Genomic DNA, 55,797 nt, shown 5'->3' with positions numbered 1-55,797 from the left:
CCCTACCCGGGCTTCCCGACCGACCTGCAGCCGATGGCGCTGGCCTTGTCCGCGGTCGCCGACGGCACCTCGATGATCACCGAGAACCTCTTCGAATCGCGGTTCCGCTTCATCGAGGAACTGGTGCGCATGGGGGCCGATGCGCGCACCGACGGACATCACGCGGTCGTGCGCGGGATGGACAAGCTCTCCAGCGCGCCGGTGTGGGCGACCGACATCCGCGCCGGCGTGGGCCTGGTGCTGGCCGGGCTGTGCGCGGACGGGGTGACCGAGGTGTGGGACGTGTTCCACATCGACCGCGGATACCCGAGCTTCGTGGAGAACCTGCGCGACATGGGCGCCGAGATCGAGCGCGTCGTCGACTGAGGACCGCAGCGCTTCCCGCGCGCCCGTTCGAAGATCATCGGTGGCCGTGTCCGCAGTGGACGGCCGAAATCCGGGAAGGGAACCGTTGAGCACCTCCACGCGGGTCGGCCGAATCGTGACCTTCACCGCGAAGCCCGGCCGGGGTGAGCAGCTGGCGATCGTGATGCTGCAGATCGCCGAGGCGCTGCGCGGCTCGATGGGCTGCGAGCTCTACGCCGTCACCCGCGAGTGCGGCGCGGCCGACCGCGTGCGGGTCGTCGAGGTGTGGACCGATCTGTCCAGCGCCGACGCGGCGCTGGCCACGGCGGTGGCCACCCACCCGGACATCGACCTCAACGACCTGCTGGAACTGCTCGTGGAACCGCCCGAGCAGCTCGACCTGGACCCGCTGGGCGGCGTGGGCATCTGACTCAGGCCGCGCGGCGCTCGTGCAGCAGGAGCAGGGTGTAGGCGGCGATCGACTGGGCGTCGGTGATCTCGCCGATCTCGATCATCTTCTCGAACTCGGCGCGCGGCACCCACGCCGTCCGCATGTCCTGCTCCTCGACCTCGCGGGCGTGCTCGCCCTGGGAGAGCCCGGTGGCCAGGTACGCGCGACCGCGCTGGCTGGACATCCCCGGCGCCACGTCCAGCGTTCCCAGCTCCAGCATGTGCCTCGCGCGCAGGCCGGTCTCCTCGCGCAGCTCGCGCGCGGCGAGCTCGCCCGGCTCCACGTCCTCCCGATCCGGCGCGGTGCCCTGCGGGAATTCCCAACGCCGCATCCCGATCGGGTAGCGGTACTGCTCGACGAGGTGCAGCCGGTCGCCGTCCAAGGCGATCACCAGCGCGTACGTCGGCTTGTCGATGACTCCGTAGATGCCGTGGGAACCGTCTGCGCGGCGGACGTCGTCCTCGCGCACCACCATCCACGAGTTCGCGTAGACCTCGCGGCTGCTCATCTGCTCCATGCGCTCATGGTGCCGGAGCGCGGGGCGGTGGAGTGAGCAAGGGAACCTTCCGCGCAGCCGGCGCGCCGAGGCGGGGAGGGGAACCTTCCTGGCACCCGTCCCCGCCTCGGCCTGGTCAGCGGACCGGCTCGGCGGGCTCGTTGAGCTGGGACTTGCGCATGCCGTAGCCGAAGTACACGGCCAGGCCGACCGCGGTCCAGATCGCGAAGGCCAGCCACGTCACCGAGTCCAGTCCGGTGATCAGGTAGGCGCACAGCGCCAGCCCCAGCAGCGGCACCACGGGCATCAGCGGGGTCTTGAAGCTGCGCGGCAGTTCGGGGCGGGTGCGGCGCAGGACGACCACGCCGATGTTGACCAGGCCGAAGGCGATCAGGGTTCCGATGCTGGTGGCTTCGGCGAGCTGGTTGAGCGGTACGACCGCGGCCAGCACGGCCACCACGCCGCCGACCAGCAGGGTGTTGCGGGAAGGAACCGCGCGCCGGTTGACCTTGGAGAGCATCCGCGGCATCAGGCCGTCGCGGGACATCGCGACCAGGATTCGGGTCTGCCCGTAGAGCACGGTCAGCACGACCGAGGCGATCGCGATGACCGCGCCGAGCGACAGGACGACCGAGGGCCAGCCCTGGCCGGTGACCGCGGTCAAGGCCGTGGCCAGCGAGGCCTCGGACTCGCCGAGCGCGCCGGAGCCGACCGCGCCGACGGCGGCGAGGGAGACCAGCACGTAGATGGCGGTGACGATCACCAGCGACAGGATGATGGCCCGCGGCATGTCCCTCTTGGGGTTGCGGGCCTCCTCGCCGGCGGTGGAGGCGGCGTCGAAACCGATGAACGAGAAGAACACCGCCGATGCCCCGACGGAGATCCCGGCGAACCCGGCCGGGGCGAAGGGAGCCATGTTGCCGGAGCGGAAGCCGGTGAAGGCCACGATCACGAAGAACACCAGCACCGCGATCTTGAGCAGAGTCGTGATGGTGGTGGCCCAGGCGCTCTCCCGCACGCCCTTCATCAGCACGGCGGTGGCCATCAGCACGACCAGCGCGGCCGGGATGTTGATCACTCCGCCTTCGCCGGGCGGGGCCGACAGGGCGTCCGGGATGGTCACGCCGATGGTGCCGCGCAGGAACTCGTTGAGGTATCCGCCCCAGCCGACCGCGACCGCGGCCACCGAGACCCCGTACTCCAGCAGCAGGCACCACCCGCAGATCCAGGCGACGATCTCGCCGAGCGTGGCGTAGGTGTAGGAGTAGGCCGAGCCGGAGACCGGCACGCTGCCCGCGAGTTCGGCGTAGGACAGCGCCGAGCACAGCGCGGCCAGGCCGGCCAGCACGAACGAGACCACGACGGCGGGCCCAGCGGCGGGCGCGGCTTCGGCGAGCACCACGAAGATGCCGGTGCCCAAGGTGGCACCGACCGACAGCGCGACCAGCGGCACCAGTCCGAGCGTGCGGGACAGCGCGCTGTGCGAGCCCTCGCTGGAGAGCCGCTCCGCGGGCTTGACACGAAGCAGAGTACGGGCGGAAATCACGAACGGTAACCGTAACTCGTTCGTTTGATCTCCCCCGGGCGGGTGCCTATACAGGCTGCTGCATGGTCACGCCGGTAGGTGGTCGATCAACCCTGGGGGTGCTCAGCAGCGAGATCGACGCCCGTACTCTGTGCCGGGTGCGACTCGTGATTGCCCGTTGCCAGGTTGACTACGTCGGCCGTCTGACCGCGCATCTGCCGATGGCGCAGCGCCTGCTGCTGGTCAAGGCCGACGGCTCGGTGTCGGTGCACTCCGACGACCGCGCCTACAAGCCGCTGAACTGGATGAGCCCGCCCTGCTGGCTCATCGAGGACCAGGGCGTGTGGACGGTGCAGAACAAGGCCGGCGAGAAGCTGGTGGTCACCATCGACGAGGTGCTGCACGACTCCAAGCACGAGCTCGGTGCCGAACCCGGCCTGGTCAAGGACGGCGTCGAGTCGCACCTGCAGGAGCTGCTCGCCGAGCACGTGACCACACTGGGTGAGGGCTGGTCGCTGGTGCGTCGGGAGTACCCGACCGCGATCGGGCCCGTCGACCTGATGTGCCGGGACGCCGAGGGCGCGAGCGTGGCGGTCGAGATCAAGCGGCGCGGGGAGATCGACGGCGTCGAGCAGCTCACCCGCTACCTCGAACTGCTCAACCGCGACCCGTTGCTGGCACCGGTGGTCGGGGTGTTCGCCGCCCAGCAGATCAAACCGCAGGCGCGCACGCTGGCCGAGGACCGCGGAATCCGCTGCGTGGTCCTGGACTACGACAAGCTGCGCGGGATCGAACCCGACGAGTACCGCCTGTTCTGATCGGCGTCCGGCCCGGCGCTGCGCCGGGCCGCGTCGCCTGCCGCGCCGGTCGTGGCAGGAAGGTTCCCGCGCTGCGGGTTCAGCGTTCCTGCGGGGCGGTGCGCTCGCCGCAGCCCAGGCGCGCTGTGGTCAGCGGGGCGAACAGCGCCGCCAGCTGCTGCCGGATGCCCGGCCTGGCCGGCGCGCACTCGCAGGCGTGATCGCGGACGGCCTCGGACGTGGGCTCCGCGAGTCCGGCGCTGATCGCCAGGTCGATCCGGGCGTTCACGGTTTCCTCCCGCTGGCTCGATGCTCTCCGTGATCGTACAGTCACGAAGCGTCGAATTAGCCGGAGGAATGCGCATCTCACTCGCATGGACCTGAGCGAGCGCAATTGAACACGGGGCGCGCACGGACGCCTCCGCATCGTCCTGCAGGTGACGCCGCTCGGCGGATTTCCCGTGATCGATTTAGTGTTTTGTGCAAAGAATTGATATCGGCCGCCTGGTATGCGTAGCTCTGTGCGGTACTGTCCGACCGCTATCGCGAATGTGGTGGTTGTCGTTCGACTTTGTTTGGTCTGGGAGGTGGGGCGGCAGTGCTGCTAGCCCAAGGTCAGCTACTCGACGCGAACGGCGTCGACTATGCGTTGTTGGCGCTGTACTTCGTGTTCGTGCTGGGTATCGGTTTTCTGGCCAAGCGGGCTGTTTCCACCAGCCTCGACTTCTTCCTCTCGGGGCGCTCGCTCCCGGCGTGGGTGACCGGCCTGGCGTTCATCTCGGCCAACCTCGGCGCCATCGAGATCATCGGCATGTCGGCCAACGGCGCCGAGTACGGCATGCCGACGATGCACTACTTCTGGATCGGTGCAGTGCCGGCCATGCTGTTCCTCGGCGTGGTCATGATGCCGTTCTACTACGGCTCCAAGGTGCGAAGCGTTCCCGAGTTCATGCTGCGCCGCTTCGGCAAGGCGGCCCACCTGGTCAACGGCATCTCGTTCGCGCTCGCCCAGGTGCTCATCGCCGGTGTGAACCTCTACCTGCTGGCCAGCATCGTCAACGCGCTGCTGGGCTGGCCGCTGTGGGTCTCGCTGCTGGTCGCAGCGGTCATCGTGCTCTCCTACACCGCGCTGGGCGGTCTGTCGGCCGCGATCTACAACGAGGTGCTGCAGTTCTTCGTGATCGTCGCGGCGCTGGCCCCGCTGACCATCATCGGCCTGATCAAGGTCGGCGGCGTGCAGGGCCTGGTCGACAAGGTCACCGCGGGCACGGGCGGCGCCGAGCAGCTGACCGCCTGGCCTGGTGCGGAGCTCACCGGCTTCACCAACAACTTCCTGAGCGTGGTCGGCATCGTCTTCGGTCTGGGCTTCGTGCTCTCCTTCGGCTACTGGACCACCAACTTCGTCGAGGTCCAGCGCGCGATGGCCTCCAAGTCGATGTCGGCCGCGCAGCGCACGCCGATCATCGGTGCGTTCCCGAAGATGTTCATCCCGTTCATCGTGATCATCCCCGGCATGATCGCCGCGGTGCTGATCCCGGAGATGACGCAGTTCAAGGAGACCGGCCAAGGTCCCTACGACTACAACGACGCGATCCTGCTGATGATGCGCGACCTGCTGCCCAACGGCATCCTCGGCATCGCGCTGGCGGGTCTGCTGGCCTCCTTCATGGCCGGTATGGCCGCGAACCTGTCGTCGTTCAACACGGTGTTCACCTACGACATCTGGCAGGCCTACATCGTCCGCGACAAGCCGGACAGCTACTACCTGCAGATGGGGCGCTGGGTCACCGTCGGCGCGACCGTCACGGCGGTGGGCACCGCGTTCATCGCCTCGGGCTACTCCAACCTGATGGACTACCTGCAGCAGCTGTTCTCGTTCTTCAACGCTCCGCTGTTCGCCACGTTCATCCTCGGTATGTTCTGGAAGCGGATGACCCCGCACGCCGGTTGGTCCGGTCTGGTCCTCGGTACCGCCTCGGCCGTCGTGGTGTTCGTGATGTCCGAGACCGGTGTGCTGGACCTGCCGGGCCAGGGCGCGAGCTTCGTCGCCGCCGGTGTTGCCTTCGTGGTCGACATCGTCGTGAGCGTCGTGGTCTCCATGGCCACCAGGCCGAAGGCCGAGGCCGAGCTCACCGGCCTGGTGTGGGGCTTGACCCCGAAGGAGGACCTGAAGGCGTCCACCACCGGCGAGGACGCCGGCTGGTACCGCCGTCCGGGCCTGCTGGCCGGCATCGCGCTGCTCCTGATCATCGCCCTCAACATCATCTTCGGCTGACGGTGCCGGACAAGGCTGCCTAGGAGGTCTTCAAATGGCGAGTGGAGGTTCGGGGCGCACCGCTGGTGCCTTCGACATTCGCACGGTGATCGCTCTGCTGTTCGCCATCTACGGCGTCGTGCTGGTGGCGGTCGGGCTGGTGGAACCGCAGGCCGAGATCGCCAAGTCCGCGGGTGTGAACATCAACCTGTGGGGTGGCGTCGGCATGCTCGCGTTCGCGGCCGTGATGGTCGGCTGGGCGCGGCTGCGCCCGATCGTCGTGCCCGACGAGGCGGACGGCGACGAGTGATCGCAGGCTGATCAACAGCGAAAACGGCGTTCGCGCGGATCGCGCGGGCGCCGTTTCGCATTTTCCGGCCAGCCGTCGAGTGGACCAGGACGTACCGCGGCGTGTCCAGCACTTGAGTCCGGATGTACAGGACTGTTCTTCTCGACGCGGTGATTTCGTAGGCTGCACGGTGACAACGAACGTCGTTAACATGGGAGGCCGGCCATGACCCAGACCGCCCGGGGGAGCGTCGAGATCGCCAGTGCGCGGTCGGAGACCTTCCAATCGATCGACCCCCGAACCGGCGAGGTCGTGGGCGAGCACCCGATTCACGACGCGGAGGCTGTCAACGAGCGGGTCGCCTCGGCTCGCGAAGCCCAGCGGCAGTGGGCCGAGCTCGGTTTCTCCGGGCGCAAGCAGCACCTGGACAAGTGGCGCAAACTGCTGCTCAAACGCCTGGACGAGCTCGCGGGCGTGATCTGCGCCGAGACCGGCAAACCACTCGATGACGCCAAGCTCGAGCTCGTGCTGGTCATCGACCACCTGCACTGGGCGGGCGCCAACGCCGAGAAGGTGCTCAAGCGCCGCAAGGTATCGCCCGGCGTGCTGATGTCCAACCAGATCGCCACCGTCGAGTACCTCCCCTACGGCGTGGTCGGCGTGATCGGCCCGTGGAACTACCCGGTGTTCACCCCGATGGGCTCCATCGCCTACGCGCTGGCCGCGGGCAACGCCGTGGTGTTCAAGCCCAGCGAACTCACCCCCGGCGTGGGCGAGCTGCTGGTCAAGACCTTCGCCGAGGCCGTGCCCGAGCACCCGGTGTTCCAGCTGATCACCGGTTTCGGCGAGACCGGTGCCGCGCTGTGCGCTTCCGGCGTGGACAAGGTGGCCTTCACCGGCTCCACCGCCACCGGCAAGCGCGTGATGGCCTCCTGCGCGCAGAACCTCACGCCGGTGCTGGTCGAGTGCGGCGGCAAGGACGCGCTCATCGTCGACTCCGACGCGGACCTGGGTGCGGCCGCCGACGCCGCGGTCTGGGGCGCGATGTCCAACGCGGGACAGACCTGCATCGGTGTCGAGCGCGTCTACGTCGTGGAGTCGGTCGCCGACCGGTTTCAGGAGATGGTCGCCGATCGCGCGAAGAAGCTGCGCCCGGGCGGTGAGCCCGGTGCCGAGTTCGGTCCCATCACCATGGCTGCCCAGGTCGACATCATCCGCGACCACATCGACGACGCCATCGACGGCGGAGGCCGCGCGCTGGTCGGCGGCCGGGACTCGGTGCGCCCGCCCTTCGTCGAGCCGGTGGTGCTCGCCGACGTGCCCGAGGACTCCGCAGCGGTGACCGAGGAGACCTTCGGCCCGACTATCGTGGTCCAGCGGGTGCGCGATGCCGAGGAGGGCATCGCTCGCGCCAACGATTCCCGCTACGGCCTCGGCGGCACCGTGTTCTCCCGCTCCAGGGGCGTGGAACTGGCCCGCAAGCTGCGCAGCGGCATGGTCGCGGTCAACTCGGTGATCTCGTTCGCCGGTGTGCCCGCGCTGCCCTTCGGCGGTGTCGGCGACTCCGGTTTCGGCCGCATCCACGGGGCCGACGGGCTGCGCGAGTTCGCCCGCTCGCAGGCGGTGACCAGGACCAAGTTCAAGATGCCGTTCAACCCGATGACCTTCACCCGTCCGAAGAGCGCGGTGGGAACCGTGGTCCGCCTGATCCGCCTGGTGCGCGGCCGCTGATCGCCCTCGCCCGGGCCGAGCTTGCGGTCCCGGTGATATGAAGGTTCCCTTGCTCACGCGCGTTCCCCTGGTCCCGGCCCGGGGAATGCCGCGGTGCTCGCGGCCCGGCACAGTTGATCGCGCGCGAGCGATCGCGTGGAATCCTCATCGCCGGGCCTGGGCGCGGCAAACGAACGCAGGCAAGGAGGCCAGCGGGTGAAGAAGATCATCAATGATCCGTCGGACGTGGTCGCCGCGTCGCTGCGGGGGCTGGCTGCGGCCCACCCCGAGCTTCTGCGGGTGCAGACCGACCCGGCGGTGGTCGTGCGCGCGGACGCGCCGGTGCAGGGCAACGTCGCGGTCATCTCCGGCGGTGGTTCCGGGCACGAGCCGCTGCACGGCGGCTTCGTCGGGCCCGGCATGCTCGCCGCGGCGGTGCCCGGGGCCGTGTTCACCTCACCGACCCCGGACGCCGTGCAGGCGGCGATCACCGCGGCCGACGGCGGTGCCGGTGCGCTGCTGATCGTGAAGAACTACACCGGCGACGTGCTCAACTTCGAGACCGCCGCCGAGCTCGCGGGCGTCGAGGGAACCGATGTGCGCAGCGTCGTGGTGGACGACGACGTCGCGGTCAAGGACTCCACGCACACGGCTGGGCGCCGCGGTGTCGGCGGGACCGTGATGGTGGAGAAGATCGTGGGCGCGGCCGCGCAGTCCGGGGCCGGCCTGGACCAGTGCGAGCAGCTGGCCAGGAAGGTCGTCTCGCAGGTGCGCTCGATGGGCATGGCGCTCACCGCCCCGACCGTGCCGCACGCCGGACAGCCGAGCTTCGACCTCGCCGAGGACGAGATGGAGATCGGCATCGGCATCCACGGCGAACCGGGCCGAGCTCGGGTGCCGATGGGCACCGCCGACGAGATCGTGCGGCAGCTGCTGGACCCGATCTTGGAGGACCTGCCGTTCGCCGAGGGCGACGAGGTGCTGCTGTTCACCAACTCCATGGGCGGCACGCCGCCGATCGAGCTCTACCTCGCGCACGGCATCGCCGAGCGGCTGCTGGCCGACCGCGGCATCACCGTGCGCAGGCGCCTGGTCGGGCCGTACGTGACGAGCCTGGAGATGCAGGGCATGAGCCTGACCCTGCTGAAGCTGGACGACGAGCTCACCGAGCTCTGGGACGCGCCCGTGCACACCGCGGCGCTGCACTGGTGAGGAGAAGCCGATGGGTTGCACCGCAAAGGACGTGATCGCCGCGCTGCGCGCGGGGGCCGCGACCGTCGCCGAACACCGCGAGGAGCTCGTCCAGCTGGATCGCGAGATCGGCGACGCCGACCACGGCGAGAACATGGATCGGGGCTTTCGCGCGGTCGTGGACAAGCTGGCCACCGCGGCCCCGGAAACCCCGGGTGCGGTGTTGAAGCTGGCCGCCACCGTCCTCATCTCCACCGTCGGGGGAGCGTCCGGCCCGCTGTACGGAACGGCGTTCCTGCGCGCCGCGGCAGCTGCCGGTGACGTCGAGGAGCTCGACGCGCCCACCGTGGCCAAGCTGCTGCAGGCCGGGGTCGACGGCGTCGTCGCGCGCGGCAAGGCCGAGCTCGGCGAAAAGACCATGATCGACGCGCTCTCCCCGGCCGCCGAGGCCGCCCGCAGCGCGGCCGAGTCGGGCGCCGACGCGGGCAAGGCGCTGGCGGCCGGAGCCGAGGCGGCCCACGAGGGCGCGCAGGGCACCGAACCGATGGTGGCGCGCAAGGGCCGCGCTTCCTACCTGGGCGAGCGCAGCGCCGGGCACGTGGACCCGGGTGCTCGCTCCACCGCCCTGCTGCTGTCCGCATTCGCCGAGTCCGCGGGGGCACGTTCATGAGCGTCGGCCTGGTCATCGTTTCGCACAGCACCAAGCTCGCCGAGGGCGTGGTCGAGCTCGCCGGCCAGATGGCGCCGGAGGTGCGCATCGCCGCCGCGGGCGGCCTGCCCGACGGCGGCATCGGCACCGACTTCGAACGGGTTTCCGCGGCGCTGTCCGACGCCGACACCGGCGACGGTGCGGTGGTGCTCTACGACCTGGGCAGCGCGCAGATGGTCGCCGAGCTCGCGGTGGAATCCCTGGGCGATCCGGAGACCGCGCGGGTGGTCGAAGCGCCCTTGGTCGAAGGCGCGGTCGCCGCAGCGGTTTCCGCGCAGGGCGGCAACGACAAGGCGACCGTGGCGGCTGCGGCCGAGAGCGCCGGTTCCGGGGTCGAGCCCGGTGCGGCCGCGGAGACCCCGGCCGGTGACGAGATCACCGAGGAGCTCGAGCTGACCAACGAGGTCGGGCTGCACGCGCGCCCGGCCGCGCTGCTGGCGCGCAGCCTCAACGGGCTGCAGGCCTCGATGGCCGTGGCCTCCGGCGACAACGAAGCCGACGCCGCCAGCGTTCTCGGCGTGATGGGCCTGGGCGCCCGCAAGGGCGACCGGATCACCTTGCGCGCCAACGGCCCGGACGCCCAGCAGGCCATCGATCGCGTCCTCGACCTGGCCAAGCGAAACTTCGACGAGTAGTTCCCCGGTGAACCGAGGATGGGAACCTTTCTGTCAACCGACCGGCAGGAAGGTTCCCCTCCTCGTCACCGCGAGGCCAGCCGGGAAACCTGGGATCGGGGCGGTGCGGGGCGTTAGGCTGAGTTGATGTCGCCGCCTCGCCGCCAAGCCCTGCTGCTCGTGCTGTGCTGGGTGCTGCTGGCCGCGTGCACCGCGCGAAACGACCCGCCACCCGCGGAGAACCACGACAGCACCGCGCAGGCCCTGCTCGGTGATCCGCGCACAGTGGACCCCTGCACCCTGATCGACCCGGCGGCGATCACCGGCTTCGGCGAGGCCACCAACGCAGGAACGGTGTCCCTGGACTACTGCTTGCTGCACGTCGAGCCCGCCGACCGGACGTTGATCCAGCTCGCCGTCGGCGAGCTCGTCCCGTTCGACCCGAGCCAGGGCGACCCGATCGTGCGCGAGGGCGGGTTGCGCATCGCCAAGAACGCGCCGGTGCCCGGGCACTGCAGCCGGGAAGTGCTCTTCGACGACGGTCTGGCGATGCAGGTGAGCGCGGACCTGCTCGAGGGGAAACCCTCGCGGGGTTTGTGCGAGCTCGCGGACTCCGGCGCCCGCGCGGTCGCTGCGGCGCTGCAGCAGCGCCGGGCAGGGCATCGCGACACCCCGCCGAACTCGCTGGCACTGGTCGATCCCTGCGGCGTGCTCGACACCCGGTTCGTGCGGCAGGTCCCCGGTCTCGAGAACGCACGACCGCGCCCCAGCCCCACCGGGCACCAGTGCGCGTGGGGCGAGCAGGCGGCCGACTCACCGCGCGTGCAGCTGGTGCACACCGCGGGGCAGCCCCCGAGGTTGCTGCACGGTGCCGCGGTCGAGGAGAAGGTCGCCGATCGCCGCACCGTGATCAGCGTCGTCGGCGGTGACCCGTCGGTTCCCCTCTGCTCGGCAGAAACGGGGCACATCCCGTTCGGCGATCCCGGCGAGGTCGAAGTCGCCCAACTCGTGGTGGCGCTGCCGGGCAGCGATGGCACCGAGGCCTGCGAGTACGCGCGCGGGCTCGCTCGGCTGGCCTGGCCGAAGCTGCCACCGGCCAACCCGTGACCGGACTCGGAGCGCAGCAGCCGTTACCGTTGTGGGGTGCCTCGACGTAACCGCCCGCACCGCTCGAAGAGCTTCCAGGTGGACACCAGCCACCGGGGCTCGGGCACTTCCTTCGGCGCATCCCGCGTCGAGCACGGACCGGACGGCGACTGGATGGTGCGCACCGTGCCCGCCTCCCAGGCCACCAAGTTCTACCGCTGCCCCGGATGCGACCACGAGATCCGTCCCGGCATCGCCCACGTCGTGGCCTGGCCGGAAGCCGAGCTCGGCGGAGTCGACGAACGACGCCACTGGCACACCGGCTGCTGGAAGGCGCGCTCCCGCCGCGGCCCCACCCGTCGCTGGTCCTGACGACGCAGGTCACCGCGGGCACGTCACCCGCACGTGGCAGGATTTGCATCGATGAGCACCGAGATCCGCGCCAACACGATGCTGCCGGCCCGCCGCGAACAGATCACCCTGCACACCGCCGATGGGCTGGAGTTGATCGGCGAGCTCGCGCTGCCGGAGTCCAGGTCGCCCAAGGCCACCCTGGTCTGCCTGCACCCGCTTCCCACCCACGGCGGCATGATGGACTCGCACATCTACCGCAAGGCCGCGTTCCGCCTGCCCGCGCTCGCCGACATCGCGGTGCTGCGGTTCAACACCCGGGGCACCGCCAGCGAGGCCGGTCGCAGCCAGGGCACGTTCGACAACGGTGATTCGGAACGCTTCGACGTCGCCGCAGCGCTGGAGTACGCGGAGTTCAACGATCTGCCCAACGTCTGGCTCGTGGGCTGGTCGTTCGGCACCGATCTCACCCTGGTGCACGGGCTGGACCCGCTGGTCGAAGGTGCGGTCCTGATCTCGCCGCCGCTGCGCTGGAGCAGCGACGAGCACCTGCGCGCCTGGGCCGAATCGGGCAAGCCGGTGCGCGCGCTCATCCCGGAGCACGACGACTACCTGCGCCCCGAGGAAGCCCGGCAGCGGTTCGCGCCGCTCACCCAGGCGGAGGTGATCGGGTTCCCGGACACCAAGCACCTGTGGGTCGGCAAGGCGGAGGCCGCCCTGGACGCGATCGTGCAGGTCGTGGCGCCGGACGTGCCGACCCCGCTTCCGCGCACCTGGGACGGGCCGTCGGAAACCCGCCAGGTCACCATCGTCGGGTCCTGACCGCGGGCCGGGCGGCAGAGAGGTTCCCTTCCTCACGACAACCCCGGGTGAGGGGAGCGGAACACCACTTCGGGGACGCCTTCGTGCAACCGCTCCTCGACCAGCTCGAGGCCGAGCTTGTTGGCCACGCCGATCGCGGGAGCGTTGCGCGTGGCGGTGCGCACCAGCACCGGGATGTCCGGCCGGTTGTGCTGCGCCCAGCCGAGGGCGGCCGCGGACATCTCGGTGGCGTAGCCGTTGCCCCAGGCGAAGGGCTGGAACCGGAAGTAGAGGTTGAGGATCGGTGCGCCCTCGTCGTCGGCGTGCCGCAATCCGCCGAAGCCGATCAGCTCGCCCGAACCGGTGGTCAGGATGCTCCAGTAGCCGACCCCGGTCTCCTGCCAGTCGCGCTGGATCAGCTCCAGCAGCTGCAGGGCCTGCTCGCGGGTGCGTCGCCCGAACCCGGAGTGGACGTGGGTCTCCGGGCGGGTGTGGACCTCGACGAACGAGTCGGTGTCCTCGGGTCGCGGCCTGCGCAGCAGCAGTCGCCGGGTGCGGATCTCCGCGGGTTCGGGCATCGCAACACGCTAGTCGCAGCCGGCGATCGCAGCAGCCGAGTTTCCGGACCGCGGTGACAGGAAGGTTCCCGTGTTCCTCGGCTTGCCTGCCCGCCCGGCGGCGGTGGTTTCCGGCAGGATGGGGTCGTGCACTACATCGAATCGGGAGCCGGAACGCCGCTGGTGCTGCTGCACGCCTACCCGGTGGACGCGCGGATGTGGACTCCGCTGCGCGTTCGCCTGGAGGACCAGGCTCGGGTCATCGCACCTGATCAGCGAGGGCTCGGGGAGAGCTCGCTGGACGGTTCGTCGGCGCACGGTCTGGCCACTCCTCCGGAGGAGCGGCTGGTGGCCGAAGCCCCGAGCGTGGACGTCGTCGCCGCGGACATCCTCGCGCTGCTCGACGAGCTGGAGCTGCCGCGCGTGGTCCTCGGCGGCTGCTCGATGGGCGGGTACGTCGCCACCGCGCTGCTGCGGGCAGCGCCGCAGCGGGTCGCTGGCCTGCTGCTGGTCGACACGAAGGCGCCCGCCGACACCGAGGAGGCCAAGGCCAAGCGCATCGGTGCGGCCGAGCGCGCCGAGCGCGAGGGCACGGCCGGTTGGCTTGCCGAGGACATGCTTCCCGCGCTGCTCGGTGAGACCACCCGGCGGGACCGCCCGGAGGTCGTGGCCACCGCGCGCGAGCTGATCGAGTCCCAGCCCGCCGACGGCGTCGCGTGGGCGCAGCGCGCCATGGCGCAGCGCCCGGACGGTCTGCGCGCGCTGGAGGAGTTCGACGGCCCGTCGCTGGTCGCCGTCGGTGAGGAGGACGGCGTCACCCCGCCGAGCGAAGCCCGCCGGATGGTCGAGGCCTTGCCGCGCGGGGAGCTGGTGGTGCTGCCGGGCTCGGGCCACCTGCCGTCGCTGGAGGTGCCGGACGAGCTGGCTTCTGCGGTGCGGCCTTGGCTGAGCCGTATCGAGCCGTGACCCGGTAGCTCGCCGGGCGCGCTTGACCCGCTTCGGCGGGTGCGGGCGAACATCGGCAGCGGCGCGCGGAGCCCAGCACACGCGTCCGACTCCGCTGTCCGCACCGCTCGGTGAGCAGGACGGCGTTCGGGTCAGCTGTTCTTCTGCTGGTTGTTGTGGCCGCCGCTGTAGGAGTGCTGCTTGTCCTGCTCGTCGGGGACGGGCAGCTGGATGCGGCGGGTGTCCTCGTTGCCGGTTGCCGGCTTGCGCTGGATCCGGTCGGTGGGCGCGTCGTTGGCGGAGCCGCTGCTGCCGGTCGAGCGCTTGGGCAGGGCTGACTCGGTGCGCTCGGGTTCGCGCTGCGCGGAGGCGGGCTTCGAGTCCTGCTCGTCGTCCTGGGCGTTGTCGGTGCCCACTTCCCGGCCGTCGCGGGCGATCGCGGCTTCGGCGTCCTTGCGCGCCTGCTCGCGGGCTTCGATCGCGGCCTGGCGCAGCTTCTCCTCCTCGGCGTCCTCCTGGTCGAGGCGCTCCAGCAGGGGAGTGGTCTGGCCGAGCATCTCGGCGGCGTCGCGCAGCTTCTTGGCGACCGCGTCGCGCAGCTCGGTCAACGAGTGCACGTGCGCGTCGGCCTGGGCCAGCCGGCGCTGGACCTCCTCGGTGGTCGAGCCGAGCCGCCGCTGCGCGTCCGCGCGCGTGGCGTTGACCAGGCGCTTCGCTTCGCGGGTGGCGACGTCGACGCGGCGAGTGGCCTCCTCGGTGCACTCGCGGATCATCCGCTCGGACTTCTCGGTGGCCTCGCTGACCATCCGCTCGGACTTCTCGGTCGCCTCGGTGACCAGCCGCTCGGCTTCCTGCTTGGCCTCGGTGAGCCTGCGCTGCGCGGCCTCCTTGCTGGAGTGCTCGCGGGCCTCGGCGGCCTCGGTGGATTCCTTGGTGAGCTTCTCCGCCTTCTCGGTGGCCTCGTTGACCAGCGAGTTCGCCTTGTCGGTGGCTTCCTGGACGCGGCGGTGGGCCTCGGTGGTGCCCTCGCGCAGCCGCCGGTTGGCCTCCTCGGTCGCCTCCCGCACGCGCCGTTCGGCCTCGGACTTGCTCTTCTGCTCCTGCTCGGTGAGCGTGCGCATGGCCTCGGTGCGCCGCGCGGCCATGGCGATCTCGAAGTCCTCCTCCACCTGGATGCGGTGGGCTTCGGACTCCTCGTCGGCGCGCTTGCGGTTCTCCTCCGCCTCGCGGGTGATGCGCTCGGCCTCGGCCTTGGCGCTCTCCATCAGCGAGCGGTGCTCGGTCTCCATCTCGCTGCGCCGGCTGTCGACCTCGCTGATCAGCCGCTCGTAGCGGTTGCGCAGGTTGGTGGCCTCGGCCTCGGACTTGTTGCGGATCATGGCCGCGTCGTTCTCGGCGCGGTTGCGGATCTCGGAGGCCTCGTCCTGGGCCAGGCGCAGCATGCGCTGCAGCCGTTCGCTGAGCCCTTCCAGGGTCGTCGGCGGCTTGGCCAGGCGGTCGACCTGACCGCGCAGGCTCTCGATCTCCGAGCGGGCCGACTCGAGCTGCTTGGACAGGTCAGCGGCCTGCGAGACCGCCGCGTCGCGGTCCGACGTGAGGATGCGGATGTCCGCGTCCAGACGCTCGAGGTGCTCGTCGACCTGTGCGCGGTCATAGCCGTTCTTGCGAGCGAGGTCGAATCCTGACCCCAGTGGCAGCAAATCGCGGTCGTCGGCAAGGCCCATGGGCACCAAAGTACCTGGAAGTCGACGCTGTTGTGGGAGGTGTGGCGGGGAAGAACGGGATTTTCCTCTCCAGGTCACACCCACCACAGCAGTTACCCCTCGCAGAGTATTGACCGGCTGGCCAACCAAGGGTGACTATGGAGTGGTCAGTGGGGCAACGGAGGTGATCGACGTGGCCGAACAGTCGAGCGGTTCGACTTCGAAACCGTGGATGCGATGGCAGGACTGGGCCGGTGTGGTTCTCGGTGCCTACTTGATCCTCGCCACGATGTGGACGGCGACCAATGGCGCCGCCGTTCTGGCGATGATCGTGCTGGGTGCGCTCCTGGTCGTCGCGAGTGTTTGGTCGTTGGCCATGCCCGGATCGATGACCAGCGAATACAGCCACATGTTGCTGGGCGCGCTTGTTTTCATCTCGCCATGGGTCCTCGGCTACAGCTCGTTGATGGGCGCAGCGTGGACGTCGTGGATCGTCGGCGTTCTGGCCGTCATCGCCGGTCTGGCAGCACTTCCGGAGGCCAACGCGGCTCACCGGGGTGTGGCGGGCTCGCACTGAGAGCAAGCACTCCTGCGACGAGATTGCGATGATCGCGCGGTCCGGAGGTAGATTCCGGACCGCGCGTTCTATCGCCGTACCAGGGAGGTCGGGCACATGTCGCAGGTCCCGGGCAAGCGTGCTCGCCGCCCGTCCACCGAGGACCTGCCGGACGAGGACCAGAGCGGCTCCGCGCGCGAGCGCATCCTGACCGCAGCCGGCGACCTGTTCGCCGAGCACGGCTTCAACGCCACCCCCACCTCCCGGATCGCCGATCGGGCCGGGGTGCCGAAGGGGCTCATCCACTACTACTTCAAGCGCAAGCAGGACCTGCTCGAAGCGCTGGTCGACCGGCTGCCCGACGAGGAGCTGGAGTCCGACGAGATCGTCGTGCGCGGCGACATCGCGGGCAGCCTGCGCGGGCTCGTGCGCGAACTGGACGCCCGCCTCGAATCGTCGATGCTGCTCAGCCACCTGCTCTGGCGGGAGGCCGACACCCACGACGCCGTGCGCGACGCCATGCAGCGCCGCTTCGGCACGGTCGTCGAGCAGATCCGCCGCGTCATCGAGCTGGCCCTGCCCCCCGGCCTGCCCGGCCGCGACGTCGACACCGCAGCGCTACTGCTGGCCAGGGTGATCAACCACCGCCACTCGGTGGCCCGGCATCGCACCGAGGACGACGAGCTGGACCGCGAAATCGGCTTCATCGCCCGCGCGCTGGAGATGGGCGCGGGCAAACCGCGCACGGTCAGACCCGCCTGACCGGCGTCGTCGCGGACGAACGCGGTCAGTGCCCCGGGGCGGGTTCGACGAGCTCGACCAGCACGCCGCCGACGTCCTTCGGGTGCACGAAGTTGATCCGGCTGTCCGCGGTGCCCCGGCGGGGTTCCTCGTAGAGCAGGCGCACACCCTTGGCGCGCAGCGCGGCCATGGCCGCCTCGACATCGGTGACCCGGTAGGCGAGCTGCTGCAATCCGGGACCGTTGCGGTCCAGGAACTTGGCGATCGCGGAGTCCTCGCGCAGCGGGGCGAGCAGCTGGATCTGCGCGGCCCCCGCCGCGTCGCCGGGGGCGCGCAGCATCGCCTCGCGGACCCCCTGGTCGTCGTTGGTCTCCTCGTGCGCGACCTGCAACCCGAAGGTGTCGCGCTGGAAGGCGATGGCCTCGTCGAGGTCGGCGACCGCGATGCCCACGTGATCAACGGCCGTGACCAGGTCTTTCAGTTCCGCGTGCATGGTCGCAGCGTAACGGTGGGGCATGCCCGGGAAAACCCGCTCACCGCGAAGATCGAATTGCCCCCCGAGGTGAAGTCAGGTGATCTGGCACGGCGCCAGCCGATGACCGTCGCACTCGTAGGGGGCAGAACGTGGTCAAGGTGCTGCGGAGATCCTCGGTCCTGCTCGCCGCGCTGATCGTCACCACCGCCACCGCTGATCACGCCCTGGCCGCGGGCGACGACGGCGTGATCAGCGGCGGCGGCGGACCCGACCCGCGGGCCGCGCAGCTCGTCGAGCAGCACAGCTGGGTCGCTCCCGGACCGCTGCGCTTCGGAACCGCCCCCTACGCGCAGGTGCGGGCCGCGGCCACCGCCGCGGCCGGGAGCGCCGCCTGCGAGGTCAGCCCGGCCGAGGCCACCGACCTGACGCTGTCGCCGACCTGGCCGGAAGTCGCCCCCTCCGGGAACGCGCCGTCGCCGATGACGCTCTCCCGCTACGACGACCAGCCGTCGTTGTCGGACCCGAAGCAGCGCTCCGAGGCGCTGTACTTCAACCCGGGCGTCGGCGCGTGGCAGCTCGACTCGGCCGGGCTCGGTGCCGACATCACCGCTGCCGAGGCCATCGACGTCTCGGCAGCTGCCGACCAGGTCGCGCCGCACGTGGTGGACCGCTACTGCGCGGCGATCAACTCGGGCGCGTCCGCTGCTTCCGCCCGGGCGGAGGCGTGGCGCGCCTGGCGCGCTTGCGGCACCGGTGCTTGCGAGGACGTGTTCCAGCGCCTGCGCGGCGGCGCCCTGGTGCAGGTCGATGACGTGGGCCGCTACGGCGGCGCGGAACGGCGCGTGTGCGGCTTCGAAGGAGTCCGGTACGACTGCCTCTACGTGGACCCGGGAAGAGCGCAGGGCGACAACGCCTGGACCGTTCCGCATTACGGCCCCGCCCCGGTACCGGCTCCGTTCTACGCCTTCACCTACGCCGAGAACGGGCGCGAGTACGAGGTCCGCTACTGGGCGAAGGCCGACAGCGGAGCGGTGTCGGACGTGTCGGTCTCCCGCGAGCTCGGCGTCGACGCGCGCGATCGGCTGTCCTGGTCGGCGGAGCCGGGGTTGTGCGATCTGACCGCGGGCAGGGGCAGGTGCCGTACCTGAGCAAGGGAACCTTCCTGTCACTCGCGGACCGCTGGCCGGGGCGGTGAGCGGGGAACCTTCCTCGCACCCGCGCGGCGCCGTGGCGGCGCTCACAGTCAACCGGCGATGTTCATGGGTATGGTCGCCGAAGCGAAAGCGGGCGATGATGGGAACCATCAAGTCGCGCGAATCGGTGTGTCGACGAAGCTGGACCAGGAGGCAGTCGTGGGTAGTTCTGTGATCGTGGCGGGTGCACGGACCCCGATGGGGCGTCTGCTCGGTTCGCTCAAGGACTTCTCCGGCGCGCAGCTCGGCGGCATCGCCATCAAGGCCGCTCTGGAGCGCGCCGGCGTCGCGCCCGACCAGGTCGAGTACACGATCATGGGTCAGGTGCTGACCGCGGGCGCCGGTCAGATCCCGGCGCGGCAGGCCGCCGTGGCCGCGGGGATCCCCATGGACGTGCCCGCGTTGACCATCAACAAGGTGTGCCTGTCCGGTCTGGACGCGATCGCGCTGGCCGACCAGCAGATCCGGGCCGGCGAGTTCGACGTCGTGGTCGCCGGCGGGCAGGAGTCGATGACGCAGGCGCCGCACCTGCTCACCGGCTCTCGCGAGGGCTTCAAGTACGGCGACGTCGAGATGCTCGACCACATGGCCCACGACGGCCTGTTCTGCGCGTTCGACCAGGTCGCGATGGGTCTGTCCACCGAGAAGTACAACGCCCGCTACGGGCTGACCCGCGAGGGCCAGGACGCCTTCGCGGCGCGCTCGCACCAGCGCGCGGCGGCGGCCGCGGCCAACGGGGTGTTCGCCGAGGAGATCGTTCCGGTCGAGGTGCCGCGCCGCAAGGGCGACCCGGTCGTGGTCGACACCGACGAGGGCGTGCGCGGCGACACCACCACCGAAACGCTGGCCAAGCTCCGTCCGGCGTTCACCGCCGACGGCACGATCACCGCGGGCACGGCCTCGCAGATCTCCGATGGCGCCGCCGCGGTCGTGGTGATGAGCAAGACCAAGGCCCAGGAGCTGGGGCTGAGCTGGCTGGCCGAGATCGGCCCGCACGGCGTGGTGGCCGGACCGGACGCGAGCCTGCACGAGCAGCCCTCCAACGCCATCAAGAAGGCCGCCGACCGGGCCGGTGTCGACCCGGCGGGCCTGGAACTCGTCGAGATCAACGAGGCGTTCGCGGCCGTGGGCATCGTCTCGGCCAGTCAGCTCGGCGTGTCCGAGGACCGCGTCAACGTCAACGGCGGTGCGATCGCCCTGGGGCACCCGATCGGCATGTCCGGTGCTCGTCTGGCGCTGCACCTCGCCTTGGAGCTCAAGCGCCGGGGCGGGGGCACGGGTGCGGCCGCGCTCTGCGGTGGCGGTGGTCAGGGCGACGCGCTCCTGCTCAGCGCGTGAATCCCCGAGAAGTCCCCGAACGGGACCCGGAGATTCGCCCCGCATCATGATCAACTGGGTGGTTCGCCGATACGCTGGATGGCATGAGATGGCTTCCAGGGGGATGGCGGCGCGCCGACTGGTCGGAGACCACCCGCACGATCCCGCGCGGTACGGCCCGCTACACCAGTCAGGGACAGATGGCGCGTCCCGCTCCGCCGCGCGGGCCGCAGCCGACCCTGCTCGGCGCCGACGCCCGGGACGTGGACGTGAGCGCGGCGAGTTTCCGCGCCCTGCTGATCGGCGGTGGGATCAGCGGTCTCGGCACGGTGCTGATCGCCGCTTCGCTGGCCAACAACGGCAACTCGGTCGGCATGTGGATCTGGCAGCTGGTCTTCGGCATGACCTTCATCTGGTTCGTGCTGGCCTCGCGCGGGATGCTCAACGGTCGCGGCTTCCTGCTCGACCGCAGCGGCTTCTACGTGCGCACCATGGGTGAGGTCTACGGGATCGACTGGAACGAGATCAAGGCGGTGGGCATCGGCACGCTGCCGTGGATCCAGGACCGGCGTCCGACGAACCCGGAGCGGCGTCGTGCGCTGGAGATCTACCCGGCCGATCCCGGCTTCGCCGAGCGGCACCCCGAACTGGAGCGCTGGTGGATCGAGGAGCCCCCGACGGTCTCGGGGCTGCCGCCGGACCGCTACCGGTTCCACCTGCCCCCGTTCTCCCGGTTGCCGAAGACCCTGGAGAGCGCGACTCGCGACATCGCGCCGCAGAAGTGGGTCGGCAACTACCGCCGCGAGCTCCCGAGGCCACCGCAGGGCTGATCGACCGGTCAGCCCAGGCTCTCCAGCGGGTCGGCGGTGCTCAGCTGCGGGTCGTCGACGGCGAAGGTGCGCGCGACGCCGCGGCCGGTCGTGGCGGTTTCGAAGCGGATCGTCACGCGCCCGTGCCCGGCTCCCTGCACCCAGCCGTGCCCGTGCTCGGGGTGGCGCACGTCGTCGCCCGCGCGCCACTGGCGCGCGGCACCGCTCTCCGGGGCGTCCGCATCTGAGGTCTCGGTCGCGGGAGGCGATTCCTCGGAGGCTGCGGGCCGGTGCTCGAACAGCGGTTCCTGCTCGGAGTTGGCCAGGCCGGAGTAGGAGACGCCGACCAGCCGCAGCGGGGTGCCCGCGGGCGCGGCAGCGGACAGCAGCCGGCGGGCCGCGGCCGACAGCGTCGCCAGGTCGCTGGTGGCCGAGGAGAAGGTCTCGGCGCGGCTGATCGTGGTGAAGTCGGAGTCGCGCACCTTGAGCGTGACGGTCCGGGCGGCTCGCCCGGAGGAGACCAGGCGTCGGTGCGCGGACTCGGCCACGTTCGCGATCTGGCCGAGCAGGGTCTCCTGATCGGTGATGTCGTAGTCGAAGGTCGTCTCGGCGCTGACCTGCTTGGCCTCGGCCCGCTCGGCGACCGGGTGGTCGTCGATGCCGTGCGCGAGGCGGTGCAGCTCGGTGCCGATGGCCTGGCCGAGCAGCGAGGTGACGTCCTGCGGGTGCATCGCCGCGAGCTCACCGATGGTGTAGACGCCGATGCGGTGCAGCTTCGACTCGGTGACCGGGCCGATGCCCCACATCTTGCGCACCGGAAGCCCGGAGAGCAGCTCCAGCTGCTCGTCCGGTGGCACCATCAGCATGCCGTCCGGTTTGGCCAGCCCGGAGGCGATCTTGGCCAGCTGCTTGCCGGCTCCTGCGCCGATAGAGGCGACCACGCCGACCTCGCGCTGCACCCGCGCGCGCAGCTCGGCGCAGAACTCCTCGACCCGGTGCACCGGGGCGTCGGCGAGCTCGGCGGGTTCCAGGAAGGCCTCGTCGACCGATACCTGCTGGACGACGTCGGAGACGTCGCGCACGATGTCGAGCACGCGGTGGCTGACCGCGGAGTAGACGCGGAAGCGCGGCGGGAGCACGACGGCGATCGGGCAGCGGCGCCGCGCCTCGGTCATCGGCATCGCCGAACGCGCCCCGTACTCGCGCGCCTCGTAGCTGGCGCCGGCGACGGTGCCGCGCGGACCGAGCCCGCCCACCAGCACCGGACGTCCGCGCACGGTGGGCCGGGTGAGCTGCTCCACGGACGCGAAGAACGCGTCCATGTCCATGTGCAGCACCCACCTCCGCATGAGCCCCATTTAACTCGACCGCACCGACGGCGGCGGCGAGGACGCGGGGGCGTGCTGAGGATGGGAACCTTCCTGTCACCGCCGCCCGTCAGCGCAGGTTGGCCCAGGCGTAGGTGGTCATCGCGTCGCGCAGGTAGGCGGCCATGCCCTTGGGCTTGCGGCGCTCGATGCGGTGCCGGAACTTCGGCTGGTTGACGTACATCTCGGCCAACCGCAGGTAGGAGGCGCGGTCGGGGTTCCAGAAGTTGCCGATCCAGCGGTAGTGCTCCTGCACGACCTGCTGAGTTCGCGGGTCGCCGCTGGGCACGCCGGTGGCGAACAGCTCGGCGATGTTGGAGCTGATGCGCTGCCAGTCTTCGCCGATGCGCCGTGCGATCGCTTGCTTCTGCTGCGGGGTGGCGCCCTGCGGCGCGGCGTTGCCGATGAGGGCGGTGCCGTCCTCGACCGCTTCGGTCTGTTCGAGAGCAGCGCTCCCGGACATGTTGTTCGGCCGCACGGCCTCCCCTTTCCGATCACGCGCGCGGGTGTGGCGCTTCCGACACGAGCAACGGGAAGTGAACACCAAACGCTCGTTGGAGGGGTGTGTCACCTGCCCGTGGCACATTAGCGGAAAGGAACGGACGCCGTGCGTTAATGGGTGGTTGCGCTATCAGCCTGTGATCGCTCTTCGGGTGAAGCGGCGACCGCGGAGATCACTCCTCGGGCTTCTCGCGCGGATCCTCGTCCTGGTCCTCCTTCGGCGGTGCGAGGAAGACCACGCCCCGGTCCAGGTCCAGCGGGCCACCGGGATCGTGCTCACGCCCCACGCCGCCCTGGTCGCCCTCGTGCTTGAGCTTGCGACCGGGGAACATCTCACCGTGTCTGGCCATGCCTCACGGTAACCACGACGCGCAGATGGGAGCCAACCGCGCACGACGCGGCCCCGGGGGCGAGCGAGCCCGCCGAAGCGATTGGTGAAGGTCGCGATCCGCTCAGCCCTGGGACTTGGAGAAGTATTGCCTCTTCGGGTCCACGTCGTCCCGGGTGATCGAGAAGTCGCTGGGTTGCCGCAGCTCCCCGATGATCACCCCGGCGCCGGTCGCGTGCGGGGTTCCCGCGGCAACGTGGACGGTGTCATCGGGTTGAGCGCGCCCAGCATCGCCGAGGAGTCCTGGGTGCGCACCGGCTCGGCCACGGTCTCCGGCGCGGCGGTCTCCCGGAAGCCCAGGTGCACCACGGGTTTCGAGCCGCTGACGCCCACCACGATCCAGGCCTCGGTCTTGCCGAACCGGGAACCCAGGTGCTGCTTGGCGAACGCGTCGGACCGGTGGCGGTGCACCGGCAGCCGCTGCCCGGCGTCGAGCAGCTTCAGCAGCAGAGCGGTGCTGTCGCCGAAATCGGCGACGTGCTCGGCGCGTATTGACGCTCACACCGGCCAACCGCGCACGTCGGTCGTCGTGGCGCGGCGGGGATTCTCGGGTCCGACAACGTTGTCATGGCGAGGCGGATCGGATCGCGCACGCCGCGTGCTCGTCAGCGCGCAGCGCACCAGGTTGCTGCGCGCGGACGCAGCGCAACCGCCGAGGGGGAGACACCGAGGTGGACCGAGTGGCAGGAAGGTTCCCCTGCTGCACGCCTGCGCCCGATACCCTGGCGCCATGGCTGATCACGTGCAGGTGGTGACCACCACCGACTCCGAGGAGTCCGCCGCCGAGCTCGCCCGCGGCATCGTCGAGGCGCGCCTGGGCGCGTGCGTGCAGGTGGTCGCGATCCGCAGCTTCTACGTGTGGGAGGGCGCGGCCCAGGACGATCCCGAGTGGCAGCTGCAGATCAAGACCTCGGCGGGCCGGAGCGAGGCGCTGATCGCGCACATCAGGGCCCATCACGACTACGACGTCCCGGAGGTCATCGTGACCCCGATCGTCGGCGGAAACCCGGACTACCTGTCCTGGGTGGATGCCGAAACCGGACCGGCATCGGAGTGACCGTCGACACCCGGCACACTCGTTCCAGGGTTCGGGAACGACGAGTAGGGGTCGACGTGCCGCGTAGCTATGTGGGCTGGTTCCGGTTGGTGGCGGTCGCCGAGGCGCTGTCCTGGGCGGGCCTGCTGGTGGCCATGGCGTTCAAGTACGGCCTGGGCATGCCGCTGGGCGTGACCGTGATGGGTTGGATCCACGGCATCGTGTTCACCGCCTACGTGCTGGTGACGCTGGTGGTGTTCAGCCCGCTGCGCTGGCGGTTCTGGGTGCTGGTGCTCGCGCTGGTGGCCTCGGTGCCGCCCCTGGCCACCGTGTGGTTCGAGCGCTGGGCGAACAAGCGCGGCCTGCTGGAGCTCCGGGATTCCGAGGAGCCCACGTTCTGGGGCCGGGTCGGCTACGTGCTGCGCGAGCTGAACTAGAAGTCGCCGGCGGCGTGCCGGACCTTGCCCAGCAGCTCGGTCAGCTGCTGGGTCTGCCGCTCGGTGATGCCCTGCAGCCCGAAATCGATCTCGTTGACCGCTTCGGTGGCTCGTTTCATCAGGTCGCGACCGTCGTCGGTGATCGCCACCAGCGTGGTGCGCCGGTCGGTCGGGTGCGGCACGCGCTGCACCAGGCCGTCCTGCTCGAGGCGGTCGACGATGTTGGTCACGCTGGTCGGGTGCAGCTGCAGGCGATCGCCCATGACGCGCATCGGCAGGCTGCCGCGTCGCGAGAAGGTCAGCAGGACCAGCGCCTCGTAGCGCGCGAAGGTCAGGTTGTGCGGTCGCAGAGCGTTGTCGACCGCGGATTGCAGGATCTGCTGCACCCGCATGATGCTGGTGACCGCGGCCATCGTCGTGGACGGGCCAACCCGCTCAGCCCAGGTCTCGGCCGCGCGGGCGATGGGGTCGAAGGGCAGGGGGCCACGGGCGCTCATGGTGTTCGACGCTAGCAGCGAGGGCGAACACCTCTGCCGACTGTCGACCGCGCGCGCTCGGAATTCGACGAACCGCGGCCCGGTTGACGCATGATCGGGGTGCCGGTTCGAAGCCGACTCGATTGGAAGGGAGCTTTTCGTGCTGGTTGCGTTCAGCGTGGCCCCGAGCGGGGCCGGAGAAGACGACAGCGTCAGCGAGGCGGTCGCGGCCGCGGTGAAGGTTGTCCGGGACTCGGGCCTGCCGCACGAGACGACCTCCATGTTCACCACCATCGAGGGCGAGTGGGACGAGGTCATGGACGTCGTGAAGCGCGCCACCGAGGTCGTGTCGGCACGCGCTCCGCGCACCAGCCTGGTGCTCAAGGCCGACATCCGTCCCGGTCACACCGGCCAGTTGCAGGCCAAGGTGCAGCGGGTGGAGGAACAGCTGCGCGATCAGTAGGCGCGAGAGAACGGGGGTGGTGTCGCCGTCGACACCACCCCCGTTCGCAGTCTGGCGCTGCTCGGAGCGAGCTCAGCCCTGCGGGTGGTCGACCACCGGGGCGTTGACGCAGTTGCTGCTCTGCGGGGACAGCACCGGGACGACGACGCCGATGGCGGCACCGACGTTGTTGCCGCAGGCCTGCACCGGCACGGCGCTCACGTTGTTGTCGTCCAGCAGGTTGACGCCGTCGTTGTCGGCGCTGTCCGCGAAAGCGGTGCCACCCAGGGCCATGGCGCTGAGGGCGGCGGCACCGGCGACACCGGCAACTCGGGTTGCAATACGCACTGTTTCGAACCTCTCGTTGAACTACTGGCCGGAGGTTCCCCGTCGAGGGAACCCCACCGCCCGGAGAAAACAACCGTCCCTCGCGGGCTCTTGGTCGTTTTCGGCGATCACTGCCGAAGAACCTGAGGGGTTGATCCCGATTGCCACCTGTTCGAGTGGAAATTCTTCGCTTGTTCGAATTGTTTTAGGCGGGTAGCGGCGTGTCGCCTGGATATCGGAGCCAATGGGCTTCGGCGGTTTTGCCCGCCCGGCGGCGGCACCCCTGGAAGTGCACGAGCGGCATCGGCCGCCCAGCCGTCGAGCGGCTGGTGGGACGTGTCAGGATGGGACTGTGACGAGGCCGGATCCACGCCAGAACTCAGCAGCGATGTCCGCTTCGATGGCGGGCGCAGTCGACCTCTCGGGGCTCAAGAGCAGGGCGGAAGCCGCTGCCAAGGCCGCGCAGCAGCCGCCCGGAGAAGGCGGCGACGGCGGGGCCGCGGAGAACCACGCGGCGATCGTCGAAGCGACCGAGGCGAACTTCCAGGAGGTCGTGGAGAAGTCGCTGCAGGTGCCCGTCGTGGTCGACCTGTGGGCGACCTGGTGCGAGCCGTGCAAGCAGCTCTCGCCAGCCCTGGAGAAGCTCGCCCGCGAGTACAACGGTGCGTTCGTGCTGGCCAAGGTCGACGTCGACGCCAATCCGCGGATCGCTCAGCTGTTCCAGGTGCAGTCGGTCCCGATGGTCATCGCCATCGCCGGTGGGCAGCCGGTGGACGGCTTCGCGGGCGCCCAGCCCGAGCCCCAGCTGCGCCAGTGGATCGACTCCCTGCTCGACCAGCTGCGCGATCAGCTCCCGGGCATCAAGGCCGCCGAGGAGGCCGCTGGTTCTGCCGAGCCGGCGGAGGAGCCCGAGGACCCGCGCTTCACCCGTGCCGAGGACGCCCTCGAACGCGGTGACTTCGCCGAGGCCGAGGCCGCCTACCAGGAGATCCTGGCCAGCGAGCCGAACAACGAGCAGGCCAAGGCCGCGCTCATGCAGGTCCGCTTCACCGCGCGCGCCGAGCAGGCCGATCCGTCGGCGATCGAACGCGCTGACGCCAACGCCGACGACGTCGACGCGCAACTGGCCGCCGCCGACGCCGAGGTCGCCATCGGCAAGATCGACGAGGGCTTCGACCGGCTGATCCGGACGATCAAGGGCACCTCCGGTGACGAGCGCAACCGGGTGCGCCAGCACCTGGTGGAGATGTTCGAGATCTTCCCGGAGGGCGACGAGCGCGTGCTCAAGGCCCGCCGCAACCTGGCCAGCGCCCTGTTCTGAGTAGGTGCGTCAGCCCGCGTCGAGCACGCGGGCTCGCAACGCCGTCGACCTCGTCGCGTCGAGACCCGCGTGCTCGCTGGTACCTCGCTGGGCGAGGTACTCCCGGCCCCACCGCGTCCGCCCACCGGCGGCCGGAAGTGTGCACGGGGGAACCTTCCTGGCACCCGAGGCTCGGTGACAGCAGGGGAACCCTTCAGCCGCCGAGGGGCGCGGAGGGGTACATCGCGGGCACCGGACCGCGGCCGCCAGCAGCCGGGAGCACCCGCAGCTGACGGCCGGGAGCCGGTCGGTGATCAGCCCTCGTACTTCGTCGTGCAGGGAGACAGGCCGTCCTGCACCCCGACGCGGAACGCTTCGACCCGGGCGAACCCGACCGGAACCTGCTCGCCTCGCGCGTTCGCAGCGATCAGGCTCTCGTCGCCGAGCAGCGCCGAGACGCCCTCGTCGATGTCGTCGGGCAGCACGCGCAGCTTGCCCACCGGGTTGCGCTGGCCGATCGGGTCCTCGACCAGCAGGCCGCTCCAGGCACCCACCATGCACGCCGTGCGCAGCCCGGCGGCTTCGCCGTCGAGCTCGAAGCCCGCCGATTGCTGCACCGCCAAGGCGTACCGTGACGCGATCTGGGCATAGGCGGCGAAGTCGCCGTACCCGGTGCTGTCGCTGTCCTTCGACGGTGGCTGGGCGATCTCGCGCAGCGCCGAGAGGTCCAGCGAGATCGTGTTCGTCGCGGGGCAGTAGTCGGCCGGTGCGGTCTTCTGGCGGCCCCGGCACGAGATGGGCTCGGTGGTGACCTCGGGTTCCGGCGCGCCGGTGTCGCGGAAGACCTCGTGCAGGCTCGTGGTCACCGCTTCGATGCTCTTGTCGTCGATCGGCAGCTCGGTCTCGTTCTGCGCGGGCTTCCAGTTCTGGAACAGCGTGGTGCGCTCGGTGACGTCGGCGAAGTCCATCTTCGCGCAGCGTTCCGGTCCTTCGCTGAACCCGTACTGGAACGCCGACACCCGGTCGAAGGCGGTGCCGTGCGCGTTGCCGCCGGTGAAGTTGGAAACGTCCGGGGAATCGCGAATGTAGTTGAGCACGCTCATGACCTCGTTGAGGCCGGTCCCGGTGGACACCCGGAAGTACTGCGAGTTGCCCTCGGCGACGTGCCGGAAGTAGGAGCCGGTGAAGCAGTCCGCCTGCTGCTCGAGCACGATCACCGGATCGTTCGGCTTGGCGGTGCCGGCGCGGTTCTGCACCGCGTGCCCCATCTCGTGGGCCAGGACCGTCACGACCGCCATCGGGCCGAAGTTGCTCTCCAGCTCCGGCAGGAGCTTGCCCCGGTCCCACGCCACGAGGTCTTCTGGCGGGCAGTAGAAGGCGTTGACCAGGTGGGAGGTGTTCTTCCCGCACAGCGGACGCCCGGGGGCGTTGGAGTCGTAGGAGACCAGGCGCTTGACCGGCTGGAACTCCTTGCCGGAAGCCACCTCCGGGAAGGCTTCGGCCCAGTAGGCGTCGACGTCGGCGATCGCGTTGCGGGCGAGTTCGTCGATCTCGCCGTTGTCGGTGCCGTCGACCTTCAGCGGGGCGTCCGGGGCACCGGTCTTCGGGCCGCTGGGTCCGTTCGCGGCCGGCAGCCCGGCGACCTCGGTCGTCGAGTAACTGCCCAGCGTCGTCGGGATTCCGCTGACGATCTGCGCGCACCCGCTGACCAGAGCGACGCACACGAGTGCCGAGACCACAGCGCCCAGCTTTCGCGTTCGCCGTCGGTTTCCCATCGCTCCCACTGACGCGCCCCATCTCGCTGCCGGTGCCTTGAAGTCTCGTGCCCGGACGTCGGCGTCGCCGCCGATCGAGTCCAGGACGCAGCCTAACGGGTGGCGCATCCCGCTCTGGGGCACTCTCGACTCGCGGTGACAGAAAGGTTCCCATGCGCATCCGGCGCAGTGGCGGGGAAGTTCCCCCGCTCGCGCCGCAGTCCTGGTGCGGTGGCTGCTGAGCAGGAGGAACCGGCTGGGTGGCAGAGAGGTTCCCTCGCTCGTCGCCGCGGCTCAGGTGCAGGCGCTGCTCCCGCCGAGCGCGCCGGAGCGGAACGCCGCGAAGCGGTCGAAGGCGGTCGTCGGACCGCTTCGGCGCGAGTCCAGCGGGATCGCGTCCGGGCTCAGCGTCACCTGGACCGCTTCGTCCAGGTCGCCGGGGGAGAGGTCGGCCTGCTCGGCGGTGTAGGCGCCGGTCAGGCAGTTGACCGCAGCTCCGGTGACCGGGCGGCCGAGCTGGGCGAGCGCCGCCGCCGCGTACCGAGATGCCACCAATGTGGTCACCGCTTGATCACCGGTGCCGTCGCGAAGCGCCTCCAGCGCTTCCCGGTCGGTGCTCACGCGCGGCGGCGCGGCGCAGTAGGACACCGGTCGCGGGGCGTTCGGGCAGTCGCCGAGCCGGGGTGCGGTCCACCGCGCGCCGCGGGCGGTCACCAGCTCGCCGAAGAAGCGCTCGGCGCCCGCGGTGTTCATCGCCGCGTCCAGGGCCGCGTTCGGGTCGGGCTCGACCGGTTCGGTCAGGCTGCTCGGGCGCAGGTCCGGACACCCGCCAGGTCCACCGGTGAAGCCGGCCTGGAAGGCCGACACCCGGTCGAAGGCCGTCCCGTGCTCGTCGCCGGAGCCGACCGGGTCGCGGAAGACGGTGATCGCGCGCAAGGCGTCGTCGAGCTGATCGGGGTTCGCCCGCAGGTGCGGTGCCCGGTCGTCGGAGACCCAGCGCATGAACGAGCCCGCGAAGCAGTCGGCGGTGGCTTCCAGGTGCATCGGTTCGCCGCCGGTGAGGTCCGCGCGCTGCTGCACCGCGTGCCCGATCTCGTGGGAGAGCACCACCGCGACCGCCGCGTCGCCGTAGTGCTCCCGCAGCACCGGCAGCAGAGCTGTGCGGTCCCAGGCGATGGCGTCGACGCTCTGGCAGTAGTACGCGTTGCCCTCGACCTCCGAGGCGGACGACGAGCAGGGCGGGGAGCTGCCGGTGCCCGCGGTGTCGACGGAGAAGAACCCGCCGTCGAGGTCGTGCCACGGCCCGCCGAAGGCCGCGGGGTAGGCCTGGGCCCAGTAGCGCTGCGCGTCGCTGACGACCGTGGCCGCCAGCCGGTCGATCCCGCCGTGGTCGGTGCCGTGCACGAACGACGGGTTGACCGTGCGCTCCGCCACACCCGGCCGCTCGGGAGGCGGAGCGGCGCAGGAAGTCAGGAAGAGCCCGATCACCATCGCGACGAGTACGTATGCGCGCACGCCGTTCAGCTTCGCATTGATGCGGCGGTTCGGGGGCGTTCGGCACCGACTCACATGTTCCCGCGAGGCGAGATATGGTCCGCTCCCGTGAGAGCAGTCCACCGCTTCACCGTCAGGGCTCACCTGCCCGAGCCGCTCAGTGCGCTCGGCACGTTGGCGACCAACCTGCGCTGGGCGTGGCATCCACCGACCCAGGACCTGTTCTCCGCGGTCGACCCGCAGGTGTGGGCGTCGGTGGGTGGCGACCCGCTGCGGTTGCTCGCCGAGGTGCCCGCCGAGCGGTTGCGGCAGCTCGCGGAAGATCAGGACTTCCTGGCGCGCACCCGCGCGGTCGACGACGACCTGCGCCGCTACTTGACGGTGCCGCGCTGGTACCAGCAGCGTCGCGACGAGGGCGAGGGGTTGCCGAACTCCATCGCCTACTTCTCGATGGAGTTCGGCCTCACCGAGGCGCTGCCGAACTACTCCGGCGGGCTCGGCGTGCTGGCGGGCGATCACCTCAAGGCCGCCTCCGACCTGGGCGTTCCGCTGATCGGCGTCGGTCTGCTCTACCGCTCGGGCTACTTCCGGCAAGCGCTGTCGGAGGAGGGCTGGCAGGTGGAGCACTACCCGGTGCTGGACCCGCGCGGACTGCCGCTCGAGGTGCTCTCCGACGGAGCGGGCCGCCCGGTGCAGGTGCGGGTGGCCATGCCCGCCGGTCGGACGTTGCACGCCCGGGTGTGGAAGGCTCAGGTGGGGCGGGTTCCGCTGCTGCTGCTCGACACCGATGTCGCCGACAACGACGACGATCTGCGCCATACCACCGATCGGCTCTACGGCGGGGACGCCGAGCACAAGATCCGCCAGCACATCCTCGCCGGCATCGGCGGGATGCGGGCGGTGCGCGCCTACTGCGAGCTCACCGGTCATCCGCAGCCGGAGGTGTTCCACACCAACGAGGGCCACGCCGGTTTCCTGGGGCTGGAGCGCATCCGCGAGCTGCAGGACAAGCCGGGGCTGGAGTTCGACCAGGCCATGGCCGCGGTGCGCGCGGGGACGGTGTTCACCACGCACACCCCGGTTCCGGCGGGCATCGACCGCTTCCCGGTCGACCTGGTCCGGCACTACTTCGACGACGGTGCGCAGCTTCCGCTGCTGCCCGGGGTGCCGACCCAGCGCGTGCTGGCGTTGGGCGCCGAGGACAACCCCAACATGTTCAACATGGCGCACATGGGCCTTCGGCTCGCGCAGCGCGCCAACGGGGTTTCCGAGCTGCACGGGCGCGTGATCCGCAAGATGTTCCGCAACCTGTGGCCGGACTTCGGCGTCGAGGAGATCCCGATCCGCTCGGTCACCAACGGCGTGCACGGGCCGACCTGGTCGGCCCGCGAGCTGGGCAAGCTGCTCGGCGAGTCCGAAATGGACAGCGGTGCGGGGCTTCGCGGGATGGAACCGGTCAGCGACGCGCTGCTGTGGGAGCTGCGCTGCTCGCTGCGGCAGCGCCTGGTCGACGAGGTCCGCCGCCGGTTGCGCATCGCCTGGCAGCAGCGCGGTGCCTCGGACCTGGAACTGGGCTGGTGCGACTCGGTTTTCGACCCCGAAGTGCTCACCATCGGTTTCGCCCGCCGGGTTCCCACCTACAAGCGCGCCACGCTGATGCTGCGCGACACCGATCGGCTGCGGGAGCTGCTGCTGGACCCGGAGCGCCCGGTGCAGATCGTGGTGGCGGGCAAGTCGCACCCGGCCGACGAGGGCGGCAAGGCCATGATTCAGCGTCTCGTGCGCTTCGCCGACGAGGCCGACGTGCGCCACCGCATCGTGTTCCTGCCCGACTTCGACATGGCGCTGTCGCGATACCTGGTCTCGGGTTGCGACGTGTGGCTGAACAACCCGGTGCGCCCGTTGGAGGCGTGCGGCACCTCTGGCATGAAGGCGGCCTTGAACGGCGTGCTGAACCTGTCGGTTCGCGACGGGTGGTGGGACGAGATGTACGACGGCCACAACGGCTGGGCCATTCCCAACGCCGAGGGCGTCACGGACCCGAATCGCCGGGACGACCTGGAGGCCAGTGCGCTCTACGAGCTGATCTCCGATCACGTCGCGCCGATGTACTACGAGCGCAACAGCGACGGGGTGCCGGGCAAGTGGATGTCGATGGTGCGGCACACGTTGGCTTCGCTGGGGCCTCGGGTCCAGGCCTCGCGGATGATCCGCGAGTACGTCGACGGCCACTACACCCCGGCGGCCCGGTCGATGCGGGCGATGGCCGACGACGAGTTCCGGGGCGCCCGCGAGATCGCCGACTACCGGGACCGGCTCCAGGCCTCCTGGAACCGGGTGCGCGTGGGCGACACCGAGATGTCCATCGACGACGCCACGCCGCTGCTCGGCGGGCAGGTCACGGTTCGCGCGCGGGTGGACCTGGCCGGGCTGGACCCGTCCGATGTGGACGTCGAGGTCGTGGTGGGCCGGGTCGACGATTCCGACAACCTGCACGACTTCGTCACGGCCTCGATGCAGCCGATGGGCGAGGGGCGCTACGAGGCGGCCGTGACGCTCCCGCACGCCGGACCCGCCGGCTACACCGTCCGCGTTCTGCCGCGCCACCGCTTGCTGTCCGGTGCGGCCGAGCTGGGCAAGGTCGTGCTGGCCGGTTGAGCTGCCGGCTCAGCGCGCCCGGCGCAGGCCGAGCGCGCTGAGTCCCAGGAAGACCAGGGCGCTCGCGCAGACGCCGAGCCAGCCGTGGCTGCCGTAGGCGAAGCTGCCGACCGCTGAGCCCAGCGCGCCGGCCAGGAACGTGGCGAGCATGAAGACGGTGTTCAACCGCCCGCCGACGGACGGGTCCACGGTCAGGGCCGCGTTCTGGTTGGCGGCCTGCGAGGTCTGCATGCCGATCGGCACGGCCGCGGTGCCGACGAGCAGCAGGGCCAGGGAGTTCGTGCCCGCGGCCAGCAGGAGGACCGCAGCGGCCAGCACCAGCAGGCCGAGCGCGGCGACCAGCCGCGGGCCGCGCTGGTCGACGAGCTTGCCGGCCACGGGTGCCAGCGCCGCGCTGATGAGTCCGAGCAGGCCGACGAGTCCGGCTCCGCCGACGGTGAGCCCGTGCGGCGGGGCGGTCAGCACCAGCGCGAGGGTCGTCCAGATCGTGTTGAACGCCGCGAAGATGCCCGCGTGGCGCAGGCACGCGCGGCGCAGCGCGGGTTCGCGGCGCAGGTAGCCGGGCAGGGAGCGCAGCAGCGCGCGGTAGTTCGGCGAGCCGCGCGGCCCGTCGGCCGGCATGACGAGCATCGTCCACAGCCCGACGATCAGGGTGAGCGCCGCGGAGGCGGCGAACACCCAGCGCCAGCCGGCCAGCCCGGCGAGCTGGCCGGAGAACACCCGCGAGCCCATGATCCCGGTGAGCAGGCCCGCCTGGACCCAGGACATGGCGATCCCGCGCTGGCCCGGTTCGGCGAGCTGCGCGACCAGCGGGATGAGCACTTGCGGGATCACCGTGGTGGCCGCGGCCAGCCCGGCGAACAGGGTCAGCACGGGCAGCGACGGCGCTGCTGCGCTGCCGAGCAGCAGGAGCGCGGTGAGCACGCTGAGGCCGCCGACCATCTTGCGCCGATCGAGGCTGTCGCCGAGCGGGACGACCAGCAGCAGGCCCGCCGAGTAGCCCAGCATGCCCGCGGTGACCACGATTCCCGCCGCCTGCGGGGAGGAGCCGAACGCGGCGGCGATCGGGCCGATGATCGGCTGCGCCAGGTAGATGTTGGCGACTGTGGCTCCCGCGCACAGCGCGGCGGCGAACAGCAGCGCGCCGGTGAGACGGCTGGCGGGGGCGACCGTGGACATCAACGCTCCGAAATAAACAACCAACTAGTTGGTTGCATTCTGGCTCCGGTCGCCGCGCGTGTCAACCAGATGGTTGGTTGGCGGCGGTACAGTGCTGTTGTGTCCCGCAACGCCGAAGCGACGAAGGCCCGGATCTTCCACGCGGCCACGGCCGAGTTCGCAGAGCACGGCATCGCCGGAGCCCGCGTCGACCGCATCGCCAAGCAGGCCGAGGCCAACAAGCAGCTGATCTACGCCTACTTCGGCAGCAAGGACGCCCTGTTCAGCGCGGTCCTCGAACACGCGATGGCCGAACTGGCCGCAGAGGTCCCCATCGACGGCGAGGACCTCCCCGGCTACATCGACCGCCTCGCGGCGTACCACACGGCCAACCCCCGCGTGCTGCGCCTGCTGATGTGGGAGGCCCTGGAGCGCGGCGATTCCGGTGTGGTGGCCGATTCCGAGCGCGCCGAGCACTACCGGGAGAAGACCGAGAGCGTCCGCCGGGCGCAATACAGCGGCAAGGTCACCGACTCGATCGAACCCGGCATGCTCGCCCTGCTGACCCTCGGCATGATCAGCTGGCCGCTGGCGGTGCCGCAGCTGCGACGCATGCTGCTCGGCGAAACGGCCCTCGACGACCTGCAAGCGGCAGCCCGGGAGGCCACCCGGCGCCTGACCGCACCGGAATGAGCACGGGAACCTTCCTGTCATCCAGCGTCGCAGGAAGATTCCCCGGCTGAGGTCGCGACGGCTTCGGTTCGGAAGGTGCGCCGGTAGGTCAGCGGCGAGACGCCGATCGCGGCGTGCAGGTGCTGGCGCAGCGACGCGGCGGTGGCGAATCCGACCTGCGCGGCGATCTGGTCGATCGTCAGGTCGCTGGTCTCGAGGAGCTGCCGCGCTCGGGCGAGCCGCTGCTGGGTCAGCCACTTGCCGGGGCTGGCGCCGACTTCGTCGCGGAACCGGCGGGCGAAGGTCCGGTTGCTCATGCCCGCGTGCTCGGCCAGTTCGGCAACCGTCAGCGGCAGGTGCAGGTTCTCGTAGGCCCAGTGCCGGGTCGCCGCCGTGCCCTGGCCCGTCGGCTCGGGAACCGGCTGCTCGATGTACTGGGCCTGGCCTCCGTCGCGGAACGGCGGCACCACGCAGGTCCGCGCGACCCGATTGGCCAGGTCGCTGCCGTGGTCCGAGCGGATCATGTGCAGGCACACGTCGATGCCCGATGCCGCGCCAGCGGACGTCAGCAGGTGACCGTCCTCGACGAACAGCACGTCGGGATCGAGGCGCACGGCGGGGAACATGGCGCGGAACTGCTCGGTGAGCCGCCAGTGCGTGGTCGCCTGCCTGCCGTCGAGCTTGCCGGCCGCGGCCAGCACGAACGCCGCGGTGCAGATCGACACGATGCGGGTTCCCGGGCGGATTCGCTCCAGCGCCTCGGTTACCCGCGGGTGGAGCTCGCGGGAGATCAGCGACATGTCGAACGGCGGGATCACCACCGTGTCGGCGGCGCTCAGCAGCTCCGGCCCGTGCTCGACGGAGATCGCGAAGTCGGCATCGGCGCGCACCGGTTCGCCGTCGACGGTGCAGGTGAGGACCTCGTAGTGGCGCCCGGCGCTACCGAACACGCGCTGCGGGATGCCCAGTTCGAAGGGGTAGACGCCGTCGAGCGCCAGTACGACCACGCGGTGCATGGCACGATCCTATCGAATGTTGGCATTCCTGCCATTTCGAGACGGGTCCGCATGAGGCAGGGTGGGGGCATGAGTGAATCCATGCGTGCCATTAGCCAGGACGTCCACGGTGACCCCGGAGTGCTTCGCGAAGTCACGTTGGAACGGCCTGAGCCCGGTCCCGGGGAGGTGCTGATCCGGGTGCGCGCGGCCGGCGTCAACCCCACCGATTGGAAGCACCGCGCGGGGCGCGGTTTTCTCGGCGACCCGCCGTACGTCCTGGGCTGGGACGTCTCCGGAGTCGTCGAGGAGATCGGCGTCGGGGTCACCCTGCACAAGCCCGGCGACGAGGTCTTCGGCATGCTGCCCTACCCGTTCGGCGTCGGCGCCCACGCCGAGTTCGTCACCGGCCCGGCCCGCGCCTTCGTGCCCAAGCCGTCCAACGTGGACCACGTGCAGGCCGGCGCGATCCCGCTCGCCGCGCTGACCGCGTGGCAGGCGCTCAACGACACCGCTGGTCTGCAGTCCGGTCAGCGAGTGCTGATCCACGCGGCCGCGGGCGGCGTCGGGCACCTCGCGGTGCAGATCGCCAAGGCCAAGGGCGCCTACGTGATCGGCACCGCCACCAAGGCCAAGCACGACTTCCTGCGCGAGCTCGGCGCCGACGAGCTCGTCGACTACACCGAGGTCGACTTCACCGAGGTCGTGAGCGATGTGGACGTCGCGCTCGACACCATCGCCGCCGACTACCGCAGCCGTTCCCTCCAGGTGCTGCGCAAGGGCGGAATCCTGGTGACGATCCTGCCCTACGACCGCGAGGAGCTCGTCGCCGAAGCCGAGGAGCTGGGCGTGCGCGCCGAAACGATGCTCGTCGAGGACGACCAGGCGGGCATGCGGGCGGTTCGCGAACTGGTCGAGGCGGGCAAGCTGCGCGCCGAGATCGCCGCGACCTACCCGCTCTCGGAGGCGGCCAAGGCCCACGAGTCCGGCGAGGCCGGTCGCACCAAGGGCAAGCTCGTGCTCACCGTGGACTGATCGCGAGCGAGGGAACCTTCCGGTCGTCGACGCTCGACAGGAAGGTTCCCTTCTCCGCGTCAGCTCACCGAGAGCCGTTGGCGGGTTTCGGCGACCCGCGGCGACCACGGCGCCAGTTCCTCGGCGCGGACCAGTGCGCTGCGCGCGGCCGCGTTGTCGCGGCGGGCCATGTGCGCGCGGGCGAGGGTCACGAAGTCGTCGGCGCGGGAGAGCGGCGAGTGGTTGTACTCCGCGCCCTTAGCAGCCAGCCGGGCTGCGGTCTCGGCGTCCCCGTCGAGGAGGGCGAGCAGGCCGTTCGTCCCGTTGAGCTCGAACTCCGGGTAGCCCAGGCCGACGGCGTCGTGCAGCGCCTTGCGAGCGGTGGGAAGCAACGTGTCAGCGGGCAGCTGGTCGGCCTCCACGGCCTTGAAGCCGAGCCCGGCGATGCCCACCAGCAGGTAGGACATCTTGCGCGGTGGCACGTCGTTGTCGGAGAGGTACTTCAGCAGCGTGAGCACGCCCGGGGCGTAGTCTCCGCGCGCCTCCATGACGGCGACCTGGCAGGACATCGTGGCGTTGAGGCCGGGGTAGTGCTCGCTCAACTCGTCGGCGTGCGCGGCGGCCTGATCGATTTCGCCGCGTCGAAGCGCCGCGTAGACGCGCGCAGCCAGCGGCGCGGCGAGGAACTCCGAGCGCTCCGGTTCGCCCAGCCGGGGCAGGGAGAACAGCAGCCAGCCCGTCGAGGTGGTCAGCGGAACCCGCTGCGGCCACAGCTTGTAGAGCATCAAGCCGGTCACCGCGAGCGCGAACCCCCGGCCGAGAGGACCGGACACCAACAGCCACGACCCGGCCACGAGCGCGAACCCGGCGAGCGCGGAGAGCAGGCCCGCCAGCCAGCAGCGCAGGATCACGGGGTAGCGCCACGGGCCGATCTGGGCGCGCAGCGTCACGGGCAACGCTCGGAAGGTGAAGGTGACCTCGCCGCGCTTGAACGACCCGATCTCGCGCATCGCTCCGACGACCACGTGGCGGACCCGCAAGCCGAACAGCACCGAACCGGCCAGCAGGCCCAGCTGCGCGACCACCGGTAGCAGCACCGCGCCGGCCGCGGCACCGACCCAGGACAGGGCCGTCCCGGTGCCGCCGGTTCCGATCACCACTTCCACCGCGGCCAGCACGACCGCGCACCCCGCCGCGATCAGCACCCACGGCCGGAAGAAGAGCTTCTGCGCACTCACAAGCAACGGACCCTACGGGAGCTCGACCGCGCGCAGGACCGGTTCCGCGCAAGCCCGCGGCGACTGTGAGCAGGGGAACCTTTCACGCACGGCGCCGCGTGGCGAGTGACAGGAAGGTTCCCCTGCTCACCCGCCATGGCGGGGTGGTGAGAAGGTCTGCTTCCTTCCGTCCCCGGAAGTCGCGGCGAGTCCGGTCGCCCGGTGGGCGGTGAGGGGGCGTGTCCCGAGGATCGCGCGACCCGAGTGCCAGCGATGACGGCGATTTCCGGGTGGGCGGGAACCTCCGGATCGTCGTCACGCTGCCGGGGGATTGGGATGGGCCTCCCCGGCGCAACCGGCGGGGCCGGGGCGGGAAGAATGACCCCAGAGGGGACCGGCCGGTCCCGGAGGTGAACCGGGTGCGTGACGCCGCGGTCAGACGGCTGGGAGGTAGATGTGGACGACCTGGTCATCCGACTGGATGGTGTCGGAGTCCGCAGGGGCAGGACGTCGCTGCTGTCGGATGTGAACTGGTCGGTCGAGCTCGACGAGCGGTGGGTCGTGCTGGGGCCCAACGGTGCGGGGAAGACGACCCTGCTCAAGATGGCCAGCACCGAGATGCACCCCACCGAGGGGACCGTCGACGTGCTGGGCGAGCGCCTCGGCAAGGCCAACGTCTTCGACATCCGCCCGCGCATCGGGCTGTGCTCGGGGGCGCTGCTCAACCGGATCCCCGGTGACGAGCAGGTGCGCGACGTGGTGGTCAGCGCCGGCTACGCGGTGTTCGGTCGGTGGCGCGAGGAGTACGACCAGATGGACACCGACCGCGCCCAGGAGCTCCTCGAACTCCTCGGCGTGGCGCACCTGGCCGACCGCGAGTTCGGCACCCTCTCCGAGGGCGAGCGCAAGCGCACCATGATCGCCCGTGCCCTGATGACCGACCCCGAGCTGCTGCTGTTCGACGAGCCCGCCGCCGGTCTGGACCTGGGCGGTCGCGAGGACCTCGTCGCCCGCTTGTCCACCTTGGCGCTCGACCCCGACGCCCCCGCTTCGGTGCTGGTCACCCACCACGTCGAGGAGATCCCGCCGGGATTCACCCACGGACTGCTGCTGCGCGAGGGCGAGATCGTGGCGCAGGGGCTGCTGGAGGACGTGCTCACCGAGGACAACCTCTCCAAGACCTTCGACCAGGATCTCGAACTGCGCAGGAACGGCCAGCGCTACTTCGCGCAGCGCCGCTCCTGAGATCGGTGACACAGCACGGCGGTGGCGCAGCGCGATAGCCTCGCCGCGGCATGTGCGGTTCGACGAGGAGGTTGTCGCGTGGGCGAGTTCGTCAAGCTCGAGGTGGACGGTGCGATCGGCACGATCCGGCTGGACCGGCCGCCGATGAACGCGTTGAACCGGCAGATCGAAACCGAGCTGCGCGAGGTCGCCGTCGAGGCGGCCGAGCGCCAGGAGATCCGCGCGGTGATCGTCTACGGCGGTGAGAAGGTCTTCGCCGCGGGCGCGGACATCAAGGAAATGGCCGAGATGTCCTACAACGACATGGCCGCCAAGGAGCAGCGCGGGCTCTCCGACGCGATGAGCCGGGTCGCCGCCATTCCGAAGCCGACCGTGGCCGCGCTGACCGGTTACGCGCTCGGCGGTGGTTTCGAGCTGGCGCTCGCCTGCGATCGGCGCGTCGCCGCCGACGACGTCAAGGTCGGGCAGCCGGAGATCCTGCTGGGCACCATTCCCGGTGCCGGCGGTACCCAGCGGTTGGCCCGCCTGGTCGGGCCGAGCAAGGCCAAGGACATCATCTACTCCGGCCGCTTCGTGAAGGCCGACGAAGCCCTGCGCATCGGCATGGTCGACGAGCTGGTGCCCGCCGCCGGGGTCTACGCGACGGCGAAGCGCTGGGCCGAGCAGTTCAGCGGTGGGGCGGCGCGCGCCCTGGCCGCGGCCAAGGCCGCGATCGACGGTGGCCTGGACCAGGACCTGGCGGGCGGACTGAAGCTGGAGTCGCACCTGTTCGCGGGCACGTTCGCCACCGAGGACCAGAAGATCGGCATGCGGTCGTTCATCGAGAACGGGCCGGGCAAGGCCGAGTTCACCGGGAACTGATCGACAAGTGGCAGTCTCGAACGACCCCCACCGCGCCCGCGCCGGTGCGCGCCCGGAGAACTAGGGGGCTCGGTGGGGTACTCGTTCGACGTCGAGGATGTCGCCTTCCTGCGCTCGGCGACCGGTTCCAGCGCGGTCGCCGAGCTGCAGAAGCGCTCGCTGAGCGGTTCCTCGCGGATGGCCGACGTGGCCGCGGCGCGCAAGATCGCCGGCGAGCGCCACGCGGCGGCCGCGCTGGAAACGGCGATGCTGCGCGGCAAGGCGCGGTCCAAACTGGATGGCTCGGGGAGCTGGCTGCTCACCGACGACGCGCTGCAGCAGGCCACCGCGAGCGTGGTGGCGCGGCACCGCGCGCAGCGCCTGGCCGGGCGCGACGTGCACGACGTGACCTGCTCGATCGGCGCCGAGCTGGCCGAGATCGCCGCGGTTGCCAACCGCTGCGCCGGATCGGACCTCGATCGGGTGCGGCTGCTGATGGCCGAGCACAACCTCCACGAGGCCGGGCACCGGGTGGTGCTGGCCGAGGCCGACGCGCTGCGGCCGATCACGCGGGACGCCGCGGTCGTCGCCGACCCCGCGCGCCGCGACGACGCGGGTCGTCGCCGCTGGAACCCGGCCGACCTGGTCCCGCCGCTGGACGCGCTGCTGGAGGTCCACGCCGGTCGCGACCTGGTGGTCAAGTGCGCGCCCGGGTTGGACTTCGACGTGGTGCCCGACGACGCCGAGGCCGAGGTGGTCTCGCTGCGCGGGCAGGTCCGGGAGGCGGCGCTGTGGTTCGGCGAGCTCGCCGAACCGGGGGTGCGCCGCAGGGCCAGCGTGCTCGACGCGGACGGCTCGATCCGGACTTCGATCACCGACGCCGAGCCCGACGACTGCCAGGTGGACGAGGTGCGGGAGTGGATCGTCGACCCCGACGGCGCGATCGTGCGCGCGGGGCTGGTGCGCCACTACGCCGCCCGGCACGGTCTGGCGCAGCTCGACCCGCGCATCGCCTACCTCACCGGGCAGGAGCCCCCGCCCGGTGTGCGGGCGTTCCGCGTCGTCGATCACGGGCGGTTCAACGAGAAGGCGTTGCGCGGTCTGCTGCGCGAGCACCGGATCGGCCGGCTGGAGATCCTGCTGCGCGGCGTGGACCTCGATCCGGACGCGCTGCGGCGCCGTCTCAAGCTCAAGGGCGATCGCGACGCCACGGTGGTCATCACCCGGGTCGGTGACCAGGCCATGGCCTACCTCTGCCGGGCCGAGCGCACCTGAGCGCGAACGGCCCTTCGTCGCCGTCGGTCGCCGGTCGGGATGAGGGGAACCTCCCTGCTGCCCGGGCCGCCGCCCGCCGCGGCCGGGAGCCCCGGAGATGATGGGAACCGTCCTGGCAACCCCTGGTTGTGAGCAGGGCGAAATTGGGCGGCAGGTCGTGCGGGGCGCCCTCTATGCTTGAGCGACGTATGGGTACGTCGTCTGTGAAATCTCCGCTCGCCGACCTGCGGGAACGCCTTCCCGAGCTGATGCTGGCCGACCAGCGTCGGTTGCGTCGTCGCATCGAGGGGGCGCGCAAGATCCGCGATCCGCAGGCGCTGCGGTCGGTGACCGAGGAGATCGCCGGCGACGTCGAGCGCGCCGAGCTGCGCGTGCAGCGGCGCCGGGACAACGTCCCGGCGATCAGCTATCCCGAGGAGCTGCCGGTCAGTCAGCGGCGCGAGGACCTGCTGGAGGCGATCCGGGACAACCAGGTCGTCATCGTCGCCGGGGAGACCGGTTCCGGCAAGACCACCCAGCTGCCCAAGATGTGCCTGGAGCTGGGGCGGGGCGTGCACGGCGTCGTCGGCCACACCCAGCCGCGCAGGTTGGCCGCGCGGACCGTCGCCGAGCGGGTCGCCGCCGAGCTCGACACCGAGCTCGGCGAGGCGATCGGCTACCAGGTGCGGTTCACCGAGCGGGCGGGCGAGGACACGCTGGTCAAGCTGATGACCGACGGCATCCTGCTGGCCGAGATCCAGCACGATCGGATGCTGCGCCGCTACGACACCCTGATCATCGACGAGGCGCACGAGCGCAGCCTCAACATCGACTTCATCCTGGGCTACCTCAAGCAGCTGCTGCCCAAGCGCCCCGACCTGAAGGTGATCATCACCTCGGCGACCATCGACCCGGAGCGCTTCTCCCGGCACTTCGACGACGCTCCGATCGTGGAGGTCTCCGGCCGCACCTACCCGGTCGAGGTGCGCTACCGGCCGCTGGTCGACGACTCCGACGAGCTCGAGGACGTGGTGCGCGACCAGCCGCAGGCGATCTGCGACGCGGTCCGCGAGCTGTCCGCCGAAGGACCCGGCGACATCCTGGTGTTCCTCTCCGGCGAGCGGGAGATCCGCGACACCGCCGACGCGCTGGCCCAGCTCAAGCTGCGCGACACCGAGGTCCTGCCGCTGTACGCCAGGTTGAGCGCGGCCGAGCAGCACCGCGTGTTCCAACCGCACACCGGGCGGCGGGTGGTGCTGTCCACCAACGTCGCCGAGACCTCGCTGACCGTGCCGGGCATCAAGTACGTCGTCGACCCGGGCACGGCGCGCATCTCCCGCTACAGCTTCCGCACCAAGGTGCAGCGGCTGCCGATCGAACCGATCTCGCAGGCTTCGGCCAACCAGCGCAAGGGGCGCTGCGGCCGGGTTTCCGAGGGCATCTGCATCCGGCTGTACTCCGAGGACGACTTCCTGGCGCGCCCGGAGTTCACCGATCCGGAGATCCTGCGCACCCACCTGGCCTCGGTGATCCTGCAGATGACCTCCCTGGGGCTCGGCGACATCGAGGGCTTCCCGTTCCTGGAGCCGCCGGACCGCAGGCAGATCACCGACGGCGTGAACCTGCTGCACGAGCTCGGCGCGCTGGAGGACCTCAAGTCGCGCACCGACCGCAAGCTCACCAAGGTCGGCCGCAACCTCGCTCAGCTCCCCATCGATCCGCGGCTGGCGCGGATGATCCTGGAGGCCGAGCGCAACGGTTGCCTGCGCGAGGTGCTGGTGATCGTCTCGGCGCTGTCCATCCAGGACCCGCGCGAGCGGCCCGCCGAGCACCAGCAAGCGGCCGACCAGAAGCACGCGCGGTTCGTCGACGCCGACGCCGAGTCGGACTTCCTGAGCTACCTGAACCTGTGGAAGTTCCTGCGCGCGCGGCAGAAGGAGCTGTCCTCCAACCAGTTCCGCAAGCTCTGCCGCAACGACTACCTCAACTACCTGCGGGTTCGCGAGTGGCAGGACCTCTACGGCCAGTTGCGCACGATGGTCAAGCAGATGGGCATGACCCTCGGCGAGCAGGAAGCCGACGCGACCCGCATCCACCAGTCCCTGCTGGCCGGGTTGCTCTCGCACATCGGGCTCAAGGACGTCGACAAGAAGTCCGGTCCCAAGGCCGGTCAGCAGCGGCGCGGTGCCATCGAGTTCCAGGGCGCGCGCAACGCCCGGTTCTCGGTGTTCCCGGGTTCCTCGCTGTTCAAGAAGCCGCCGCAGTGGGTGATGGCCGCCGAGCTGGTGGAGACCTCGAAGCTGTGGGCGCGGATCAACGCCCGGGTCGAGCCCGAGTGGATCGAGCGGTTGGCCCAGCACCTGGTCAAGCGCAACTACAGCGAACCGCACTGGTCCAAGGACCGCGCCGCGGTGGTGGCCAGCGAGCGCGTCACGCTCTACGGGGTGCCGCTGGTGGCCGGCCGCACCGTCAACTACGGGCGCATCGACCCGGAGACCAGCAGGGAGCTGTTCATCCGGCACGCGCTGGTGGAGGGCGACTGGGAGACCCGCCACGAGTTCTTCCACGCCAACCGCGCCCTGCTCGCCGAGGTCGAGGACCTCGAGGAGCGTGCCCGCAGGCGCGACATCCTGGTCGACGACGAGACGCTGTTCGACTTCTACGACCAGCGCATCGGCGAGGAGGTCGTTTCCGGCAGGCACTTCGACACCTGGTGGAAGAAGGTGCGCCGGGAGCAGCCCGACCTGCTCAACTTCGAGAAGTCGATGCTGATCAACGCCTCGTCGGCGGAGGTCAGCGACGCCGACTACCCGGACCGCTGGACCTACGGGGAGCACCAGCTGGAGCTGACCTACCAGTTCGAGCCCGGTGCCGACGCCGACGGCGTCACCGCGCACATCCCGCTGCAGGTGCTCAACCAGATCGAGGACACCGGTTTCGACTGGCAGATCCCGGGACTGCGCGAGGAACTGGTCACCGCGCTGCTCAAGTCGCTGCCCAAGGCGCTGCGGCGCAACTTCGTGCCCGCACCGGACTTCGCCAAGGCCGTGCTCTCCCGGGTCGGCCCGGGAGACGGCCCGCTGCTGGAGACCCTGCAGCGCGGTCTGCGCGAGATGACCGGGGTGGAGGTGCGCTCGGCCGACTGGGACCTGCAGAAGGTCCCGGAGCACCTGAAGATGACCTTCCGGGTGATCGGCCGCAAGAAGCGCAAGCTCGCCGAGTCCAAGGACCTCGAGCAGCTCAAGCGCGACCTCAAGCCCGAGGTGCGCGAGGAGATCTCCGCGGCGGCCGACGACGTCGAGCAGGGCGGGTTGCGCTCGTGGAGCTTCGGCGAGCTGCCCCGCACCTTCAGCCAGCGGCGCGGCGGCAACGTGGTCAAAGCCTACCCGGCGCTGGTGGACGAGGGCGAGACCGTCGCGGTGCGCATGTTCGACACCGAGCAGGAGCAGCGGCGCGCCCTGTGGGCGGGAACCCGGCGGTTGCTGCTGCTCAACGTCGCCTCCCCGGCCAAGTCCATTCAGCGCGGGTTGACCCCGCGCAGCCGCCTGGTGCTCGGCGGCAGCCGGTACGGCGAGCTCGGTGAGATCATGGACGACTGCGTGCGCTGCGCAGTCGACAAGCTCATCGCCGACAGCGGTGGTCCGGTGTGGGAGGCGACCGCGTTCGACGCGCTGCAGGAGAAGGTGCGCGCGGGGCTCGGCCAGTACACCGCGGCGGTGGTCGACGCCGTCGAGCGGATCCTGGACGCCGCCCAGCACGTCGAATCGGTGCTGGCCGACCGCCCCAAGGGCATGGCCGAGGACTCGCTCGCCGACATCCGCGAGCAGCTCGACGGATTGCTGCACCCGGGTTTCGTCACCGGGACCGGTTTCGACCGGCTCGGCGACGTGGTCCGCTACCTGCGGGCGATCGAGCAGCGGCTGGACAAGGCCCAGCACCACCCGCAACGGGACCGGGAGTGGATGCACCAGGTGGACGACGTCCGGGACCGCTACCGCGAGCTGCTCGACGCGGTCCCCCAGGGTCGTTCGGCCAGCCCGGAGCTGCTGGAGGTCGGCTGGATGATCGAGGAGCTGCGGGTGAGCCTGTTCGCGCAGAACCTGGGCACGGCGCGCCCGGTCTCGCTCAAGCGGATCCACCGGGCGATGGACAAGCTGGAGCGCTAGGTCCGCGCCCGGCGGGTCACGACGCCGGCGAGATGGCTATTCCCAGCGCGCCGGGTCCGGTGTGCGCGCCGATGATGGCGCTGGTCTCCTGCAGCGTCGCGCGGCGCACCTGCGGCAGCTGCGCGCAGACGTCCTCCAGGATCTGCTTGGCCCGGTCCTCGAACTGGAAGTGCTCCACGCCCACGTCCACCGGTCCGCTGCCCGCGTGCTTGCGGGCTGCGGCCGCGGCCTTTCGCAGCGCGCGGTCCGGTCCGATGCCCTTGGCCAGCTGGTCCAGTATCCCGCCTTGCAGCGTGAGCACGGGTTTGATCGACAGCGCCTGGCCCAGCATCGCCTGCGCCCGCCCGATGCGTCCGCTGCGCGCCAGGTATTCCAGGGTGTCGACGTAGAGCAGCTGGTTGGTGCTGCGCAGCCTGCGGTCGAGCACGCTCATCACGGTGTGCGGGGTGGCCCCTGCCGCGGCGGCCTCGGCTGCTGCGATCACCGCGAAACCCATGGAGAGCCCGACCAATCGGGAATCCACGACGTAGACCGGCACGCCGATCTCGGCGGCTGCGATGCGCGCCGACTCGCAGGTTTTCGACATGCCTTCGGAGATGTGCACCGAGATGATGGCTTCGACGCCGGAAGCGGCCGCGTCGGCGTAGGTCCAGTAGAAGGCCGGCGGCGGGGGTTCGCCGGTCGCGACCGGGATGTTGCTGCGCATGGCCTCCGCGACCTCGGGGTGCGGCACCCGGCGCTCGTCGTTGTACTGCTCGCCGACCTTGAGCTCCAGCTGGATGATGTCGATCTCCAGCCGGTCGGCGACCTCGAGCGGTACAGAAGCCGTCGAATCGGTCACGATCGCGACGCGTTTCCTCATGGCGAGTAAGGCTACTAATAGGCGGGGGCGCGTCATATACGTCCGGTGGTAAAGCTTCCACTTGTTCCTCCGCGCAGGTCCGCGCGCTCCGCTCCGGGGTGCGGCCGGGCTCGCGCGTCGGCGGTGGGCTCGGGTGGGGTGGACGCCCAGCGAGGAGGGGTGAGTACTGTCACGGGCAGGACCCGGTTGCACCCCGGCTACTGACAAGTAACATTCCCGGTGGTCGGCATGCCCGAACCCGCCGGTCGGGAACGTGGCAGAGTCGGCCCACCCGGACTGCTCACTAGCGCCGGGTCCGCAAGCAAAGCCGCTGGAGGACCAGCGAGCGTCGGTTGAGTCCGCAGGAGGTCGAAGAGGGCCCATGAACATCGTCGTCCTGGTTAAGCAGGTGCCCGACACGTATTCCGAACGGAAGCTGTCTGCTGCGGATCACACGTTGGACCGCGAGGCGGCGGACGCCGTGTTGGATGAGATCAACGAGCGCGCCGTCGAGGAAGCGCTGTTGATCAAGGAGGCCCAGGGCGGCGAGGTCACCGTCGTCTGCATGGGCCCGGACCGCGCCACCGATGCCATTCGCAAGGCGCTGTCGATGGGTGCCGACAAGGCGGTGCACCTCTCCGACGAGGCGCTGCACGGCACGGACGCGCCCGCCACCGCCAAGGCGCTGGCCAAGGTCATCGGCACCGTCGAGGGCGTGGACCTGGTCATCGCGGGCAACGAGGCGACCGACGGTCGCTCCGGTGCCGTGCCGGCCATGGTCGCCGAGGTGCTGGGTTGGCCGCAGCTGACCTTCGCGCGCAAGGTCACCACCGACGGTTCGAGCGTGCAGATCGAGCGGGAGACCGACGCGGGCATCTTCAACGTCGAGTCGGGGCTTCCGGCCGTGGTGAGCGTGACCGAGAAGATCAACGAGCCGCGGTACCCGTCGTTCAAGGGCATCATGGCCGCGAAGAAGAAGCCGGTGAGCGCGCTGTCGCTGGCCGACGCCGGCATCGACGCTTCCGAGGTGGGCCTGGCCGGTGCCGGCTCGCAGGTCGTCGAGTCCGCTGTGAAGCCGCCGAAGTCCGGTGGTGTGAAGGTCACCGACGAGGGCGAGGGCGGCTCGCAGGTCGCCGAGTTCCTGGTCGGCGAGAAGCTGCTCTGAGTCGTTCGCGGTTTTCGAGGAGGAATTGATTCATGGCTGAGGTTCTGGTCCTCGTCGATCACGTGGACGGCGAGGTCAAGAAGGTCACCTACGAGCTGCTGACCGCGGCCCGTCGGCTCGGTGAGCCGTCGGCCGTCGTGGTCGGCGAGCCGGGCACCACGGACAAGCTGACCGAGCAGCTGGCCGCCTACGGCGCCGCGAAGGTCTACTCCGCGGAGTCGGCGGACGCCGCCGGGATCCTGGTGACCCCGCAGGTCGACGTGCTGGCCAACCTGGCGGGCTCGGCGAGCCCGGCCGCGGTGCTGGTGCCGGCGTCGGTCGACGGCAAGGAGGTCGCCGGTCGTCTGGCGATCCGCCTGGACTCCGGTCTGCTGTCCGAGGTCGTCGACATCGACGCCGAGGGCGTCGCGGCGCACTCGCTGTTCGGCGGCACCTACGACGCCAAGGCGAAGGTCACCAAGGGCACCCCCGTGGTGACCGTGCTGCCCGGCTCCATCGAGGCCGAGCAGGCCTCCGGTGCCGCCGCGGTGGAGTCGGTCGAGGTTCCGGCCTCCTCCGGCGCCAAGATCACCGGCAAGCAGCCGGCCGAGGCCGGCGACCGTCCCGAGCTCACCGAGGCCTCCGTGGTCGTCTCCGGTGGTCGCGGTGTCGGTTCGGCCGAGTCCTTCGAGGTCGTGGAGAAGCTGGCCGACTCGCTGGGTGCCGCGGTCGGCGCCTCGCGCGCGGCCGTGGACTCCGGCTTCTACCCGCACCAGTTCCAGGTGGGCCAGACCGGTAAGACGGTCTCGCCGCAGCTCTACATCGCCCTGGGCATCTCCGGTGCCATCCAGCACCGCGCGGGCATGCAGACCTCCAAGACCATCGTCGCGGTGAACAAGGACCCGGAAGCGCCGATCTTCGAGATCGCCGACTACGGCGTCGTGGGCGACCTGTTCCAGGTCGCGCCGCAGCTCACCGAAGAGGTCGCCAAGCGCAAGGGCTGATCTCCCGCAGCACGAGTCAACGGGGCGGGTCGCCGGTCGGCGGCCCGCCCCGTTCGCGCGCTAGCGTGCTTCGTCGCGCCCCCGGCAGGCGAGCTTGTCCGCCCTCTCGTTCCCCGGGTGCCCCGCGTGGCCCTTGACCCACTCCCACTGGACGTCGCCGTGCCGGGCGCACTCGGCGTCCAGCCGCTGCCACAGCTCGGCGTTCTTGACCGGCTGCTTGGCCGAGGTCATCCAGCCGTTGCGCTTCCAGCCGCGCATCCACTCGGTGATGCCCTTGAGCACGTAGGTCGAATCGGTGAACACCCGCACCTGGGGCATCGGCCGGGTCAGCGCCGCCAGACCCTCGATGACCGCGGTGAGCTCCATCTTGTTGTTGGTCGTCTCGGCGTCGGCGCCGTAGAGCTCCTTCTCGTGGTCGCCGTAGCGCAGCACCACACCCCAGCCGCCCGGTCCGGGATTGCCGCTGCACGCGCCATCGGTGAACAGTTCCACGCGCTCGATCGCCATGCGCAGCAGGCTAGCGCCCCGGGCGCGACCCGCTGGGCGGTGGAGTGCCAGGAAGGTTCCCCCGCTCACCCCTGCGGCCAGGTGGCAGGAACGTTCCCTTGCTCACCCCTGCGGCGAGGTGGGAGGAAGGTGCCCGTCATCGAAATCCCGAGCACCGGCGGGGAATCGGGACTGCGGATCCCGCCGCGCGGATCCGCTCCCGCTCGGTGCGGCTGAGCGGTCCGAACCCTTCGCTGTGCTGCAGAAGGCGGTGTCGCAGGTCCACCTGCAGCAGCACGCACCGGGCATTCACCGAAAGTTCCGGCTCCGTGTCATCCGCTGGTGTGTTGGGCGTTCGCCGCGCGGCGATACACCTTGACCATGTCCGAGACGCAGCTGCTGGCCAGCGCCGCGCCGAGCGCGGCGGCCGATGCACACTACTCGCTGCTGGTTGCCCGGGACTCCGACGAAGTGCGCGCCGCCCAGCGGCTGCGCCACCGCGTGTTCGCCGAGGAGATGGGCGCTGCGGTCAAGGGCGGTGAGCACGGTCTCGACCAGGACGCCTTCGACGAGTACTGCGACCACCTGATCGTGCGCGACGACCGCAGCGGCGAAGTGGTCGGCACCTACCGGATGTTGCCGCCCTCGCACGCCGAATCCGCCGGGATGCTCTACTCCGAGACCGAGTTCGACCTCTCGGCGCTCGACCCGCTGCGCCCGCGCCTGGTGGAAACGGGTCGCTCCTGCGTGCACCCGGATCACCGCAACGGAGCCGTGGTGAGCCTGGTGTGGACCGGCATCGCCCGGTACATGCTGCTGCACGGCCACACGATGCTGGCGGGGTGCGCTTCGGTTCCTCTGGCCGACGGCGGGGTGCAGGCCGCGCACGTGTGGCGCACCGTGTCGGCCAAGAACTACGCGCCCGAGGAGCGCCGCGTGCACCCGCGCCTGCCGTGGGAACCGGAAGAGATCGACGGCAAGGCCACCATCCCGCCGCTGCTGCGCGGATATCTTCGCCTGGGCGCGCAGGTGTGCGGCCGCCCCGCGCACGACCCGGACTTCGGGGTGGCGGACTTCTTCGTGCTGCTCGACCTGGACAAGGCCGACCGCAGATACCTGCGCTACTTCCTCGGTGAGTCGCAGTGACCCATCCCTGGATGCCGGATTCGCCGTGCGGGCCGCAGTGCCTGCCACCGCGCGATTCCGACACCGAGGTCGGTCGGCTGCGGGTGGTGCTGCGGCTGAGCGCGACCGTCGTGCTGCTGGTGACCGGCTGCCTGCTGGTGCCGGCGCTGCCGGCCGCCCTGCGCCGCCAGGCGGTGCCGCAGTGGTTCCGCGCGTTGCTGCGCGCGCTGGGCATCCGCCTGGTCGTCGAGGGCCGGATGGCGCCCGGCGGGGCGCTGGTGGTGTGCAATCACGTGTCCTGGCTGGACGTCGCGGCGATGCAGGTGCTCGCGCCGATGCGGCTGCTGGCCAAGATCGAGGTGCGCTCCTGGCCGGTGCTCGGTGTGCTGGCCGGTCGCATCGGCACCGTCTACATCGACCGCGACCGGCTCTCGGCGCTGCCGGAGGCGGTGCGCACGATCGCCGAGGAGCTGCGCTCCGGTGCGGTGGTCGGGGTCTTCCCGGAAGGCACCACCTGGTGCGGGAACGCGGCGGGACGATTCCGCCCAGCGGTGTTCCAGGCCGCGCTGGACGCGGGGGTGCGGGTGCAGCCGATCGCGGTGCGCTTCCGCGACGGCGCCGGGCGGTTGACCACGGCCCCGGCCTTCCTCGGCGAAGCCACGCTGGCGGCTTCGGTGCTGTCGGTGGCGCGCATGCGGGATCTGGCCGTGGAACTCGTGGTGCTGCCGGAGCTGACCGGAACCGACCGCGGGCGGCTGGCCGAGCAGGCTCAGCACGCGATCACCGGGGCGACCGGTGCGCGCCTCGGCCACGACCGGCCTCGCGCGGCGGTGGCGGCCTAACGGGTGGGTTCGCGATAATTCGCTGGACCTCGACCGCGGTGCAGCGTGCAGGGTGGTGGGGTGGCTGCTGTTGAGTCCCCGTCCGACAGCGCGCTGTGGCACCCGAGCCGCCGCGCCTTCACCGCTGGCCTGGTACTGGTCATCACGCTGGTGGCCTTCGAGGCGATGGGGGTGGGCACGGCGTTGCCCACGATCGTCGCCGAGCTCGACGCGCGCCAGTGGTACTCGTGGCCGCTGACGACCTTCCTGGCCGCGAGCGCTCTGGGCACCGTCCTCGGCGGAAGGCAGGCCGACACCCGGGGTGCGGCCCTGCCGCTGCTGGTCGCGCTGCCGTCGTTCGCCGTCGGCCTGGTCATCGCCGCGGTGGCGCCGAACATGCCGGTGCTGCTGGTCGCCCGCGCGGTGCAGGGCATCAGCGGCGGAACGCTGATCGTCTCGCTGTACGTGCTGATCGCGCAGGTCTATCCCGAGCGGCATCGCCCGGCCGCCTTCGGCGCGCTGTCCTCGGCGTGGGTGGTTCCCGCGTTGTTCGGTCCCCTCATCGCCGGGCTGCTCACCGAGCACGCCAGCTGGCGGTGGGTCTTCGGCGGCCTGGCTCCGCTGGTGCTGCTGGGGGCGGTGCTGCTGGTGCCGGCGGTGCGCCGCCACGGCGCGGCACCCGAGCAGACCTGCGGTCCGCGTCGCGGGACCGTTCCTGCCGCGTTCGCCGCCGCGGCCGGCGTGATGGCGGTGAACTGGGCGGCCCAGCGCGAGTCGGTGCCGGCGTGGTCGCTCGGCGTGGCGGGAGTGATCGTCCTGGTCCCGGCGCTGCTGCGGTTGTTCCCGAAGGGAACCTTGCGCGCACGCCCGGGCCTGCCGATCATGGTGCTGGGGCGGGGGCTGCTGGCCGGGTTGTTCTTCACCGCGCAGGCTTTCGTGCCGCTGAGCCTGACCGTCGCCCACGGCTACAGCCCGGCCACCGCCGGCGTGCCGCTGACGGTCGGTTCGCTGGGCTGGACCCTCGGCGCGCTGTGGCAGAGCAGGCAGCGGCGGTGGCCCCGCGAGTACCTGGTGGCGAGAGGCTTCGTGCTGGTCGGCCTCGGCTGCGCGGGTCTGGTGTTCGCGCTGCCCGGCTGGGGAGTGGCGTGGTTGGTGTTCGCCTGCTGGTTCGTCGCGGGCACGGGCATGGGCATCGGGATCTCCAGTACGGCGGTGGCGGTGCTGGCGCGTTCCCCGGAGGCCGATCGCGGTTTCAACTCCGCGGCGCTGCAGATCTCGGACATGCTGGGCCAGGCGGTGCTGGTCGGTGCCGGTGGTGTGGTCGTCGCCTCGCTTGCCACCGCCGCGGATCCGGTGGCCGGAGTGCTCCCGCTGGACCTGGCGCTGCTGGTCGCGGCCCCGGCAGCGGCTGCGCTGGTGCTTCGAGCCGGGCGCGCGCAGCCTCGCTGACCTGCGCGTTCCCCGGAGGTGCGGGGTGAGCGCCGGGCGGCTTCCAGTACCCTGGACGGGCGATGACTTACCTCGACCACGCCGCCACGACCCCGATGCGGCCCGCAGCGGTGTCCGCGATGAGCGAGGCGTTGCCCCGGATCGGCAACGCCTCGTCCCTGCACACCTCGGGTCGGCAGGCGCGCAGGCTGGTCGAGGAGGCCCGCGAGGACATCGCCGACGCGCTCGGCGCGCGTCCTTCGGAGGTGGTGTTCACCGCGGGCGGTACCGAGAGCGACAACCTCGCGGTCAAGGGCATCTTCTGGGCGCGCCGGTCCGCGGACCCGGCCCGTCGCCGGGTCCTGGCTTCCACCGTCGAGCACCACGCGGTGCTCGACGCGGTGGAGTGGCTGGCCGAGCACGAGGGAGCCGAGATCACCTGGCTGGAGGTCGATCCGCAGGGGCGCGTCCGGCCGGAGGTGTTCGAGGCGGCGCTGGCGGGCGGTGCCGACGACGTCGCGCTGGCCACGGTGATGTGGGCGAACAACGAGATCGGCACGGTCAACCCGATCGCCGAGCTCGCCGGGATCGCCGACCGGTACGGGATCCCGCTGCACACCGACGCGGTGCAGGCGGTCGAGACGCTGCCGGTGGGGTTCACCGCCTCCGGTGCTTCCGCGCTGACCATGACGGGTCACAAGGTCGGCGGCCCCTACGGCGTCGGGGTGCTGCTGCTGTCACGCGACGTCGAGTGCACGCCGGTGCTGCACGGCGGCGGCCAGGAGCGCGAGGTCCGCTCCGGAACGCTGGACACCCCCGGGGTGCTGGGCCTGGCCGCGGCGGTCCGGGAGGCCGTCGACGCGCGCGACGCGCACGCGCCGCAGCTGACCAAGATGCGCGACGAGCTGATCAGCGGTGTGCGCGCGGCGGTCCCCGACGTGGTGCTCAACGGCGACCTCGGCGACGAGGTCATCGCCGGTGGCCCTTCCCGGCTTCCCGGCAACGCGCACTTCACGTTTCCGGGCTGCGAGGGCGACAGCCTGCTGATGCTGCTGGACGCCAAGGGCATCGAGTGCTCCACCGGCTCGGCCTGCACGGCGGGCGTTTCCGAGCCGAGCCACGTGCTGCTGGCCATGGGCGCCGATCCGAAGGCCGCACGAGGAGCCCTGCGGTTCTCGCTGGGGCACTCCTCGACCGCGAGCGATGTACAGGAACTGACCGAGGCGATCGGCCCGGTCGTGCGACGAGCGCGTAGCGCCGGTCTGGCCGGGTTGCGCCGATCTTCGGCGGACGCGTCCGCCACGGAGGTGTGAGGCGTGCGAGTACTGGCAGCCATGAGCGGGGGAGTCGACTCCGCGGTCGCCGCCGCCCGGGCAGTGGCGGCCGGGCACGACGTGACCGGGGTGCACCTGGCGCTGTCGGCCAAGCCCGGCACGCTGCGCACCGGCGCCCGCGGGTGCTGCACGATCGAGGACTCCCGCGACGCCCGCCGCGCGGCGGACCTGCTGGGGATCCCGTTCTACGTGTGGGACTTCGCCGAGCGGTTCACCGAGGAGGTCATCGAGAACTTCGTCGGCGAGTACGCCGCGGGGCGCACTCCGAACCCGTGCCTGACCTGCAACGAGAAGATCAAGTTCGAGGCGTTGCTGGAGAAGGCGATGGCCCTGGGCTTCGACGCGGTCTGCACCGGGCACTACGCGCGGCTGACCCTCGTCGACGGTGCTCCGGAGCTGCGGCGCAGTCGCGACGAGGGCAAGGACCAGTCCTACGTGCTGGCCTCGTTGACCGCCGAGCAGCTGCGCCACTCGTACTTCCCGCTGGGCGACTCGCTGAAGTCCGAGGTGCGGGCCGAGGCCGAGGAGCGCGACCTCGCGGTGGCCAAGAAGCCCGACAGCCACGACATCTGCTTCATCCCGGACGGCGACACCAAGAAGTTCCTGGAGAACAGGCTCGGGCAGGCGCCGGGGGAGCTGGTCGACGACGAGACCGGTGAGGTGCTCGGTGAGCACACGGGCGTGCACGGCTTCACCGTGGGGCAGCGCAAGGGGCTGGGCATCGACGCCCCGGCACCGGACGGCAACCCGCGCTACGTGCTCTCCCTCGAACCGGTTTCCGGGACGGTCAAGGTCGGTTCCAGGGATCGGCTCTCGGTGACCGAGATCGACGCCAAGCGCCCGATCTGGCCCTCCGAGCAGCCCCTCGACGGTCCCACCGAGTGCGTCGTGCAGGTCCGCGCCCACGGCGGAACCGCGGACGCCGTCGCCGAGTTCGACGGCGAGAGGATCGCGGTCCAGCTCCGCCAGCCGCTGCAGGGGGTCGCCCCGGGCCAGGCCATCGTGCTCTACCGCCCGGACGAAGCAGGAGACCTGGTCCTGGGCAGCGGCATCATCTCCGCGACCCGCTGATCACCGGGCGATCAGCTCGGCGAGCTCGTCGGGTCGCTCGTCGACGAGCAGGTGCCCGCTGCCGGGGAGCACCGTCAACTCCTGACCGAGAACTTCCCGAACAGGTCCGGCCAGCGCGCTCGGCGGGAAGTACCTGTCGTGCTCACCGGCCACGACGACCCGGTCCAGGGCGGCTGCCTGCGGTGGTGCGGCGCCCGGATCCAGGCTCGTCCGAACGTGCCGGGCGACCAAGGTCATCCAGTCGACGAGCTCGGTCGGCGGACGGTTCCCCGGCGCGTACATGGTCGCGAGCAGCCGCGCGCTGGCCTCCGGGCCGCGGCGCAGCATCCAGGACACCGCGGGCAGGAGGATTCCCGGCCCGAGCCGCGCGCGCACCAGACCGCCCGGCGCGAGCAGGACCTGGCGCGAAACCCGCCGCGCGTCGCAGCGCATGACGATCGCGGCCCCCAACGAGTGCCCGATCAGCACGACGGGTCCGCCACCGACGTGATCGAGCACGTCGGTCAACCACCGCTGGTACCAGGACCGAAGTTGCCCAGCCGGCGGTCGAGCCGCGTCGCTGAGACCGGGTTGGCCGGGAACGTCCGCAACCACCAGCTGAAACCTCGCGGCGAGCGCGGACGCGAAGGGCAAGCAGGCGGCCGCGTTGAAGTTCGTCCCGGGAACGAACACCGCTCTCCGGCTGCCCGCGCCCGCCCTGACGAGGTGAGTTTCCCGGTCGGCAGCAGTGATGATCGTGCGCTCGTGCTCGGCGGTCCACGCGTCGAGCCGGTCCGAGCACCAGCGTTCGACGACGTCCCGCCCTCGGTCGCTCCGGTAGGTGCTCCGCATCGCGCTCCCAGCTCGAAACCGCCCCGTCTCCCGCCAAGCCTGTCACCCTTCATCCG

55 protein-coding genes and 1 pseudogene (1 of these 56 cut by a window edge) are annotated in these 55,797 nt (G+C 70.7%); 36 read left to right on the top strand and 20 right to left on the bottom strand.

Translation table 11 applies throughout. From position 1 onward, the window contains the following. Together murA and ACFQRI_RS06005 are read left to right on the top strand one after the other, a co-directional pair. Positions 1-366 carry the final stretch of a UDP-N-acetylglucosamine 1-carboxyvinyltransferase gene (murA, locus tag ACFQRI_RS06010; RefSeq protein ID WP_380665303.1) on the top strand. Its footprint begins 891 nt before the window's first position, so the window shows 366 of its 1,257 coding nt (coding positions 892-1,257); the start codon falls outside the window, past its left edge; its stop codon occupies positions 364-366. 85 nt (positions 367-451) lie between these two features. Beyond that, complete coding sequence (locus tag ACFQRI_RS06005) at positions 452-775, top strand: putative quinol monooxygenase (protein ID WP_380665301.1); 324 nt, start codon at positions 452-454, stop codon at positions 773-775. Between the two features lies 1 nt (position 776). On the opposite strand, the gene ACFQRI_RS06000 is transcribed toward ACFQRI_RS06005, so the two are convergent. Further along, positions 777-1,313 carry an NUDIX domain-containing protein gene (locus ACFQRI_RS06000; protein ID WP_380665299.1) on the bottom strand — a complete coding sequence of 179 codons (537 nt, stop codon included), beginning with the start codon at positions 1,311-1,313 and terminating at the stop codon, positions 777-779. A gap of 115 nt (positions 1,314-1,428) precedes the next feature. Next, a complete protein-coding gene (locus ACFQRI_RS05995; protein WP_380665297.1) occupies positions 1,429-2,838 on the bottom strand; it encodes an amino acid permease in 1,410 nt (469 codons plus the stop codon). Positions 2,839-2,975: 137 nt separating this feature from the next. Here ACFQRI_RS05995 and nucS point away from each other — a divergent pair, with 137 nt between their 5' ends. Then, the gene (gene nucS, locus ACFQRI_RS05990; RefSeq protein ID WP_380665295.1) at positions 2,976-3,635 is read left to right on the top strand and encodes an endonuclease NucS; all 660 of its coding nucleotides are present in this window, start codon (positions 2,976-2,978) and stop codon (positions 3,633-3,635) included. Between the two features lie 79 nt (positions 3,636-3,714). Here the strand turns inward: nucS and ACFQRI_RS05985 are convergent, their stop codons facing one another. Beyond that, complete coding sequence (locus ACFQRI_RS05985) at positions 3,715-3,903, bottom strand: hypothetical protein (protein WP_380665293.1); 189 nt, start codon at positions 3,901-3,903, stop codon at positions 3,715-3,717. Between the two features lie 312 nt (positions 3,904-4,215). Here ACFQRI_RS05985 and ACFQRI_RS05980 point away from each other — a divergent pair, with 312 nt between their 5' ends. The 9 genes from ACFQRI_RS05980 to ACFQRI_RS05940 all read left to right on the top strand — a co-directional run bounded on the left by ACFQRI_RS05980 (position 4,216) and on the right by ACFQRI_RS05940 (position 12,640). Then, positions 4,216-5,889, top strand: coding sequence for a sodium:solute symporter family protein (locus tag ACFQRI_RS05980; protein WP_380665566.1), 1,674 nt, complete (start codon positions 4,216-4,218; stop codon positions 5,887-5,889). A gap of 34 nt (positions 5,890-5,923) precedes the next feature. Next, complete coding sequence (locus ACFQRI_RS05975) at positions 5,924-6,178, top strand: hypothetical protein (RefSeq protein WP_380665291.1); 255 nt, start codon at positions 5,924-5,926, stop codon at positions 6,176-6,178. Positions 6,179-6,382: 204 nt separating this feature from the next. Beyond that, positions 6,383-7,888, top strand: coding sequence for an aldehyde dehydrogenase family protein (locus ACFQRI_RS05970; RefSeq protein ID WP_380665289.1), 1,506 nt, complete (start codon positions 6,383-6,385; stop codon positions 7,886-7,888). Positions 7,889-8,083: 195 nt separating this feature from the next. Next, positions 8,084-9,079, top strand: coding sequence for a dihydroxyacetone kinase subunit DhaK (gene dhaK / locus ACFQRI_RS05965; RefSeq protein WP_380665287.1), 996 nt, complete (start codon positions 8,084-8,086; stop codon positions 9,077-9,079). A 10-nt stretch (positions 9,080-9,089) separates the two neighbouring features. Then, a complete protein-coding gene (dhaL, locus tag ACFQRI_RS05960; protein ID WP_380665285.1) occupies positions 9,090-9,728 on the top strand; it encodes a dihydroxyacetone kinase subunit DhaL in 639 nt (212 codons plus the stop codon). Then, the gene (gene dhaM / locus ACFQRI_RS05955; RefSeq protein ID WP_380665283.1) at positions 9,725-10,402 is read left to right on the top strand and encodes a dihydroxyacetone kinase phosphoryl donor subunit DhaM; all 678 of its coding nucleotides are present in this window, start codon (positions 9,725-9,727) and stop codon (positions 10,400-10,402) included. The genes dhaL and dhaM overlap by 4 nt, the downstream gene beginning before the upstream one ends. Positions 10,403-10,528: 126 nt before the next feature. Then, positions 10,529-11,488, top strand: coding sequence for a hypothetical protein (locus tag ACFQRI_RS05950; RefSeq protein WP_380665281.1), 960 nt, complete (start codon positions 10,529-10,531; stop codon positions 11,486-11,488). Between the two features lie 36 nt (positions 11,489-11,524). Then, on the top strand, positions 11,525-11,839 hold the full coding sequence (locus ACFQRI_RS05945; RefSeq protein WP_380665279.1) for a hypothetical protein: 315 nt from the start codon (positions 11,525-11,527) through the stop codon (positions 11,837-11,839). Positions 11,840-11,890: 51 nt separating this feature from the next. Beyond that, complete coding sequence (locus ACFQRI_RS05940) at positions 11,891-12,640, top strand: alpha/beta hydrolase (protein ID WP_380665277.1); 750 nt, start codon at positions 11,891-11,893, stop codon at positions 12,638-12,640. 32 nt (positions 12,641-12,672) lie between these two features. Here ACFQRI_RS05940 and ACFQRI_RS05935 read toward each other — a convergent pair whose 3' ends face one another. Continuing rightward, positions 12,673-13,197, bottom strand: a complete 525-nt coding sequence (locus ACFQRI_RS05935) for a GNAT family N-acetyltransferase (RefSeq protein ID WP_380665275.1) — start codon at positions 13,195-13,197, stop codon at positions 12,673-12,675. 126 nt (positions 13,198-13,323) lie between these two features. Between ACFQRI_RS05935 and ACFQRI_RS05930 the strand changes: the two genes are divergently transcribed. Continuing rightward, positions 13,324-14,142, top strand: coding sequence for an alpha/beta fold hydrolase (locus ACFQRI_RS05930; protein ID WP_380665273.1), 819 nt, complete (start codon positions 13,324-13,326; stop codon positions 14,140-14,142). 131 nt (positions 14,143-14,273) lie between these two features. Here the strand turns inward: ACFQRI_RS05930 and ACFQRI_RS05925 are convergent, their stop codons facing one another. Then, the gene (locus tag ACFQRI_RS05925; protein ID WP_380665271.1) at positions 14,274-15,845 is read right to left on the bottom strand and encodes a coiled-coil domain-containing protein; all 1,572 of its coding nucleotides are present in this window, start codon (positions 15,843-15,845) and stop codon (positions 14,274-14,276) included. 211 nt (positions 15,846-16,056) lie between these two features. Here ACFQRI_RS05925 and ACFQRI_RS05920 point away from each other — a divergent pair, with 211 nt between their 5' ends. Next, complete coding sequence (locus tag ACFQRI_RS05920; RefSeq protein WP_380665564.1) at positions 16,057-16,401, top strand: SPW repeat protein; 345 nt, start codon at positions 16,057-16,059, stop codon at positions 16,399-16,401. A gap of 96 nt (positions 16,402-16,497) precedes the next feature. Next, positions 16,498-17,142 carry a TetR/AcrR family transcriptional regulator gene (locus tag ACFQRI_RS05915; RefSeq protein WP_380665269.1) on the top strand — a complete coding sequence of 215 codons (645 nt, stop codon included), beginning with the start codon at positions 16,498-16,500 and terminating at the stop codon, positions 17,140-17,142. A gap of 25 nt (positions 17,143-17,167) precedes the next feature. Here ACFQRI_RS05915 and mce read toward each other — a convergent pair whose 3' ends face one another. Next, positions 17,168-17,614 (bottom strand): methylmalonyl-CoA epimerase, encoded by a 447-nt coding sequence (gene mce, locus ACFQRI_RS05910; protein WP_380665267.1) that lies wholly within the window; start codon positions 17,612-17,614, stop codon positions 17,168-17,170. Between the two features lie 131 nt (positions 17,615-17,745). On the opposite strand from mce, the gene ACFQRI_RS05905 reads away from it, so the two are divergent. The 3 genes from ACFQRI_RS05905 (at position 17,746) to ACFQRI_RS05895 (ending at position 20,936) form a co-directional block, all read left to right on the top strand. After that, complete coding sequence (locus ACFQRI_RS05905) at positions 17,746-18,744, top strand: hypothetical protein (RefSeq protein ID WP_380665263.1); 999 nt, start codon at positions 17,746-17,748, stop codon at positions 18,742-18,744. Between the two features lie 204 nt (positions 18,745-18,948). Next, on the top strand, positions 18,949-20,127 hold the full coding sequence (locus ACFQRI_RS05900) for an acetyl-CoA C-acetyltransferase (RefSeq protein ID WP_380665261.1): 1,179 nt from the start codon (positions 18,949-18,951) through the stop codon (positions 20,125-20,127). An 83-nt stretch (positions 20,128-20,210) separates the two neighbouring features. Further along, positions 20,211-20,936 (top strand): hypothetical protein, encoded by a 726-nt coding sequence (locus ACFQRI_RS05895; RefSeq protein WP_380665259.1) that lies wholly within the window; start codon positions 20,211-20,213, stop codon positions 20,934-20,936. A gap of 8 nt (positions 20,937-20,944) precedes the next feature. On the opposite strand, the gene ACFQRI_RS05890 is transcribed toward ACFQRI_RS05895, so the two are convergent. The 4 genes and pseudogenes from ACFQRI_RS05890 to ACFQRI_RS05875 all read right to left on the bottom strand — a co-directional run. Next, on the bottom strand, positions 20,945-22,264 hold the full coding sequence (locus tag ACFQRI_RS05890; RefSeq protein WP_380665257.1) for a DNA polymerase IV: 1,320 nt from the start codon (positions 22,262-22,264) through the stop codon (positions 20,945-20,947). 88 nt (positions 22,265-22,352) lie between these two features. Beyond that, complete coding sequence (locus ACFQRI_RS05885) at positions 22,353-22,760, bottom strand: TipAS antibiotic-recognition domain-containing protein (protein ID WP_380665255.1); 408 nt, start codon at positions 22,758-22,760, stop codon at positions 22,353-22,355. Positions 22,761-22,956: 196 nt separating this feature from the next. Further along, positions 22,957-23,133: a hypothetical protein gene (locus ACFQRI_RS05880; RefSeq protein WP_380665253.1), complete on the bottom strand. Its 177-nt coding sequence runs from the start codon at positions 23,131-23,133 to the stop codon at positions 22,957-22,959. 153 nt (positions 23,134-23,286) lie between these two features. Further along, positions 23,287-23,657 (bottom strand): annotated as a pseudogene (locus ACFQRI_RS05875) (cupin domain-containing protein); the annotation flags it as partial. A gap of 244 nt (positions 23,658-23,901) precedes the next feature. On the opposite strand from ACFQRI_RS05875, the gene cutA reads away from it, so the two are divergent. Next, complete coding sequence (gene cutA, locus ACFQRI_RS05870) at positions 23,902-24,228, top strand: divalent-cation tolerance protein CutA (protein WP_380665251.1); 327 nt, start codon at positions 23,902-23,904, stop codon at positions 24,226-24,228. Between the two features lie 56 nt (positions 24,229-24,284). Beyond that, entirely contained in the window at positions 24,285-24,644 is a 360-nt protein-coding gene (locus ACFQRI_RS05865) for a DUF3817 domain-containing protein (protein ID WP_380665249.1), read from the top strand. Here the strand turns inward: ACFQRI_RS05865 and ACFQRI_RS05860 are convergent. Next, positions 24,641-25,141, bottom strand: coding sequence for a MarR family winged helix-turn-helix transcriptional regulator (locus ACFQRI_RS05860; protein WP_380665247.1), 501 nt, complete (start codon positions 25,139-25,141; stop codon positions 24,641-24,643). The genes ACFQRI_RS05865 and ACFQRI_RS05860 overlap by 4 nt on opposite strands. A 139-nt stretch (positions 25,142-25,280) precedes the next feature. On the opposite strand from ACFQRI_RS05860, the gene ACFQRI_RS05855 reads away from it, so the two are divergent. Continuing rightward, positions 25,281-25,583, top strand: coding sequence for an MTH1187 family thiamine-binding protein (locus ACFQRI_RS05855; RefSeq protein ID WP_380665245.1), 303 nt, complete (start codon positions 25,281-25,283; stop codon positions 25,581-25,583). Between the two features lie 72 nt (positions 25,584-25,655). On the opposite strand, the gene ACFQRI_RS05850 is transcribed toward ACFQRI_RS05855, so the two are convergent. Next, positions 25,656-25,910 (bottom strand): hypothetical protein, encoded by a 255-nt coding sequence (locus tag ACFQRI_RS05850; protein WP_380665243.1) that lies wholly within the window; start codon positions 25,908-25,910, stop codon positions 25,656-25,658. A gap of 367 nt (positions 25,911-26,277) precedes the next feature. Here ACFQRI_RS05850 and ACFQRI_RS05845 point away from each other — a divergent pair, with 367 nt between their 5' ends. Continuing rightward, positions 26,278-27,210: a tetratricopeptide repeat protein gene (locus ACFQRI_RS05845; protein WP_380665241.1), complete on the top strand. Its 933-nt coding sequence runs from the start codon at positions 26,278-26,280 to the stop codon at positions 27,208-27,210. 293 nt (positions 27,211-27,503) lie between these two features. Here the strand turns inward: ACFQRI_RS05845 and ACFQRI_RS05840 are convergent, their stop codons facing one another. Together ACFQRI_RS05840 and ACFQRI_RS05835 are read right to left on the bottom strand one after the other, a co-directional pair. Beyond that, a complete protein-coding gene (locus ACFQRI_RS05840) occupies positions 27,504-28,928 on the bottom strand; it encodes a neutral zinc metallopeptidase (protein ID WP_380665239.1) in 1,425 nt (474 codons plus the stop codon). A 309-nt stretch (positions 28,929-29,237) separates the two neighbouring features. Beyond that, a complete protein-coding gene (locus tag ACFQRI_RS05835; RefSeq protein WP_380665237.1) occupies positions 29,238-30,458 on the bottom strand; it encodes a neutral zinc metallopeptidase in 1,221 nt (406 codons plus the stop codon). Between the two features lie 87 nt (positions 30,459-30,545). Between ACFQRI_RS05835 and glgP the strand changes: the two genes are divergently transcribed. Then, complete coding sequence (gene glgP, locus ACFQRI_RS05830) at positions 30,546-33,095, top strand: alpha-glucan family phosphorylase (protein WP_380665235.1); 2,550 nt, start codon at positions 30,546-30,548, stop codon at positions 33,093-33,095. A 9-nt stretch (positions 33,096-33,104) separates the two neighbouring features. Here the strand turns inward: glgP and ACFQRI_RS05825 are convergent, their stop codons facing one another. Beyond that, positions 33,105-34,274, bottom strand: a complete 1,170-nt coding sequence (locus ACFQRI_RS05825) for an MFS transporter (RefSeq protein WP_380665233.1) — start codon at positions 34,272-34,274, stop codon at positions 33,105-33,107. 99 nt (positions 34,275-34,373) lie between these two features. Between ACFQRI_RS05825 and ACFQRI_RS05820 the strand changes: the two genes are divergently transcribed. Next, positions 34,374-34,946 (top strand): TetR/AcrR family transcriptional regulator, encoded by a 573-nt coding sequence (locus tag ACFQRI_RS05820; RefSeq protein ID WP_380665231.1) that lies wholly within the window; start codon positions 34,374-34,376, stop codon positions 34,944-34,946. A 17-nt stretch (positions 34,947-34,963) separates the two neighbouring features. Here ACFQRI_RS05820 and ACFQRI_RS05815 read toward each other — a convergent pair whose 3' ends face one another. After that, entirely contained in the window at positions 34,964-35,941 is a 978-nt protein-coding gene (locus tag ACFQRI_RS05815; RefSeq protein ID WP_380665229.1) for a GlxA family transcriptional regulator, read from the bottom strand. A gap of 81 nt (positions 35,942-36,022) precedes the next feature. On the opposite strand from ACFQRI_RS05815, the gene ACFQRI_RS05810 reads away from it, so the two are divergent. Further along, positions 36,023-36,955, top strand: coding sequence for an NADP-dependent oxidoreductase (locus ACFQRI_RS05810; RefSeq protein WP_380665227.1), 933 nt, complete (start codon positions 36,023-36,025; stop codon positions 36,953-36,955). 59 nt (positions 36,956-37,014) lie between these two features. Here the strand turns inward: ACFQRI_RS05810 and ACFQRI_RS05805 are convergent, their stop codons facing one another. Next, complete coding sequence (locus ACFQRI_RS05805) at positions 37,015-38,172, bottom strand: hypothetical protein (RefSeq protein WP_380665225.1); 1,158 nt, start codon at positions 38,170-38,172, stop codon at positions 37,015-37,017. A 402-nt stretch (positions 38,173-38,574) separates the two neighbouring features. On the opposite strand from ACFQRI_RS05805, the gene ACFQRI_RS05800 reads away from it, so the two are divergent. The 4 genes from ACFQRI_RS05800 (at position 38,575) to hrpA (ending at position 45,656) form a co-directional block, all read left to right on the top strand. After that, complete coding sequence (locus ACFQRI_RS05800) at positions 38,575-39,396, top strand: ABC transporter ATP-binding protein (protein ID WP_380665223.1); 822 nt, start codon at positions 38,575-38,577, stop codon at positions 39,394-39,396. A 78-nt stretch (positions 39,397-39,474) separates the two neighbouring features. Further along, the gene (locus ACFQRI_RS05795) at positions 39,475-40,257 is read left to right on the top strand and encodes an enoyl-CoA hydratase/isomerase family protein (RefSeq protein ID WP_380665221.1); all 783 of its coding nucleotides are present in this window, start codon (positions 39,475-39,477) and stop codon (positions 40,255-40,257) included. A gap of 72 nt (positions 40,258-40,329) precedes the next feature. After that, positions 40,330-41,511 carry a THUMP-like domain-containing protein gene (locus ACFQRI_RS05790; protein ID WP_380665218.1) on the top strand — a complete coding sequence of 394 codons (1,182 nt, stop codon included), beginning with the start codon at positions 40,330-40,332 and terminating at the stop codon, positions 41,509-41,511. A 188-nt stretch (positions 41,512-41,699) separates the two neighbouring features. Continuing rightward, positions 41,700-45,656, top strand: coding sequence for an ATP-dependent RNA helicase HrpA (hrpA, locus tag ACFQRI_RS05785; protein ID WP_380665217.1), 3,957 nt, complete (start codon positions 41,700-41,702; stop codon positions 45,654-45,656). A gap of 16 nt (positions 45,657-45,672) precedes the next feature. Here the strand turns inward: hrpA and ACFQRI_RS05780 are convergent, their stop codons facing one another. After that, the gene (locus tag ACFQRI_RS05780) at positions 45,673-46,518 is read right to left on the bottom strand and encodes a DegV family protein (RefSeq protein ID WP_380665215.1); all 846 of its coding nucleotides are present in this window, start codon (positions 46,516-46,518) and stop codon (positions 45,673-45,675) included. Between the two features lie 361 nt (positions 46,519-46,879). On the opposite strand from ACFQRI_RS05780, the gene ACFQRI_RS05775 reads away from it, so the two are divergent. Further along, complete coding sequence (locus tag ACFQRI_RS05775; RefSeq protein ID WP_380665213.1) at positions 46,880-47,662, top strand: electron transfer flavoprotein subunit beta/FixA family protein; 783 nt, start codon at positions 46,880-46,882, stop codon at positions 47,660-47,662. Between the two features lie 32 nt (positions 47,663-47,694). Continuing rightward, positions 47,695-48,645: an electron transfer flavoprotein subunit alpha/FixB family protein gene (locus ACFQRI_RS05770; protein ID WP_380665211.1), complete on the top strand. Its 951-nt coding sequence runs from the start codon at positions 47,695-47,697 to the stop codon at positions 48,643-48,645. A 60-nt stretch (positions 48,646-48,705) separates the two neighbouring features. Here ACFQRI_RS05770 and rnhA read toward each other — a convergent pair whose 3' ends face one another. Further along, positions 48,706-49,152, bottom strand: coding sequence for a ribonuclease HI (gene rnhA / locus ACFQRI_RS05765; protein ID WP_380665209.1), 447 nt, complete (start codon positions 49,150-49,152; stop codon positions 48,706-48,708). A 360-nt stretch (positions 49,153-49,512) separates the two neighbouring features. Here rnhA and ACFQRI_RS05760 point away from each other — a divergent pair, with 360 nt between their 5' ends. The 5 genes from ACFQRI_RS05760 to mnmA all read left to right on the top strand — a co-directional run bounded on the left by ACFQRI_RS05760 (position 49,513) and on the right by mnmA (position 54,910). Next, on the top strand, positions 49,513-50,277 hold the full coding sequence (locus ACFQRI_RS05760; RefSeq protein WP_380665207.1) for a GNAT family N-acetyltransferase: 765 nt from the start codon (positions 49,513-49,515) through the stop codon (positions 50,275-50,277). An 11-nt stretch (positions 50,278-50,288) separates the two neighbouring features. Next, complete coding sequence (locus ACFQRI_RS05755) at positions 50,289-51,098, top strand: lysophospholipid acyltransferase family protein (RefSeq protein ID WP_380665205.1); 810 nt, start codon at positions 50,289-50,291, stop codon at positions 51,096-51,098. 60 nt (positions 51,099-51,158) lie between these two features. Continuing rightward, a complete protein-coding gene (locus ACFQRI_RS05750; protein WP_380665203.1) occupies positions 51,159-52,526 on the top strand; it encodes an MFS transporter in 1,368 nt (455 codons plus the stop codon). A 62-nt stretch (positions 52,527-52,588) separates the two neighbouring features. Further along, positions 52,589-53,818, top strand: coding sequence for a cysteine desulfurase family protein (locus tag ACFQRI_RS05745; protein WP_380665201.1), 1,230 nt, complete (start codon positions 52,589-52,591; stop codon positions 53,816-53,818). A 3-nt stretch (positions 53,819-53,821) separates the two neighbouring features. Then, the gene (gene mnmA / locus ACFQRI_RS05740; protein ID WP_380665199.1) at positions 53,822-54,910 is read left to right on the top strand and encodes a tRNA 2-thiouridine(34) synthase MnmA; all 1,089 of its coding nucleotides are present in this window, start codon (positions 53,822-53,824) and stop codon (positions 54,908-54,910) included. Here mnmA and ACFQRI_RS05735 read toward each other — a convergent pair whose 3' ends face one another. Continuing rightward, on the bottom strand, positions 54,911-55,741 hold the full coding sequence (locus tag ACFQRI_RS05735; RefSeq protein WP_380665196.1) for an alpha/beta fold hydrolase: 831 nt from the start codon (positions 55,739-55,741) through the stop codon (positions 54,911-54,913). Between the last annotated feature and the right edge of the window lie 56 nt (positions 55,742-55,797).

This window comes from Saccharopolyspora griseoalba (genome assembly GCF_042665275.1).
In the GTDB taxonomy this organism is placed as follows: Bacteria; Actinomycetota; Actinomycetes; order Mycobacteriales; family Pseudonocardiaceae; genus Saccharopolyspora; species Saccharopolyspora griseoalba.
Note: the sequence above shows the minus strand (reverse complement) of the source record. Positions and strands in the feature narration are given on the sequence as shown.

Excerpts from the sequence above, each read along its gene's own strand:
- ACFQRI_RS06000 (WP_380665299.1), bottom strand. The coding sequence starts at position 1,313 with ATGGAGCAGATGAGCAGCCGCGAGGTCTACGCGAACTCGTGGATGGTG.
- ACFQRI_RS05975 (WP_380665291.1), top strand. The coding sequence starts at position 5,924 with ATGGCGAGTGGAGGTTCGGGGCGCACCGCTGGTGCCTTCGACATTCGC.
- ACFQRI_RS05970 (WP_380665289.1), top strand. The coding sequence starts at position 6,383 with ATGACCCAGACCGCCCGGGGGAGCGTCGAGATCGCCAGTGCGCGGTCG.
- dhaL (WP_380665285.1), top strand. The coding sequence starts at position 9,090 with ATGGGTTGCACCGCAAAGGACGTGATCGCCGCGCTGCGCGCGGGGGCC.
- dhaM (WP_380665283.1), top strand. The coding sequence starts at position 9,725 with ATGAGCGTCGGCCTGGTCATCGTTTCGCACAGCACCAAGCTCGCCGAG.
- ACFQRI_RS05950 (WP_380665281.1), top strand. The coding sequence starts at position 10,529 with ATGTCGCCGCCTCGCCGCCAAGCCCTGCTGCTCGTGCTGTGCTGGGTG.
- ACFQRI_RS05940 (WP_380665277.1), top strand. The coding sequence starts at position 11,891 with ATGAGCACCGAGATCCGCGCCAACACGATGCTGCCGGCCCGCCGCGAA.
- ACFQRI_RS05935 (WP_380665275.1), bottom strand. The coding sequence starts at position 13,197 with ATGCCCGAACCCGCGGAGATCCGCACCCGGCGACTGCTGCTGCGCAGG.
- ACFQRI_RS05925 (WP_380665271.1), bottom strand. The coding sequence starts at position 15,845 with ATGGGCCTTGCCGACGACCGCGATTTGCTGCCACTGGGGTCAGGATTC.
- ACFQRI_RS05920 (WP_380665564.1), top strand. The coding sequence starts at position 16,057 with ATGCGATGGCAGGACTGGGCCGGTGTGGTTCTCGGTGCCTACTTGATC.
- ACFQRI_RS05915 (WP_380665269.1), top strand. The coding sequence starts at position 16,498 with ATGTCGCAGGTCCCGGGCAAGCGTGCTCGCCGCCCGTCCACCGAGGAC.
- mce (WP_380665267.1), bottom strand. The coding sequence starts at position 17,614 with ATGCACGCGGAACTGAAAGACCTGGTCACGGCCGTTGATCACGTGGGC.
- ACFQRI_RS05895 (WP_380665259.1), top strand. The coding sequence starts at position 20,211 with ATGAGATGGCTTCCAGGGGGATGGCGGCGCGCCGACTGGTCGGAGACC.
- ACFQRI_RS05890 (WP_380665257.1), bottom strand. The coding sequence starts at position 22,264 with ATGCGGAGGTGGGTGCTGCACATGGACATGGACGCGTTCTTCGCGTCC.
- ACFQRI_RS05880 (WP_380665253.1), bottom strand. The coding sequence starts at position 23,133 with ATGGCCAGACACGGTGAGATGTTCCCCGGTCGCAAGCTCAAGCACGAG.
- cutA (WP_380665251.1), top strand. The coding sequence starts at position 23,902 with ATGGCTGATCACGTGCAGGTGGTGACCACCACCGACTCCGAGGAGTCC.
- ACFQRI_RS05860 (WP_380665247.1), bottom strand. The coding sequence starts at position 25,141 with ATGAGCGCCCGTGGCCCCCTGCCCTTCGACCCCATCGCCCGCGCGGCC.
- ACFQRI_RS05845 (WP_380665241.1), top strand. The coding sequence starts at position 26,278 with ATGTCCGCTTCGATGGCGGGCGCAGTCGACCTCTCGGGGCTCAAGAGC.
- ACFQRI_RS05825 (WP_380665233.1), bottom strand. The coding sequence starts at position 34,274 with ATGTCCACGGTCGCCCCCGCCAGCCGTCTCACCGGCGCGCTGCTGTTC.
- ACFQRI_RS05815 (WP_380665229.1), bottom strand. The coding sequence starts at position 35,941 with ATGCACCGCGTGGTCGTACTGGCGCTCGACGGCGTCTACCCCTTCGAA.
- ACFQRI_RS05810 (WP_380665227.1), top strand. The coding sequence starts at position 36,023 with ATGCGTGCCATTAGCCAGGACGTCCACGGTGACCCCGGAGTGCTTCGC.
- hrpA (WP_380665217.1), top strand. The coding sequence starts at position 41,700 with ATGGGTACGTCGTCTGTGAAATCTCCGCTCGCCGACCTGCGGGAACGC.
- ACFQRI_RS05780 (WP_380665215.1), bottom strand. The coding sequence starts at position 46,518 with ATGAGGAAACGCGTCGCGATCGTGACCGATTCGACGGCTTCTGTACCG.
- ACFQRI_RS05775 (WP_380665213.1), top strand. The coding sequence starts at position 46,880 with ATGAACATCGTCGTCCTGGTTAAGCAGGTGCCCGACACGTATTCCGAA.
- ACFQRI_RS05770 (WP_380665211.1), top strand. The coding sequence starts at position 47,695 with ATGGCTGAGGTTCTGGTCCTCGTCGATCACGTGGACGGCGAGGTCAAG.
- rnhA (WP_380665209.1), bottom strand. The coding sequence starts at position 49,152 with ATGGCGATCGAGCGCGTGGAACTGTTCACCGATGGCGCGTGCAGCGGC.
- ACFQRI_RS05760 (WP_380665207.1), top strand. The coding sequence starts at position 49,513 with ATGTCCGAGACGCAGCTGCTGGCCAGCGCCGCGCCGAGCGCGGCGGCC.
- ACFQRI_RS05755 (WP_380665205.1), top strand. The coding sequence starts at position 50,289 with ATGCCGGATTCGCCGTGCGGGCCGCAGTGCCTGCCACCGCGCGATTCC.
- ACFQRI_RS05745 (WP_380665201.1), top strand. The coding sequence starts at position 52,589 with ATGACTTACCTCGACCACGCCGCCACGACCCCGATGCGGCCCGCAGCG.
- ACFQRI_RS05735 (WP_380665196.1), bottom strand. The coding sequence starts at position 55,741 with ATGCGGAGCACCTACCGGAGCGACCGAGGGCGGGACGTCGTCGAACGC.